The organism is Microvirga sp. 3-52, assembly GCF_018383585.1.
Classification (GTDB): domain Bacteria; phylum Pseudomonadota; class Alphaproteobacteria; order Rhizobiales; family Beijerinckiaceae; genus Microvirga.
This window is the reverse complement of sequence record NZ_JAHAMK010000024.1, coordinates 1-54,259: the sequence shown is the minus strand read 5'-3', so window position 1 is coordinate 54,259 and position 54,259 is coordinate 1. Positions and strand designations below refer to the sequence as shown.

Here is a 54,259-nt window from a genome sequence, read left to right as displayed (position 1 = left end):
GCCAGATCGTCATGGCGCCCGGCCAGGGATCGGCCGCCACCGCGACGTATTGCAGAGGCGCGGGATCGCCGAGAGCCGCCGCTAGGTCGAGCACGACGACGGCCGGCTTGCCGGGCACCGGCGGCGGACGCCGGACTGGCCGCGGGATCGAGGAACCGGGCCGCTCGAAGACGGCGGGCTCCACGGCCCGCGTGCTGACCTTCCGCGTCGGGCCGTCGGCGATGCGCGTGATGCGATGGAGCTTTCCACCCGCATCGGTCGGAACCGCGATCACGTCGCCGGGCTCCAGCTCGATCCGCCGGGGCGAGAGCTCGAACTCGGCGCTTTCGCGCCCGGCCCACAGATCCTGCAGCCAGGTATCGGCGAGGCGCTGCGCCTCCGCGCGGCGGGTGACGACGGCGCTGTCCGCCCTCGCCTCCCGGCGGCTCGAACCGGACAGGCGCCGCGATGCCACGGAAGCCCGGCGGTAATCCGTATCGCTTTCCGTGAAACCGATCTCCACCTGCTGCGGCAATTCGGTTTCCTGTGCCCAGGTGAGCTTGAGCGACGGCTCCTTGTCGCCGAGCACGAAATCGTCCTTCGTCAGATGCACGATGGCCCGGCCGCCGCGCCCCTGCCATGCGATGCCGCCGCCGCGCGCGACGGCATCGATGCCGAAGAGGCGCAGCAGAGGCTCGAGCGCCGCGCGAACCGACATGGGCCGGTCGATCACGTAGCCGTCCACGAAACCGTCGACAGGGATGGCACCGGGATCGGCAAAGCCGAAATCGCGCAGGATGCGGGCCAGCAGGCGATCGAGCGTCGCGCCCTCGATCCGGCCGGTGATCCAGTGGCCGGTTTCCCAGTTGCCGCCATCGGCCCAGACCGCGTCGAAATCGGGAAAGGCGGGATACGGCCTTGCGTCCCAGGCCCAGACGAACACGTTGTCCGGGTCGACCATCCGTCCGCCGTAGGACGGTGACGAAGGATTGTACTCGGATGAAAAGCCTCTCTGGGCCGGGTCGAAGCGCGAGAGGATGGCCTCCAGGGTCCGCGCCTGGGCGAGATCGTCGCGCACGCCGCGGAAGAACGGCGGATAGGCGGATTCCGACGACTTGGGATCGGGAAACACGTTCGGGCCGTTCGGCCCCTTGTCGACCGCCGGCACGCCGATTTCGGTGAGCCAGATCGGCTTCGATTTCGCCTGCCAGGACGTCGATCCGATCTCGGCGCCGTTCACGCGCTCCACATGCCGGTTTGACCACCAGGACACGAGATCCTTCGCGCGGAAGATCCAGGGCTTGTCGTAGGCCCCGTCGGTGATGGGCCGGCGCGCCTGCGCGGCCCGCTGGGATGCGTTGGCGTAGTATCAGTCGAATGCCTCGCCGCTTCCCAACCGCGCGCGCAGATAATCCACGTCGTAGATGCTGCGTGCCGCAGGCAGGTCCGCGTGGTCGGGGCCGTCGCGCCAGTCCGAGATCGGCGGGTAATAGTCGATCCCGACCGCATCGATGTCGTCGCTGGCAAACAGCGGATCGAGGGGAAAGCGCACCTCGGCGCCGCCATCGAGCACATGGGCACCGTATTCCGTCCAGTCCGCCGCATAGACGATGGTCGTGGATGAACGCAGGATGGCCCGCACCTGCCCTGCGAGCGCCTTCAGCTTCGTGACGGCGGGATACACGCCCGACGACGAGCGCACGCGGGTGAGGCCGACGAGTTCGCTCCCGAGAATGAAGCCGTGAACGCCGCCGGCTTCTTCAGCGAGGTTGGCATAATGCACGACCATGCGGTTGAACCCTGCCGTGCGCGTGAACCATGGCTCGATCTGCGTGGCGGCCGCACCCGTTCCGTCGGGCGATCCGCTCCTCCCCGGCGCGGGATGGCAGGTGATGCGCCCCCGCCAGGGATAGGGCAGCTGGCCCGCGCCGCCGTAAGGGTCAGGCAGGTCGTTGCCGCCGGGCACGTCCATCATCACGAAAGGATAGAGCACCACCTCCAGGCCACGGGCCTTCAGGTTCCTGATCAGGCGGACGACGGATTCGTCCGAGGGCGTGCCGCCATAGGCCGGAGACCCGTCGACGAGGGACACCGCCTTCGCGCCGTCCCGTGTCAGGCCCGCGACCGACCAGGCGGCGCCGTCACTGGTCTTGGTCTTCACGTCCACGCGCGGCTCGATGAGGCAGGATCCCGCGCGCAGATCGTCGCCGAACCAGCTCACCACCAGCGACACCCGCTTGACGTTCGGACAGAGAGCCTGGAGGGCATCGAGGGATGCCGCCACGTCGGTGTCGCGCCGCATCTGATGCCGGTTCTCCGGCCGGGTCCTGCCGAGATCGAGCACCTGCGTCACGGGCAATGTGTCGTAGCCGAACTCGCTCGCCCCGGGGATGAGGCAGACCGCCCGGATCATGCGGTTGAGGCCGTCGGCGGGACGGACGACCTCGAAGGAGAATTGCGGCACGCGGTTGCCGAAATCCGCGAGCGGCAGGCGCTCGAATACCACATAGGCGAGGCCCCGATAGGCCGGTGCGTTCTGGGCGCCCTCCTTGGCGACGATCAGCGGGTCGGCGCTCTGCGCCTCGCTGCCCGCATGCACGCGCATGGTGATGGTGCTGAGATCGAGCTCGCACCCATCGGCCCAGACGCGGCGGATGAAGGCGATGCGCCCCTCGCACAATCCCACGGCGAGATTGGCGAAATAGGAATAGGTGGTGGAGACGGTCTTCGGCCCGGCCATGCCCTTGCCGCCCTGATTGGATCGGTCGACATTCGTGTTCACCACCTCCTCGAGCCGCGTCGCCCAGATGAGCTGGCCGCCGATGCGCGCGCGGCCGTAGACACGCGGAATCGGCGCCCCTTCCGTGGAGGTGAGCCCGTCGATGTCCTTGAGGCGGGGACCCTCGACATGTTTGGTGTTGTCGCCGCCGAACAGCGCGTTGTCGATCGCGGCCCCCGCGAGCCCTCCCAGGGCCCGCCCGGCCATGGCCCCGATGGGGCCGCCGATCATGCCGCCGACCGCGGCACCGACGGTTTGTAAAACGATTGTGGCCATTATGGTTTGTCCGGAAAGCGAAAGGCGTAAGCGAGGTGGCGCCGCCACCAGGGGCGGAACGCGACCTCGGCCACCGATGCGCCGTCATGGGCGTGGATCATGGTGTCGGGCGAGGCTGCGATCGCGCAGTGCTTCGCCGGCATGGCATCGCGCCAGCGAAAGAGCAGCACATCGCCTGCGGCAAACTCATCGCACGCGATCTCGACGAGATGTTTCCGCGCGGCGGCGAGCAGAGTGTCGGCTCCGGCTTCAGCCCAGTCGGGCGAGTACGGCGGCGGCAGTTCGGGCTCTTCGCCCATGACGCCGCGCCCGACTCCGCGCAGCAGCCCGAGGCAGTCGCAGCCGACGCCCTTGAGCGACGCCTGATGGCGGTAGGGCGTGCCGATCCAGGAGCGCGCCTCGGCGAGGATGATGTGGGGTTGGGGCATGTTCAAAATCGCTTGCAACCGAAAAGTCCTCCACCCTCCCTCCAACGCCATCACCGGCCTTGTGCCGGTGATCCCGATACGTTGAAGCGCTGCGCTTCACAGCATCGGGATGGCCGGGTCAGGCCCGGCCATGACGGGAAGGTTTCACCAAGTCACAACACTCTCACCCCTGCCCCTCTCGGCGAGGGCGAGGGAAAAGTGGCGCCTCACCGAAAAAAGCTGCCGCCGTCGAGGCCCGGCTCGCCCTGTTGCGGCATGCGGATGATGAAGTCGTTGCCGGGCATGTGCGGGAAGCCGCGGAAGTTCACGGCGTTCCTGAACTTCGCCCGGCACGTCGCATGAGTCTTGTCGCAGCCCGCCGTGACCCGGAACGTGTCGCCGACCTTAATGGCCCGAGGCGCGCGCTGCCACAGGTCGAACTCGTCCGTGCCGCCGGTCGCGCGATGCACCTTGATCTCGACCGACAGGCCGGCATTGTCGCCGCCCGTCCAGGTGAGCCGGCCTGCCGTGCACCATCCGTCCGAGAAGCCGATGCCGGAGGCCGCGATGGACAACGCCCCGTCCGTGCGCGTGACGGTGCCGGAATCGGAATATGCCGACGAGGAGAGATTGATGCCGCACCGCTCGTCGCCGAGATCCGCCGAGCATGTGGCGCGGAACAGGCGCCCGCGCTCCTCGTCGAAACGATGCATGAGCCCCCTCACCTCGGCGACGAAGCCGCCGTCGGCGCGACGGATCTCGCCGATCGAGCCGACATCGAGGAGCAGGCGCTCCTCCACGTTGCCCCAGTTGACGAGCCAGGTTTCCACGCCCGCATCGTCATAGAGGCCCGAGGCGATATCGTCCTCGGTGAGCCCTGCGGAGACGAGGGCGCCGGAGACCTCGCCGCCACCGACGGCGAAGCCGAGTTCGGCCGTCGCCTCCGCGGCCTCGAGCCCGGTTCGGGCCGCATAGAGAGTGCCCGCGAAGGAGAGATCGCGATCGTGATCGGTGAAGCCGAAGGCGGTGCCGTCGAGGCGGGTGAGCTTCCAGCAATGGCAGAGATTCGTCGCCCCGTCCGCCAGATGGGCGGCGAGGTTCTGCGGAATGGTGCGCATGAGTGTCCTTGTGGTGGATACCGAGATCTCACCCCTGCTCCGTCATGGCCGGAACAAGGCCGGTGACGATGGGGTGTCATGACGGTGTCATTCCCGGCCGGAGCGAAGCGGAAGGGAAGGGAATCCACCCGCGTGCTCGACGCCATGGATCCCCTTCCCTCGCTGCGCTCGCCGGGGATGACAGGATGCCTAAGGAACGATCTCGATCAGCGGGATCTGCGGGATGCCGCCGGCGTCGAAGGTGGAGAGGTCGATGTCGAGTTCGTCCGTGTCGAAGCGCACCGGCACGTCGAAGGCGAACCCGGCTGTGATGACGGCGCCCGCAGGTGGAGCGGCCGTGAAGGTCACGAGACCCGTCGCGGGGTCGCAGTTGAACCCCGATCCGACCGCCTGCTCGATCCCGTCGACCGCCACCCGGACCGTCCCGCCCACGGGCTTGGCGATGGGGCGGCTGTAAGGCGCGAAGGACGCGCCGTAGGTCTTCACCAACGGGAAGCCCGCGCTCTGCCCGTCGCCGGTGCCGATGCGCTGGTCGAGGGGCGTGGGCTCCTTGGCGGGCGGGCCGGAGCGCCAGTCGGTCCGGTCGCGGAAGCGGAAGCCGTAGAGTCTGCCGCGCCGCTCCTCGAAGAAGGCGATCACGCTATGCAGCGCATCGACGGTCCTGATCCCTAGGCCCGCATCGTAGCGGCGGCGGGACCCGGCCCAGCGGCTGTTGCGGTGCTCGCGGCCGGAGGCGAGCGTGACGATATCGGTCCGCCGCACCGGTCCGCCCCGACTGCCGAGGCTGACATCGAGCGGAAAGCGGACCTCGTGGAAATCGGAGGCCATGGTCGATCCATGTTCTTGAAACGAAAGAATGAGGGTGGCGTTGACGTCGCGAAACGCCATTCAACAAGGAGCCAGCAGGCGATGAGCAATGCTCCCAACGACCTCGCGGACGATTTCCCCGACAAGCGTGACCGGATTCACGAGCTCAAGACGAGCAACAATCACTTCTCGCGGCTCTATGACGAGTACGATGAACTGAACCGCACGATCCACCGGATCGAGACCCGGGTGGAGCCAAAGCCCGACGAGGTCGAGGAGGAGCTCAAGCGCCGCCGGCTTCGGATCAAGGACGAGATCATGGCGATGCTCGACGGGGCGGGCGGCTGAGCGCGATCCTTGGAGAGCAGCCCCAGGAATAACACCCTCTCACGTCATCACCGGCCTTGTGCCGGTGATCCCGATGGCTTGAGACGCCGCGCTTCACCGGATCGGCCATGACGTGCGACATGCCCACGAAGGCCTACATCCCGCGCTGGCCGCGCGCGACGGCCCGGGCGAGCGCGGCGGAGACCTGCGCCTCGGACCGGCGGAAGCTCTCCGCATCGGGCGTCGAAACGTTCACGGTCACCGAGACCGGCCGCCCTCCAGTGCCTGAGCGCACGCCGAGCCGCCCGTCCGGCCCGCGCGCCAGCGGCATCACCGCCTCGGCGCCCTGCTCGCCCATGACGCCGAGCCCGCGCCCGAGCGGGAAATAGGTCGGCGCGCCGATCACCCCGCCTTGCGCGAGCGGCATCACCATGCCGCGCGAGAGCACGCCGCCTTGCGCGAAGGCAGAGCCTCCGGCGCCGAAGAGCGAGCCGAGGATCGAGCCCAGCCCCTTGGTGAGACCGCCGAGGAGGCCGCCGCCGTCGAGCGGCAGCGAACCCTCGAGCGAGCCCGTCATCATCCCCTTGACGCTCTGGCTCAGGGCCATCTGCAGGGGCGCCAGCGCCAGGCGCAACCCTGTTTCCACAAGGGATTGGCGCACGGATTTCAGAACGTTATCAAATTTCTTGCCTTCCGCGATGTTCTTGGCGAAAGCATTGGACAGGGAGTCGCCGAACTTTTCGGAGAGGCCGATGAGGGTGTTAAGTTGGCGCTTGCGGTCTTCGGTTTGCGTGTCACCGACGTTCGCGACGGGCTTTGTTTCAACCACGATTTCTGCTCCATGGATCAGGATCGTTCTCGCGGCGCTCTTGTTGGGTTCAGAGGCTGCCTGTGTGAGCACCCCTCCCACGAGAACGGTATTCAAAACACCTGGACTCAGCTCGACTGAGTGGAGCCGCGCTGAAAAGGAATGCGCTTACGAAGCCGAGAAGGCGACCGCATCTGCCAACCCGAAGACCGCCGTCTCCTATACCTGGAGACAGATCTACATCATGTGCGCCGAACTAAAAGGTGCAACGTTCGTCGGAAGAGTGACGATGCCGGACGAACAGTGGAAACGTCTTTCGACCTCATGCCGCGAGGAGGCGAGCGATGCAGTCGCCGGACGCGCCCCCTCCCGCGGCCGGGAAGAAATGAAGGAAGATTTGGAAGTCGAATGCCTCAGGCGCAATGGAGTCGTCTTCAGCCAATCGCTGTATCCCTGATCCTGTCGCCATCCGGAAACGCCTCCATCAATCGCCTGAGATCGCCGCTCAGCGCCGGCCCGATCTTGCGACCGCCGCACAGCCCTTCCCACGCCGCACTCAGCTCACGCGGCGTCGCGCGCCAGAAGATGTCAGGGCTCCACCGCAGGATGCTCAGGCCGAGCGTCAGCGCGTCGTCCCAGGGGAAGGCGTGCGGCTCGCATCCTGCGGATCCGGAGGGTTTAGCGATCCCTCGCCCCCGCCGAAGGTCGTGACGAGGAGATCGGCGAGAGCTGCGGCCACGGGTTCGATCCCGTCATGCAGCGGCAGGCTCGCCACCGCCGCGTCGCTCAGCGCATGGCCGCCGCCGCGCAGGGCGACGGCGAGCAGCGTGAGCAGGTCGCGGCTCGACAGGCCGCCCGTGCCGAAGCGCTGGCCGAGCCCCATGAGATCCTGGACGCCGAAAGCGTCCTCAAGCTCCGCCAGCGCACCGAGGGTCAGGCAGAGGGTATAGCGCGTGTCGCCGAGCTGCAGCGCCACCTCGCCCCGTCGTCTGTTGGGCATATTTTTTCTTTCTGATTGGAGCATTCTCTCACTGTCATGGCCGGGCGTGTCCCGGCCATCCCGAAGATGTGAAGCGCCGTGTTTTTCCAATCGGGATCACCGGCACAAGGCCGGAGATGATGTGGAGAGCCAGTGTCGTTGAAGCAGCCGGATGCGCGCTCACAGCGCCACGAACGCCAGCGCACCCGCCGACTCGAACGCCATCTCGAAGGTCACCTCGCCCGCATGGTCGCCGCGGTATTCCAGGCTCGTGATCTGGAACGGGCCTTCGACGCGGCCGAAATCGGGAATGACGATCTGATAGGTGAGGATGTCACCGTCGAAGAAGACCTGGCGCATGCGCGCGTCGGATGCTTCGTCCTTGAACACGCCGGAGCCGGAGATCGACGCGCGCCGCACGCCGACGCCGGCCAGGAGCTCGCGCCAGCGCCCGGCGGATTCGGCGTGGGTCACGTCCACGGTCTCGGCATTGAAGGCGATCTGGCGCGTGCGCAAGCCCGCCACGGTGACGAAGCCGCTGCTGCCGTCACCGATCTTGATGAGCAGGTCCTTGCCCTTCTGAGCAGGCATGGGATGTCCTTTGTTGTGTGAGAGAAAACCAGATGTGCACGGAGGCGAGCTCACATCCTCTTCTCGTCATCACCGGCCTTGTGCCGGTGATCCCGACTGGAAGAGCGCAGTGCTTCAAACAATCGGGATGGCCGGCACAAGGCCGGCCATGACGTGGGACGGTGCAATCCCTCAAGCCACTTCCGTCACCGCGCGCAGGCGCAGGGTGACGCGGCTGAGCCCGCTGTCCTTGTCGCGTTCGGAGGCGAGCTCCGTGACGCGCAGGTTGACGAGGCGGTGCCCGTCGAGCAGCAGCGGCGCATCGTCGAGGAGCGCGTCGAGGCGCTCGGCGACGGCAAGCGCCGTGCGCGCGCCGCCGCGCTCGGACCAGACCGCGATGCCGAGATTCTGCTCGTGCCCACGGTCGTGATCGGTGGACCAATCCGTCGCGCGCACATCGGAGAACAGGGCATAGACCGGCTCGGCGCCGCGCGGAGGCTCGTCGTAGAGGCGTAAAGATCCACCCATGAGCGCACGCAGCTCCGCATCCGCCGCGGCCGTGTCCAGGATCGCGCGGCGCAAGGCGAGAACGGGGCTCGTCATGCCCGCATCTCCTCGACGAGGCAGACGAGATCGCGCTTCGATCCGTCCGGATCGGAGGCCGCGCGGATGGCGAAGCGGCGCGGTCCCGAGGTCAGGCGCATGGCGCCGGTCAGGCCCTCGCGATAGCGCAGGGTGATGCGGTGCGTCAGGCTCTGCTCGGGGCGGTCCGCGCGCACGCGCTCGGCTCCCGAGAGCATCTCGATCGCGCCCCAGAGCTGGGGACCGGAGGTATAGGTGCGGATGACGCCGCCGAAACCGTCGGGCCGCTCGAGCGGCATCTCGAGCACGAACCGGCGCGCCCGCGCGCCGATGGGAATGGGTTTGGTTCTCATGAAGATGCTTGCCAACAATTGAAGAGCGCTCCCGTCATCGGCACTTCGGGCAACGGGATGCAAAAATGATGCGCATTTCCCTCCCCCTTGTGGGGAGGGATTAAGGGTGGGGGTGTCGGCGCCTGACCTTCATAGGCTAGCGCTCACACCCCCACCTCCAACTTCTCCCCACAAGGGGGAGGAGAGTATGGTGGCGCCTAAAGCCGCATCCGCTGAAACGGCGCCACGAGGGCGACGGCTTCGGGCGGGAGGATCTGCTCGCCGATCACGTCGCCCCGGTTCTCGAACCAATGGGCGACGAGGATGCGGATCGCGAGCTTCAGCGTGGCCGGCACCGCCTCCGGTGCGGCGCCGAAGCCTGCCCGCAGCGCAATGGAGATGCCGTGCTTCGGCTTGCCGGGCTCCGGCGCTCCGGCGAGCGCGATGCGCGGCGGATCGCTCAAGGTGTCCGTCTCGAAGACGCTCGCCGGGACATCGGTGACGTTGCCCGATGCATCCGTGACGGTGATGCCGTCGACGGCGATCAGCGGCGACAGCGGCAGCAGGATCGTTCCGCCGATGGGCCAGCGATCCAGCACCACGCGCCAGTGCTGCTCGATCAGGATGCGCCGCGATGCCGCCTCGACCATGAGGCGGGCCGCCTTGATGAGCCCCGCAATCAGGTCGTCCTGCGAACCGTCGTCGACGTCGACGCGAAGATAGGCCTTCATCGCCTCGAGCGTTATGGGCTCGACGGCGGGGCCGCTGATGAATATGGGAATCATCTTGAACAGGAATCCTTATGAGTCATGCAACGTCTGGTTATGCTCTGTCTTGCCCTGCCGCTGATGGCGACGCAGGCGAATGCCATCGTCGGCGGCGCCGAGGACGAAGGTCCCCTGGCCCGCCGGAGCGTGATGGTCCTGAGTTCGAGCGGCGGCGTCTGCAGCGCCGTGGTGCTGGCGCGCGACGTGGTGCTCACCGCCGCCCATTGCGTGACGGGCGCCGCCGAGCATCGGGTGCATTTTCGTGACGAGACCGGCGAGCCGGTGCTGATCGCGCCCGCCGCGAAGGCGGTGCATCCCGGCTACAACGCCAAAGCCATCGAGACGCGGCAGCGCTCCGTCGATCTCGCCCTGCTGCGCATCCCCGAGTCCCTGCCCGCCCGCTTCGAGCGGGCGACGCTCACCACGGCGAAAGTCGCGGAGAACGATCCTGTACTCGTCGGCGGCTATGGGTTGTCCCGCGAGGGCGACGCCAAGACCTCCGGCACCTTCCGCACCGCATCCCTGACGGCGGTTGAGCCCTATGGCCCCAGCCGCATTCTGCTCTGGGCCGAAGGGTCCGGCACGGCGAGTGCGTGCCAGGGCGATTCCGGCGGGCCGATGATGTCCGGAACGACCGTCGCGGCCATCACGAGTTGGTCGTCGCCGGAGAAAGGCAGAAGCTGCGGAGGCGTGACCCAGGGCATCCTCGTCGGCCCTCAGCGCGCATGGATCGACCGGATCCTGAAAGGCTGGAATCGCGCCGCATCGTGGAGCGCCGATTAGAGCATCCGCGATGCGCTGCGATCGATGATGACCGACATGATCCTCTCCCTCGTCATCATTCTCTCCCTCGTCATCACCGGGCTTGTCCCGGTGATCCCGGTTAGGAGAAGTACGGCGCTCTTCACATCGGGATGGCCGGGTCAAGCCCGGCCATGACAGCAGAGGGTGTGACCCAGGACCGTGTCCTTCGCCACCGCGTCATCACCGTTCCCGCCCGGTCATCCCCGGCCTTCGTACCCTCCGACGTCATCACCGGGCTCGTCCCGGTGATCCCGATGGATTGACCCGCCGCGCCTCCACGGGTCGAGATGGCCGGCACAAGGCCGGCCATGACGTGGTGGGTTTCGTTCTCGGCCGGCACGAGGCCGGTCATGACGAGGCGGATGGGATGCCGCCTGTGGACGATGATGAGCCGAACGCAATTCCGAATCTGCCACGGGCGCGAACAGCGAAGGGCATTTTCACGTCCAACGCTCTAGATATCCATAAGGGAACGGAACTATCCTGACGGCCAAGTCCTTGCCTTAAAAAATCCCTCCCCCACACGGCATCATCATTCCATGCGCGCGCTGCCAACCCTTGCTCTTGCCGTCTTCACCCTTGTTGCCACTCCCGCGTGGGCCATCCTGCAAGGCGCCACCTCGCGCGATCCGAACGGGCTGCGCCGGTCCGTGGTGTCCATCGAGAGCTCCACCGGCGAACTCTGCTCCGGTGTGGTGGTCGCCCCCGATCTCGTGCTCACCGCCGCCCATTGCATGACGGACCGGGCGGCCTACCGGGTCACCGCCCTCAACCGCGCCTTCAGGCAGCAGCGCTTCAACGTCGCCGCGCTTTCTATCCATCCCACCTTCGTGCCCGGCACGACGCCGCGCACCCAGCCCGGAATCGATCTCGCCCTTGTCAAGCTCGATCGACCGCTCGGCCCCGACTTTCTGGCCCTCGATCCGGCTGCGGCCGGTCGGATCGACGTGGGCGACGGCGTGACGATCGCAGGCTTCGGCGTGCTGTCGGAGCGGGCGAGGCGCACGGCCCGGACGCTTCGACAGACCAACCTGGTATCGCTGGGCCCCATCGAGGTGTCGAACCGTGTCCTGATCGTCGTCGATCGAAACCGGCTCGCCGAGACGGCGGGAGCCGGCGCCTGCCGGGGCGATTCCGGCGGGCCGATCCTGGCCGCCACCCAATCGGGCTATCTGCTCTACGGCATCACGAGCTGGTCGAGCGGCCCCTTGCGCAGCCGTCAGCCGAGCGCCTGCGGCGGCCTCACGGCCGTCACTCCGATCGTCGAGCATCTCGGCTGGATCGCCTCGACCATGCGCGGCCTCGCGGCCATGAACGGCGCATGGACGGGCAATTGAGGCCATCACCGTGCCGCCTTTCATTCCCCGCCGAAGCGCAGCGAGGGACTTCAAGCAAGGGAGCGTGTGAGTGGATCCCCTTCCCGGCCTACGGCTGCCGGGAACTGTTCCCACCGCGTCATGGCCGGCCCTGTGCCGGCCATCCCGATGATGTGAAGCGCCGCGCCTCTCGCATCGGGATCACCGGCACGAGGCCGGTGATGACGTGACGAGTGGGATGTCCCGTGGCCTCTCCCCATGGCCTCGCCATGAGCGAGCCTCTCAAGCCGAAAACTTCAGCAGCTTGATTGCCGCATAATCCTGCACGCCGCCGCCCACGCGCTTGGTGGTGTAGAACAGCACGTAAGGTTTCGCGGAATACGGATCGCGCAGCACGCGCATGCCGGCGCGGTCGACGATGAGGTAACCGCGCTTGAAATCGTCGAAGGCGAGTGCGCATGCATTCGCGGCGATGTCCGGCATGTCCTCGGCCTCGACCACGGGGAAGCCCATCAGGGTGGCCGTCTGGCCGAGGCTTGCGGGCGGCGCCCAGAGATACTGGCCGTTGTCGTCCTTGAAGCGGCGGATCGCACTCTGCGTCTTGCGGTTCATGACGAAGGAGGCGTTCTGCCGATAGCCGCTTTTCAGCGCATAGATCAGGTCCACCAGCACGTCGGACGGATTGTCGGCCGGAAGGTCGCGCCGCCGGTGCGTACCACGCCCAGCTTGCCCCATTCCCAGACCTCCTCCTCGACGGTGTCGGCCGAGAGAAATCCCTTCGGCTTGTTGACGCCGTCGCCCGTCACGAAGGCGGTGCTCTCCTGCTCGGCGAAAGCCGCCTCGACCTCCTCGGCGATCCAGCGGTCGATATCGACCACCGCGTCATCGAGAAGGGTCTGGGTGGCGGCCGGCATGGCATAGAGCTCCATGGCCGGGAAGCTCATCTCGGAGAGCGTCGGGCTCGCGGTCTGGGGGCGGGCCGCCGTCTCGCCGACCCAGCCCGTCGCCGGGCCGGCGGTGGAGAAGGCGCGCTTGTACTGGCCGCCGGAAATCACCCGCACCGACGAGATGGCGCGGATCGGCGAGACCGCGGAGAGACGGCGCAGTACCTCGCTCTCGACCGTGTCGGGCACGAGATAGCCGCCGTCCGGGCCGGAGCCGGCGGACAGAGCCTTCTCCTCGAGCCGCTTCAGGCCCGATGCCTCGCCGGAGCGGATATAGGAATGGAACGCCGCCTTGTGTTCGGCCTGGGCCGGGTCGCGCACGGCATCCGCGCTGCTGCCCAGGTGCGGACGCGAGCGGTCGAGGGCGAGACGGTCGAGGCGACGCTTGGCGTCGTTAAGGGCGGTGTCGATGCGGGTGAGCTTCTCGTCCGTCACCACGTCGCCCGAAAGCCGCGTCTCGATCTCGGACAGGCGCGTATCGTTGGCGTCCTTGAACGCCTCGAAGGCACGGGCGAAATCCTCGAAGGCCGAGGCGACATCGTCGGAAGCGGATTTGGTGTCTACAATGGGGATCATATCAATCAATCGATTCAAACAGGTTTTCACGAAAAAGGCCCGCCAGGAGGCGGGCCCGTTTATTTCCCCGGGAGGGGAAATCTTGAGGGTGTTGCGCGTCGGGATTGCAGCTCTGGACGCCCCTCGCCCGTCATGGCCGGGATTGACCGGGCCATCCCGATCGGAAGAGCGCGGCGCGTCAATCGTTCGTCATCACCAGGACAAGCCTGGTGATGACGAAGGAGAGTACGGCGCTGCACGGTGCGCTCATGACAGGCAGCGTTTGCCGCTTTAGCGGCGGCGAGCGCGCCGCGTATTGGACTGCACCGTGTCGGACACGGCCGGTCCGGTCGCAGCCCCGATGGCGCCGCCGGCCACCGCGCCGACCGGGCCTGCAACCGCCCCGACGCCCGCGCCGACGGCCGCGCCGCCGACCCGTTCTTCCGTGGTGGTGCAGGCTGCGGCCGCCAGGCCGAGGAGCGCGACGAAAGCGAGCTTCTTCATCAAAACCTCCCGAGACAAACGGAACACAGACACCTCTCCCTCAGGACAGGGCCCGCCGTATCCGCAATCGTGCGGGCGTTCATCTAACGCGCTCCCACGGACTAGGTTCAGGACAATAATCGCACCGTCGCCTTGCGGATGCTGGCGGCGAGCTCCGGCCCCGTGGCCTTCACGGTTGCGACCCGCGCGTCGGGCAGCATCGGGAAGGTCACGACGGAGATCTCCCACAGGTCGAGCTTCTCCAGCCGGCGCAGGCCGGTGGGCCGCTCGGCGCGGGCGCGCTCGACGCGAAAGCCGATGGAAAGCCCGTCGACGGCCCCCTCGCGCATGAGGGCGTGGATCTCCCGCGCCCGCTCCACGGCGAGGTTGAGCTTGCCGCGCACGCGCAGGCCGCGCCGGTCCTCCTCGATGAGGAGCCAGCGCCCGATGGGCTGGCCCGGATCGTGCTGCCAGAGCAGCCGCACATCCGTGGCGCCGCGTTTTCTCAAGGTGTCCGAGAACGCCCCCGGCATGACCACGTCCTTGCCGAGATCGGCCTCGCCGAACAGGCTCGCATAGCCCTCGAACACGCCGTCCCCGTCGACGGCTTTCAGCGGCTCGGCGAGAAACTTCCGCTCGTGGATGGTGGCGATGCCGGGCTTCATCGCGCCGCCCCGCGGGCTGCCGTTCTTGGTTTGGCGTCGAGCTTCTCGAGCTGGCGCACGAAGTCGCGGAACACGAGCGTGGCGCGGCTCTGTCCGTCGCGCGTGGCCTTCGGCCTGCGCGGCGTTCGAGCAAGAGGGCGTGTCATGGAAGATCTCCCGAATGGCGGCGATTGAAGAGGGACAGCTCGCGCACGAACGCGTCGAACCGGCGATTGGCCGCGAACAGATCGCGCAAGGTCATGGCAAGCAAAGCGGACGCCCCGCTCGCCCAGACGAACAGGGCAAGATGGGCAAGATCCCCGCGCCGGATGACGGCCTCGGTGATCTGGTCGAACATGTTCATGATTTGTTCCTGCGTAAGGGCTCCGTTGAGAATGGGTGCGCGTGGGGGGTGAAGTGGTTTTGGTCTGCTTTCGGTCCGAGTGTCTTTCCGCGTGCGGAGTTTCGACCGGCGTCGTGCCGGGCGGCGCGAGAGAATCCGCGATCGTCATCGGAACACGGTGCCGGAACGCCTCTCCACGTCATGGCCGGGCTTGACCCGGCCATCCCGATGCTGTTGAGCGCGGCGCGTCAATCCTTCGTCATCACCGGCACAAGGCCGGTGATCTCGATGGAGGGGGAGTGGAAGGCCACGGCTTTCACGCGCGCCCCTTCCCCGCAGCGGCACGCCCGTATCCCACCGCCTCGCGCTTCTCGTCGTCCGACAGGAACGCCGCCGCCGAGACGCGCCGCCACAGGCTCTCGCGCTCGTCGGCGAGCGCCTCGATGGCGTCGAGGTCGGGTTCGAGCCGCAGCGTTTCGCCGTAGGCCGGCGCCAGCCAATGCGACAGCGATTCCGCCGTGCGCTTCACGAGCGGGATCACCGTCTGGCGGTAGAAGGCGCGGTTCGCCTCCGCGTAATTGGCATGGGTGCTGTCGCCCGGAAGGCCGAGCAGCAGCGGCGGCACGCCGAAGGCGAGCGCGATCTCCCTGGCGGCCGCGGCCTTGGCCTCGACGAAGTCCATGTCCTTCGGCGAGAGGGACAGCGGCCGCCAGTCGAGGCCGCCTTCGAGAAGCAGCGGGCGGCCCGCATTGCCGGCACCCTGATAATTGGCTTCGAGCTCGCCTTTGAGCCGGTCGAACTGCGCGTCCGTGAGGGTCGCGCCACCGACGACGAGCGCACCGGAGGGCCGCGCCGCGTTGTCGAGCAGCGCCTTATTCCAGGCGCCCGCCGCGTTGTGGATGTCGAGCGCGGTCGCGGCCGCTTCCATGGGCGAGAGGCCGTAATGATCGTCCGCCGGGTGAAACAGCGTGAGGTGCAGGATCGGCGCCGGCGCGTCGTCGTCGTGGATGGCGAAGCGCACGCTCTGCGTGCCGACGGAATACTCGTACGCGCCGGGCCAGCCGTCGGCGTCGGGAACCACACGCATCCGGTCGGGCCGCAACGCGTAGAGTTCGTGCGGCGTGCCGTCGAGACTCACCGCCTCCACATAGGCGTTGCCGGACACCATGAGATGGCCGTAGAGGCTCTCCAGGAAGCGCTGCCCGCCCTCGCGCCCATTGGGCCGCGCGAGCAGGGCGAGAAGCGGATGCCCCGACAGCTCCCGGTCCCCGCTCTTGAGCACCAGCGGCAGCGCCGCCGCCGCCTCGCTCACCAGGCGCACCGCGCGGTGCACGATGGCGTTCTTCTGGAATCCCTCGCGGGACAAAGCCGCGTAGTCGCGCGGCGTCCACACGGCGCGCCCGGCGACATAGAGCGCAATGGCGCTCTGCGCGCGCGAAGCCTTGGCTTCGGGCGGCGCCTGAAGCCAGCGGGTCAGTCGGTTGAGCATAAGTAAACTCCTGCCCATGGTCAGGGGTGTGAAGAGTGAATGAGTGCCAGGCACGCGGGACCTGGAAAATTTCGCGTCATGGGCGGCCTCCATCTCGATGCTGTGGAGCGGCGCGCCCTTCGGATCGGGATCACTGGGACAAGCCCGGTGATGACGTCGGAGGAGGTGATGACGGCGCGATGGTGTCTTTCGCACCAGGGATGCATCACTGCCCTGCGTTGATTCAGAATGGCGACAACTTCCGCACCCGGTGATGAAGAAGGCGGCAATTCCTGCCGGGTTGTCATTGGACGGTCACATGTCGTGGGGTAATCTCGATGTGTTGCAGGGGCATCCGGCGACATTCACGCGCCAGCCGAGCTGGTCCCCCCTCTCGGCTGGCGCGACCATCAGGTTTCTCGAGCTCTGTCGTCCTTCCTCCTATTCGGGACGGCACGAGGCAGATGGCGGGGCGGATCGGCACGGATGGACTGCCATCCGCCCCAGCCTTCCAGCCACCGAACGCTGCCACTTTCGGGCACCCGTGCGCGGCATGGGATTGATCCTTTCGAGACGGGCGCATCCAAAAGACTCACTCCATCAGGAGGCGTTGAGGATCGTCCGCCGCCGCTTAGCTAATGAAGCGTGACCCCATCTTTGCCCCTACGGGAGTCACGGCGCCCCGGCTGGAGATCTGCGTGAACGCTTTACTTCGGCTGGGGCGTTTTTTGCCTTCGCATGTGTCGTGTCCTTCGCGTTCGCCACTCCCGGCCCGCAGCCACTTTCGTCACACCCTCTGCCGTCATGGCCGGCCTTCCGCCATCCCGACCCGTGAGGCGCGGCGTTCCACACAATCGGGAGCACCGGCACAGGGCCGAGGACGACATGGAGGTTGCATGCGTCGTCGCCCTCACAGCACCCGCACCCGCGGCTCGCGTCTCTCCCGCAGCATCAGCTCGGTCAGGGCCCAGACGAGCGCGTCCAGGCGGTCGGGCGAGCGGCCCGACGTGAGGCCGCCGGGGCCGAAATCGCACAGCTCGTCCTCGAGCTCCGGCAGCGCGCCCACGTGGCGCACGCGGTTCTGCGCGTAGAGCACGGAGACCGGCTCGGCGCGCAGATACTTGCCCCGCGTGGCGCGCACGCCGACGACCGGCACGGACGGATCGACCTCGCGGATCACGCCGGTCGCCATCTCGCCGCCCTGGTTCGTCTCGACGACGAGCGCGTCGGCCTCGAGCCGCCGATAGAGCGCCACGGCCTTCGCGGCCCATTCCGGCGGCTTCAGGTTCGAGGCCGTCGCATCCTCCAGCACACAGGAAAGGCCGTTGTCGTCCACGCCGGCGGCAACGATCCCGCAGGCATCGGCGCGTTTCGACGACGAGGCCGGGGGATCGACCGCGACGACGATCCGCAAGAGCGGCGGCGCGGCAGAAACGCGGTTTTCTTCGATGACGTCGCGGGTCCAGAGGGAATCGGGACGGTCCTCGATGATGTCGCCTTCAAGCTCCTGCCGGCCGAGACGCGTGCCCGCATAGCGGCCCATGACGGTGTCGAGAAAGGCGGGCGCCAGGTTCTCCGCATTGTCGGAGGTCCTGACCCGCGATACCGCCACCGATGGGTCGGCGAGGAAGCGCTTGATGAGCGGGATCGGGCGCGGCGTCGTCGTCACCATCTGGCGCGGATGCGCCCCGAGGCGAAGGCCGAACTGCAGCATGTCCCAGGTCTCCTCCACGTGCTTCCACTTGGCGAGCTCGTCCGCCCACGCGGCCTCGAATTGCGGCCCGCGCAGGGAATCGGGATCCTCGGCCGAGAACACGTGCGCGACCGCGCCGTTCGCCCATTCGAGCCTGCGCAACGACGGCGACCACACGGGCCGCTCGTGGCGCGCATGGATGGCGAGAAGGCCGGCCGGCCCCTCCACCATCACGTTGCGCGCATCCGCAAAGGTCTCGCCGATCAGCGCGATGCGCCGTGAGGCGCCGTGGGCGAAATCAGGCTCCCCGAGCGCGATGCCGCGCACCCACTCGGCGCCGGCGCGGGTCTTGCCCGCCCCTCGTCCGCCGAGGATGAGCCAGGTCGACCAGGGAGCATGCTCGCGCGCCAGGCCCGGCAGGCGCTGTTCGGGCCGGCAGCGGATCGGCCAGTGCCGCAGGACCTGTTCGAAATCCTCTTCACACCAGGATGCCGTCGCATCCGCGAGCCTCCTCTTCCGCGATAACCCGGTCAAGATGGTGAGCAAGTTCGTCGCGCAGCTCGTGGAGGCTGCGCCGTGGTTTGTTGTCGTTGTGCCCGGTTTCATCGAGCGGTGAGCCTTCCTGTCCCAGCAGGGCCCGGGCGGCCGCCAGCGTCTTGGCGTAGGAGGCGAGCCGTCGGGCCGTCTTGTCGTGATCCTTGGCGCGTCCGGTCCGCTGCTCATCCATGAGAGCGTCGATCTGCGCCCGTGTCGCCTGCGCCAGAGCCCGCGCCGCATCCTTCACGGACGCGGCGGCGGCCTTCTGAAGGCCGGCTGCCCCGCCCTCGTCCTTCGCGGCCTTGCTCAGGGCATTCTCGGAGAGCGCCGCCTGGCGCGGCGGCCAGCCCCAGCGCTGGCGCATCCGCACGAAGGTGCCTGCGCTGACTCCGAGAAACGTCTGGATCTCCGGCAGATGCTTCTTCGGCTCGCGGGCATAGATGTCCCAGGCCTGCTGCCTCTGTTCGTCGGTGATCTCGATTCTCTGGGGCATGACAAAAGCCAATAAAAAACCGCCCAAGCGGGGGCTTGGGCGGCGGAGGTTGCACCGGACCTGTGATGCGGGGCTGCATTCACACTTCTTCAGTGTTCACGTTTTGTACTCTATCAGCGTGACGCTGTCAAGGCGGAAATTCCTGTCACTCCCCCGGGGCGGCCCTGCTCAGGCGCCGACGGCCGGAAATCCTCGTTCGCAAATGTTCTGCAAGGCGAGGAATTAAAGGATAATATCACGCCGCTATGGGACCGAAATCAGAACAGGACGTCAATGAAGGGGAAACCGTCCTTCCGTTCCATGCATTCACGGAATACCAGCGTTCAGCGGGCGGATGCCGTCGTCCGGGACCGACCGATTCGGGTCATCGCTTGAGGGGCGACGTCAGGCTCATGATTCTGGAAACGAGCTCGGCCTGACGATGCGTCTGCGTCTTCCGGTAGATCGCCTCCAGGTGCGTCTTCACCGTCGAGCGGGCGAGTCCCAGGATATCGGCGGTATCGGCCAGGGCATGGCCTTGGAGAACCTGACCCAGCACCTGGATTTCGGCAGTGGTGAGCTGATACAGGGAGGCCGCGCTCGAAAGGGGCGTCGTGAGCGAAGCCTCGGGCTCGCGCAGCAGCAGCAGGATGGGACTGCCGATCTCTTCTCCGGCCTGCTCGAGGGCCACGCCGGTGGCATGCAGGGTTCGTCCCGCAGCGTCCGTCAGAAAGGCATCGATGCCTTTCTGCATTCCATGCCCCCCGACGGAAGCGAGCGTGCCGAGCAGCCTCGCGGCATCCGGCGTCATCCCCATCAGGCGGCCGCCGTTTTCGCGCAGCACCTGCCGCGAGGCGAGCTCCGCATCGGCGGCCCGGTTGCAAAACAGGATCGTGCCGTCGCGCTCCACGATGAGGGCCGGCGTTGCCAGCGCATCGAGAGCCGATCGCAGGGTCCCGGTCTCCACCCGCTGATGGCCGATGACGCCAGAGATCTCGACCGCCCGCTTGATGTGCGGCGAGAGCAGCCGCGCCAATTCGAGGTCTTCATCCGTGAAGGGGCCTTTGGCCTCGCTGCCCACGACGCCCCACGAGGAAAAGCTGGTTACCGTTCGCGTCACCGGCGCGAGGACGTAATCGTAGAGCCCACGGCCGGCCAAGCAGCTTCGCCAATAGCGGCTCTTGTGTAGGTCGGGGTAGTCTCGTGTGGTGCATAACGGCTCGCAGAGTGGCGCCGTGAGCCCGATGGCAAGAGTAGGGTTGATCCGGGAGCTTGCTTGAATACGCTCGACGAGTTCGTCCGGCCAGTTGTATACGGCCGCCGTGGTCAGCTTGGGCTCGAGAGGATGGACGACGGTCACATCCGCCATGACACCGCCGAGAGCGTCCGCGATCTCTCCGAGGACCACGGGCCACGCGCTCGTGTCGAGGGCGCAATCGTAGATGCGGCCGATCAGGTCGGAGAAGGCTCTGTCGGGCTTCATGAAATCCCCCGCTGCTCGCATGAACGGCGAAGTGCGCACGAGCACATCTTCGCATCCTAATCGGGATCAAATCGATCCTCCTCCGCCATATGGCGGAGGACGTTCCGCTTCATCCATCTCATCCTGATTCAAGAGCGCTCTTCATTGATTCGATCCTCACGAACAGGAGCAGCAGATGAGATACGCGCTACTGGCCATCCCGTTCAGCCTCGTCATCGCGGCGTCCCAGGTCCACGGGGGCGAGATGGCACTGGATGTGGAGGGCGAATGCCAGTCCATTTCCGAAACCGACGCGACAGGCTGCAGATGCCGGGGCCTCTATTACGCAAGCAAATTCGGTCCGGATGAAGGCGCGGCCGCCCTGCACCTCGTCGGGCGCAGCTACGTGAGCGAGCCGCGCTCCGCGGCGACCGTTCTCTACGAGCGCTTCGGGGCCGACAGGCTCAACAGGGTCGCCTACAGGATCCTGGAAACGCAGGGCGAAGTCGTCGCCTTCTGTCCCACCAGCATGCACGTTGCGGATTGATCATGGCGATCACGTCGGCGGACGCCGCCCTGCTCGTGTTCACCGCCTGCAACACGGCCCGGGTCTTCGCCTATCTGCCGCAGATGGTGAAGATCGGCCGCGACGCCCAGGGCGCGGCGGCCATTTCCTACACCACCTGGACCCTCTTCGGCGTCTCCCATCTGTCCACGGTCGCCTACGCGATCCTCGTCGTGGATGACTGGCGCATGGCTGCGGTCTTTGCCGCCAACACCTTGTGCTGTGCCCTGATCGTGAGCCTGACGGCCTGGAAGCGCCTGGAATACGAGCGGCGCCGGGGACGCTCAGCGTCGGTAGACCTTTACCCTGGCGCCGATGCGCTTCCCGATCGGCGATGAGGCAGCCTCGCCCGACCGGAACCGATCCCAAGGCATGATGACGTGAATCGTCACGGGGAGCTCAGTCATGATTGTGGGCTGGATCGACCTCATGGGCTATGCCGCCTCCGGCCTGACCCTGGCGACCTTCGCCCAGAAAACCATGATGCCCATGCGCATCATGGCGATCGGAGCCAATATCTGCTTCATCGGCTACGGGGCGATGGGCCTGTTCATTCCGGTCCTTGCCCTGCATGTCGTCCTTCTCCCGGTCAACCTCGTCCGGCTTCGCGCGCTCGTGAGACAATCTCGGCGCAACGAGATTTCTCCGGACGGCGAAGGAACCGATCGGCGTATGGACGCGGGCATCTCGAGCGGATTGATTTGAGACGGCGACGTTGGCGATGCCGTCGCCTGTTCAGAGGAACCCGACATCGACGGCGATCATCTCGTGATCCGACACGGCCCTGCCCTGTTCGTCGAGGGCCGGAACGATCTGCGGGTTGCCCGGCACGAGACCGCGCACGACGATCCAATCGAGCTTGCCGAAAGGCGGCATGTGCTTGTTCTTCGGGCCCGGTGTCTGGGTCGGCAGGGCGAGATTGGCGGCCGCCCAGGTAAATCCGGCCTGCCCGAGATCGGCGAAGAGCGGCTCGCAGCGCTCCGGCGCTTCGAGCAGGAGATGACGCTCGCCCTCGGCGCGAGGCAGCGCCTTGGTGTTGAAGTCGCCGCCGATCACGCACGGCGCGCCGGGGGCGATGACGTCGAGCGCCCTCAGCAATGTCCGGATCTGCGCCTGCCGGTCGGCCGCATCGGTCTTGCTTTCGAGATGCGTACCGACGACCCACAAAGGCTTCGGGGCACCGGCCACGCGGGCGGCGAGCGCCATGCGCCCTCCGATGCGCCTTTGCGTGCCCTCGAACCCGGCAAACCACAGCCCCGTCTCCTCGAGCGGGATCAGGTGCGGCGCCTCCAGGGCGAGCCCAGTCACGATGGCGTTGCCGTGGAGGCTGCAAGCGTTGCGCTCGCCGGCATGCTCGCGCATCTCGTCCCGGTCGCCGAGATCGAGCTCCACGTATTCGACCCCGTAGAGATAGCCGGCGCGGCTATCCGCGATCAGGTCGCGAACGTTGTGCGTGTTGCCGGAGCGCGCTATGCCGAGATCGACTTCGCTGAACAGGGTGATGTCGGCTCCGGCCTGCTCCATGAGGCGGCGGGTCGCCGGCCGGTTCTTGAGGCGTTCGGCGTTGAAGGCGGCCACCCGCAGCGCTCCCGTCCACGGGAGAGGATGAGCGGGCGGCGCCTGCTCGACGGCGCGAAAAGCGGGGATGCGCTCCAGGAAGCCCCGATGGGCATCCTCCCGCTGCGTCGCAGCCCGGCGCGCTTCCTCCAGGAGCGAAGCGTCCGGCGCGTCGAGTGACTGAACAATCCGATTGATCGATGGCCGCATGGAGCAAGTGCCTCGAAATAGTTTTGCCGCTTGTCGGATTTAGGGTGCTTTGCCGCTTGCCAAAAACGCACATGTCAGGAATTTTTCAGCTTGGCATTAGGAACTTTTTGAGACCTAAGCCGTTACCTGTCCGCATCCAGCTTTGCCGGGGAGAAAGCCCATGATCTTTTGGGCTGCTTTTGTTGCGCTCGTCATGGGCGCTTTCGCTTATTTGGGCGAACCCTCTTCCGCTCTCGTGAGCGTGGCCGAAATCGCCGGCGTCATCGCTCTGTTCATGCTGGTCTGCGCCGCGGAAGCCTTCAGCGTCCCGAAGAATCCGAGCTTCGACAAAAGCCACGCCCGGCCGGAATCCTGAATTCGAGCCCGCACGGCCGATCGCGGTTCATAGCTAGAGCCGGCGCGGCCGTTCATTCCCACAACTGAGACAGGCGCGCCGTGAGCGCAACGATGCCGCGCGGGCCCCGAGGCCACGCCTCGTCGCGCGCGGGCCTTTTGCCGCCCGCCGCAGGCGTGCCGGATCGCGCCCGGTCGAGGAAGATCCGGCGCGGGAGCCGAAGGGGATCGACCCTGCCGGCGCCCCCGACGTGCCGGTTCCTCGCCCGTTTTCACAAGGCCCATAGATCATTAGTCGATAGTACCGTCAGGCTTCTTGCGGACGTTACCGAATTTAGTGTCAATAGGCCCAAGTGACAGAAGTCACGATCCAGAGAGGAAGACAATCAATGAAACGTCGTCAGTTTTTGCAGGCCACGGCTATCGGTGCCGCCTCGACCGCGGTCGCCGCTCCGGCCATCGCCCAGTCGATGCCGGAAATGAAGTGGCGCCTGCAATCGGGCTTCCCCAAATCCCTCGACACCATTTACGGCGGCGCCGAGGTGATCGCGAAATTCGTCTCCGAGGCGACCGACGGCAAGTTCCAGATCCAGCCTTTCGCGGCCGGTGAAATTGTCGGCCAGCCCCAGATCGCCGATGCGGTCGGCAATGGAACCGTCGAGCTCGGCCACACCTGCTCCTATTACTATTTCGGCAAGGACCCGACCTTCGCCCTCGGCACGGCGGCCCCCTTCGGCCTGAATGCCCGCCAGATGAACGCCTGGCTGTACCAGGGCGGCGGCAACGATCTGCTCAACGAGTTCTACGCCAAGCACAATCTCTACGGGATGCCCGCGGGCAACACCGGCGTGCAGATGGGCGGCTGGTTCCGCAAGGAAATCAAGACGGTCGACGACCTGAAGGGCCTGAAGATCCGCATCGCCGGCATCGCCGGCATGGTCCTGGCCAAGCTCGGCGCCGTGCCGCAGCAGATCCCGGGCGGCGATATCTATCCGTCGCTGGAGCGCGGCACCATCGACGCCGCCGAGTGGGTCGGCCCCTATGACGACGAGAAGCTCGGCTTCTCGAAAGTCGCCCCGTACTACTATTATCCGGGCTTCTGGGAGGGTGGTCCCGCGATCCATCTGTTCGTCAATCAGGCAAAGTGGAAAGAGCTCCCGAAGGCGTATCAGGCGATCCTGACCGCGGCTTCCGGCTACGCCAACAACGACATGCTGGCCAAGTACGACGCCAAGAACCCGGCCGCCCTGCGCCGCCTGCTCGGCGCCGGCACGCAGCTGCGTCCGTTCTCGCAGGAGATCCTGGAAGCCGCCTACAAGGCGACCAACGAGGTCTATGACGAGGTCTCTGCGAAGAACGCCGATTTCAAGAAAGTCATCGAGGCGGTCAAGGGCTTCCGCAACGAAGAATATCTCTGGTTCCAAGTAGCCGAATACGCTTACGACACCTTCATGATCCGCGCCCGCGCCCGCGGCTGATCTGTCGGAAGTCATGAACGTGAGAAAGGGCGGCCGTCCGGTCGCCCTTTTTTGTTGCCTTCGGCATGCCCACATAAGGTCCTTTCTCGACACATATCGCGCCCTCGCCCTTCGACCGGCACTCGGGCCGTCCTGTGAGTATCGAAGGGCAATCGACGAACGATGCGTTGGACTCTGCGGATCAGCTTTCTCCTCTTTCTGGCCTGGGCCATCTTCATGGTCTCGCCGTTCGTCGCACTGTACGACCTGTCCAAGGCCATCGAGGCCCGGGACATGGACCAGATCACGGAGCGGGTGAACTTCAACGCGCTTCGGGTTTCCCTCGCGCGGCAGATCCTGGGCGAGTACCTGAAAACGCAGGATCTCGACGGGCTGGGCCAGCAGGCGGCCGCCCAGGCGGGAACCGCCGTCCTCAACCCTGTTCTGGAGGAACTCATCACCCCGCAGGCCGTCATCGACCTCCTCGATGACGGGCAGTTGCAGCAGGCTACGGGTGCCCAGGACCGCAACGGCGGTTTCTTCCCGCTCGGCTTCGATACAGCCTCGCTCGGAAAGGCATGGCGGACCTTCATCATGTCGGAGACACAGGGTTTCCGCGCCATCACCATCCCGCTTCCGGCCGATGAGCCCAGGGGCAACCAGTTCAAGATCACCTTGCGCCTGAGGGCAACCACCTGGCGCCTGACCGGGATTGAGCTTCCCGAGCCGCTCAAGGAAGAATTGATCAAGCGAGCAGCGGCCGCGACGAAGTAAAGGAGTTCTCGCCAAGGCTAATATCGGAACCTGAAGCCTGACAGGTGCGTTCCCGATCAGACGATTATCTGATCAAGGACCGAGTTATGCGTAAACTTGCTTTCGTCCTCGCCACGGTATCCGTTTTCACCATGCCTCAATTTGCTTCCGCACAGGAAGGAACGGCTGCCGGTGTCGCAACCGGCGCGGTGACCGGTGCCATCGTCGGCGGACCCGTGGGTGCGGTTGTCGGCGCAGGCGTCGGTGGCATCGCGGGCGGGCATGCCGACCAGAACGCGAAGGCTCAGGCGTCTCCTGGAGTTGTCGTCGTTCCCGACGCAGCAACAACGGGTTCGATCAAGCAGCGAACCTGCACGGTCGATACTTACGGCAATCAGGCTTGTACGGAAGTCGTGCGATAAACCGGAAATCGATATAAGACGTCGAAAAGCCCGCCTGAGAATAGCAGGCGGGCTTTTCGATACGCGGCACTAAAGCAACTTCGGCTTATTCCTCTTCGACAGAGAAGAAGATCTAAAATATTCATCAGTGGATGAATAACCAACCGACCATCGCCAGCGGAAACACGGTGCCAAGAATAAAACAGATGACTTGTGAGGTCATTCGAGTTCCCTCCATGGCACAACAACCAAGAAGATTAAAATACGTTCCACCGAATTGTGACACTGCGCAAACAGACTTAAAGTCGATCCAAAAAGATGTAGTCTAAAATAACTTGAATCTACATCGACATCGATGGAGGGAACCGAGCCCCGCCCCCTCGATTGTCACAAGGTCGAAGGTGAGGCGTAAACGATGAATGATCAGGACCGTTCCGTTCGGGGGTTCATGGGCGATGCGGAGTTCGTCCGTAAGACCCTCATCATCCTCGGGCTGGGCTTGCTCGCCTTCCTGCTGTGGAAGCTGTCGGACGTTCTACTTCTCGCCTTCGGCGCCGTGCTGGTCGCGATTCTTCTGCATGCGGCCTCGGATGCGCTCGTGCGTTATCTCAGGGTGCCCGAACGATGGGGTCTGACCGTCGCGAGCCTTCTGATCTTTGTCCTGTTCCTCGCGATCATTGCTCTTTTCGGAACCCAGGTTCGGGCCCAGTTCTCCAACGTCGTCGAACGGCTTCCCCTCGCGATCGACAATTTCAGCAAGCAACTGGGCCTCGGGGCCGTGAGCGACGATCTGTCTGAGATCGTGAACAATGCCCCGACCGGCGGAATGGCGGCACGCCTTGCGGGGATCGGCGGCGCCATTCTCGATGGCCTGGCGGATTTCGTTCTCGTGGTGATTGCGGGCCTCTACGTCGCCGCGGCGCCCCGTCTCTACCGGGAGGGCTTTGTCAAGCTGTTTCCCATCCGCCATCATGCACGGGTCGAAGGCTCCCTGCAGGCATCCGGACAGGCCCTGAGGCTGTGGCTGACCTCGCAGCTGATCGCCATGACCTGCGTCGCAGTGCTGTCGACCATCGCCTTCTGGCTGGTCGGCCTGCCCTCCTCCATTGCGCTCGGTCTCATCGCAGGGCTGGCCGATTTCATCCCGTTCCTCGGACCGATCCTGGGAGCGCTGCCGGCCGTCCTGATCGCCTTCAGCGTGAGCGGGGAGACGGCGCTCTGGACCGTGCTGGCGGTGATCGTGATCCAGCAGATCGAGGGCAATGTCATTTTCCCTCTCGTGGCCAGGAGCGTCATCAGCATTCCGCCCGCCCTGGCGCTGTTCGCCATCCTGATCGGCAGCGTTCTGTTCGGTACGCTTGGCCTGATCTTCGGTTTCCCCCTCGCGGTCGTCACCTATGTGCTGGTGAAGAAGCTCTATGTGCGCGAGACCCTTGGGGAAAAAACCGACGTCCCGGGTGAACCCGGGAATGACAGCCGCCAGGAGGCCGGTTCGTAACCCCGGGGTTAGCTCGGAAGTCGACCATTCATCACGCTGGAGGGCTCTTAAGGCGTAAGCGGATTTACGCCGATCCGGAACCAGTCTGAAATGCCACCGACATGCGCCCTTGAGGGATGGGGCGCACGCCTTACACTATGTTTCAGCCTCTGCGCGGCGACATGTGACCCTGAGCGCTGTGCCGTTGGGCAAATCGTGCGGGTCTCAAGTGTTCTGTATTCGGGGATTGGCTGTCGAGATCGGGGTCGCGCAATCGACACATAATGCAGGGAGGCTGCCATGAAGGCATACACGCTTGGTATGATGGTGCTGTTGGGAAGTCTTCCGGGCTTTCCCGCCGCGGCACAAGAACCTCCCCGATTCAACGTCGAGGCGACCTGCAAGGCCGCCCAGCCCCTCACCCCCCAGGACACGACCCCGTACGAGAGCTGCATGAGAGATGAGACGGCTGCGGAACGCCAGCTTCGCGAAATCTGGCGCAGTGCGGCTGTGAACCAGCGCGATATGTGCGGACAGGAAGCACAGATCGGTGGAACGCCGAGCTATGTCGACATGCTCACTTGCCTGCAGATCGCTCAGGGAACGGCGCCGACGGTCACGTCGCGCCGCCGAAAGCCTGCACAATAAGGGCTCGAAGGCAGAGCTTTTTGCAAGCCCCCGGCCGGCATCGTCAGAACTGCGGCTTCGGGACGGGGTTGGAGCGGCGCGGCCGCGGAGCCTCGACCAGACGGAACCGCACAGGCGGCGATGTCCAGTCGAACGGCAGCTGGAGAGAGGCGGTGCAGGTGGTCAGCAGGCTGCGCCCCTCCCCGTTCCGGACCTCGAACACGAAGCCGGGCCGCTCCATCCGGGCACAGTTGTGCCATTGGTCGAAGTCGATCCAATCACTCATCGACCCGCTCCCATGAGCCTCCATCAAAGATAGAAGTCGCTGCCCGCCAGCGTGGAGATTCCCGAGACGTTGATGCGGAAATCCGCGGTCCTGTCGCCGTTCACATCTCCCGCGAGCACATTGCCGGTGAAGTTCAACTGTCCGGCCTTCCCCGTAAAGGCCGTGCTGCCGATGAACGAGAAGGCCTGATCTCCACCGGTTGCGGTGTTGGCATCGATGGTGCGCAGATCGATGCGGTCCACGCCCCGCACGAAGTCCTGGATCGTATCGCGCGCGCTCGAGGGAGAATCCTTCACGGAGTTGAAATCGAAGATGTCCGTTCCGGCACCGCCCGAGAGCGTGTCGACTCCGGCTCCGCCATCCAAGGTATCGCCTCCGCCGAGCCCGTACAACTTGTCCGAACCTGCACCGCCTCTGAGCAGGTTGATGCCGTCGTTGCCGGTCAACAAATCGTTGCCAGATCCACCGACGGCATTCTCGATGAGCGAGCGCGCGTCACCCTGATAGAGCAACGCGTTGGCGATGTTGCCGACAGCGACCTTCGAACCGTCCCAGTTCAGTTTCGCGAGCTGGACGGTCGATGTCTTCGTCCATTCCCCGGGGCGAAGATCGATTTTGAGGGCGGTCGAATAGTTCGACAGGTCGTACGTGTCGTTTCCGCCGCCATCCCAAATGGTCAGAAAGATCTTGTTGCCCCCGGGCGCGCCCTGGCCCGCACCGTTGATCAGCATCTCTCCGGTCGCCGCATTCCAGGAATAGGTCGAGTTCCCGCCGTTGGTGGCGTAGTTCGCACCATACATGTGCTGCACGGCCGCGATATCGTACATCATCAGCGACTGCGCGTAGCCCCAGTTCTCGTTCGTGTAACCGGCGGTCGTCGAGCTTCCGACATAGGAGCGATAGCTCATGACCGTGTACTCCAGAGAGTCCCGGTTCTGCGGCATGACGGTGCCTTCATGCGTATGTTCGAGCCCGAGCGCATGCCCGATCTCGTGCAGGAAGACCATGAAGGCGTAATTGCCCTTCACGGGGCTGGTGAAGTAGCCGTTCGAGATGTTGAACCAGACGTCCCCGCCCTCGGCCGCCGTGTTGGGGAGATAGGCCCATGCGGAGCCGGTCCTGTCCGACATCGCCAAGCGCACATCGGCGTGCTGCGTTGCACTCTCACCGATCTCCGTGAAGGTCAGGTTGGCCACGGAGGCATAGGTCTTCAGGGCATTGCGGGCGGTCGTCTGCTGAACCGCGCCGAGGCTGCCGAAGTTCGTCGTGTTCTCCGCTGCGCCGTACGAATTTCCGTAATACGATCCGCTTCCAGGAAAGCTGTAGGTTACGCTGTTGCCCGCCCATTTATATCCGCCAAGAACACCATCGACATACGAATTTCCAGTCAGGCCATAAGTAGCAACCGCAGGCATAAAACCATCCTGTTCGGAAATTATTCTGAAGAGCAAAAGAATTGGGGATCAGAACTGCTGTAGGGCCGAACAGGTTTGCTTTTGAACGCGACGCTGGCAACTACTCCAAAGAGGTAGATTCCGGTTCTGCGAGCCGTCCCTATCCTCAGCCACGCTGGAACGGCGGGACCAGTCCCGAATTCCGCTCTCAAGAAAACCGGCTGCCGACGATCATCGATACGATTGATACTGCGACGCTTTGCCCTGCAGACGGGCCGCGCGTGGGATCGACCTATCCTTCCGAGTTATCCGGTCTGTTTCGGATCGTCCCCGTCGCGGAGATGCGGCGGCCTCGGATCGTCATTCCTAGGCAGGCTGACATCCAACCTGCCTTCACGGCTCGAAGAGACCGATCTTCCCAGCCCTGCGCGTCTCCCGTCCGGAACGGCCGAGACGCTCCGCGACGAACCGGGCAACTCTCGTCGCTCAGCGACCGGTGTCTTCCATCGGCCAATCGGTGATGCGGTTCAGGAGTTCGGCAACGGTGAAGTCTTCCTCCGGTCCCGCCACCCGGTCCCGGACGGAGATTCCGGCCGCATGGACGGTCGCAGGATCGCCCGAGACGAGCGGATGCCACCAGTAGAGGTCGTGCCCCTCGGCCAAGAGACGGTAGGCGCAGGTATGGGGCAGCCAGGAGAGGCTGCGCACCGCCTGCGGCGTCAGGCGGACGCAATCGGCCACCTTGGCTTGGCGGTTTGGATAGTCTCGGCAGCGGCAGGTCCGGTCGTCGAGGAGGGTGCAGCCCACATCGGTGTACATCACCTCGGCCGTATCCTCATCCTCGAGCTTGACCAGGCAGCAGCGCCCGCAGCCGTCGCACAGGCTCTCCCACTCGTCGGGGCTCATGGCTTCGAGCGACTTCACTTGCCAGAAGGGTTTCTCCTCCGGCTGAGGGCGGGTGACGGGTGCGGCATTTGGCATGTGGGCGCTTTGACGTCTCTTTGAGGCGGTTTGAAGGAAGGTGCTAAACCGCACATCGGCCAGACTATACTTCCGAAGAGGTAAATCTCCGTGAACCTACAAACAAGGTTCTGAGTTATATATATCAGCATCGCCACGCTTCGGCGTTGCCGCTCGCGCATCGTGCGGAAATGGGATCCGGTTTGCCACGCCGGACGATGCGCTGGCCAAGAAGGAGCGTCGGATGGATCTCGAAAGTGGTTTCCACTTTTGGGCCGATGCTCTAGGGATTCAAAGATCATAGAACAAGGTGTGTCAGCCCACTGACCTGCCCGAGGACCGCCGTGAGCCAGCAGCCCCCCATCCCTCTCATGACGCGGATCAAGCGCGGCGCGCTTTGGTTCGATGCGTGGCTCAACTCCGCGCTGTTCCAGAGCGGGCGAGGACTGGCGGGTGCGTGGGGCTGGTACTCGGAAAAGCTCACATGCCTGCGGTTTCGCGGCCCTCTCCGCGGCATCCTGGATCTGACCAGCGAGGCGACCACCCTGGGCACCGTTGGGGCCATCGTCATGCTGGCGCTCGCCCTCCCGGCCTTCCGGGAGACGGAGGACGATTGGCTCAAGACCCAGGATCTCGCGGTCACCTTCCTTGACCGCTACGGTCAGGAGGTCGGACGCCGTGGCCTCCACCTCGACGATTCCTACAAGATCGAGGATTTCCCGGACTACATGGTCAAGGCCGCGCTGGCGACGGAAGACCGGCGCTTCTACGACCACTGGGGCATCGACCCGATCGGCACCTTCCGGGCCGTCGTGGTGAATGCTCAGGGCGGCGGCGTGGTGCAGGGCGGCTCCTCGATCACCCAGCAGCTGGCCAAGAACCTCTTCCTCACCAACGAGCGCTCCCTCGAGCGCAAGATCAAGGAAGCCTTCCTGGCGGTCTGGCTGGAGTTCCACCTGACCAAGGACGAGATCCTCAAGCTCTATCTCGATCGCGCCTATATGGGCGGCGGCGCCCACGGCGTCGTGGCGGCGGCCGACTATTATTTCGGCAAGCCCGCCAAGGAGCTGACCCTCGCGGAATCCGCCATGCTCGCCGGCCTGTTCAAGGCGCCGACCAAATATGCGCCGCACGTGAACCTGCCGGCAGCCCGCGCCCGAGCGAACGAGGTTCTGCGCAACATGGTCGAGGCGGGGTTCCTGACCGAAGGCCAGATCCAGACGGCACGTCGCAATCCGGCCACCCCGATCAACCGCGAGCGCGAGACGACCCCCGACTTCTACCTCGATTGGGCCTTCGAACAGGTGAAGGCTCTCGCGGCACAGAAGAAGTTCGGCAACGAGCGGGTGCTGATCGTGAAGACGCCCCTCGACACGGCGCTTCAGCGGCATACGGAAGAGACGCTGGAAAACATGCTCCGCCAGCATGGACGCCAGTACAAGGCGGGCCAGGGTGCCATCGTCGTGATGGACGTGGACGGTGCCGTGCGCACCATCGTCGGCGGGCGGGATTACGGTCAGAGCCAGTTCAACCGCGCCACCGGGGGCCTGCGGCAGCCGGGCTCGTCCTTCAAGCCCTTCGTCTACGCGGCAGCCCTGACCACCAATCCGAAGCTGCGGCCCAGTTCCACCGTCGTCGACCGGCCGGTCTGCCTCGGCAACTGGTGCCCGCAGAACTATGGCCGCTCCTTCTCGGGCTCCATGCCGCTCGTCTCTGCCTTGGCGCGTTCGATCAATTCGATCCCCGTGATCATGTCGGTGGAGATCGGCAAGGGCAACGCCAAGGCGGGCCGCGCGGTGATCGTGGATACGGCCAAGCGCATGGGCCTGACCCATCCGCTGACGGATTCGAGCTCCCTGCCCATCGGCGCCGCCGAGGTGACGCCGATCGACATGGCAGCCTCCTACGCGGTCTTCGCCAATGGCGGCAAGCGCGCCGACCCCTACGCCGCCTGGGAGGTCCGCAACTCCTCCGGCGAGGTCATCTACCGTCATGACCGGGATACGCCCCCCAAGCAGGTGCTCGACTCCCGCGTCGTTCATGACATGAACTTCATGCTCAACAAGGTGGTCGAGGAAGGCACCGGCAAGCGCGCGGCCCTGGAAGGCATTCCGGTTGCCGGCAAGACCGGCACCACCAACGGCTACAAGGACGCCTGGTTTGTCGGCTATACCGGCAACCTCGTTGCCAGCGTCTGGTACGGCAACGACGATTCCAGCCCCATGAACGACATGACCGGCGGCACGCTTCCGGCAATGACCTGGCATGAAGTGATGAACCTCGCTCACCAGAACCTGGAGATCCGCCCCATTCCCGGCGCGAGCCCGGCCAATGCGTCCCGCGTGGCCTCCGCCAAGGGCCCGGCGGCGGATCAGGCCCAGACGCCTGCGCAAGGCTTCCTGGCCGGCACTCTTTCCCGCAGGTCCTATGAGGCTCTGGGCGGCATCGGCACCCTGTTCCAGTCGGTCGACCGTTCCGTAACGACGGGCAAGGCCTCGGAGACGCCGCGCAGCTCGGCTGCCGTGGATGCCCGCCGCCAAGTTGCCATGCCCTAACGAATGCAGACAGAGGCTCCCTTGACGAACGCCCCTGCGGCCGCTTCCATGCGCGCGCCATCGACCCCGTTGTCGCCCGTGATTGTCAGACGTGTCCCAACAGCTTTTCTCGTCGTCTATGCGCTGCTGCTGGCGCTGGGCCTGGGCTTGAGCTCCGCCCACTGGGCCATGAACGGCGATCCGCCCTTCGGCAGCCTGCGCCTGGGGTCATGGCAGGCTTGGCCGAAGCTCGGCTCTCCTGGAGCCGATCCTTACATGCGCGCGATCATTGCCCGGCGCGGCGACGTTCCGCTGGCCACCGGCGAAGGACTGGGCTTCACCGCCCGGACAGACAGCGAAGGAAGGCCGCTCGACTCCGCCTGCACCTACACGATCGGCGCCGTCGCTCCGATCGCGCGGCTCTGGACCTTGACACTGTACGACGGGGAGGGACGCCTGCCTGCGACCGAGCTTGGACGCCGAAGCTTCACCTCGGCGGAAGTCCTCCGGGACTCTCAGGACCTTTTCACCATCGCCCTGTCCCGCAATCTGCAGCCAGGCAATTGGCTCCAGCTTCCCGCATCCGGTCCCTTCACGGTGGTGCTGCGCCTCTATGATCCACCGGGCGCGGCCGGTGCCAATCTTGAAGAGGTCGACTTTCCTGTCATCCAACGTCTGGAGTGCGGAGCATGAGAGGCTTCAGTCGTTTTCTCGTCGCCACCCTCTGCGGCATTGTGATCGCCGCGGGGGTTCATATCGCGGCGATCCTCGCGAGCCCCTACCTCGCCGAACAGGATGCCTTCGCCAAGGTCCAGGCCACGCTGACTGCCGACAGGGCACAGATCATCAGCGCGCCGGGCGGTGAGAACACCTGGCTGCCAAGACCAGATCCGGCCGTCGCCGTGGCAACCTGCGCGTTCGATCTTCGCAACGGCCCCATGCGCATCTCGGGCCAGACCGGTTCGCTCCCGCTGTCCTTCTCCTTTCACAAGGAATCGGGCGGCGTGTTCTTCGCCGTCACGGACCGTGCCGCCGTGCGGGGCGAACTCGAGATCGTGGCAATGACCGCCCGCCAGCTCGACGAGGCTCGCGCCGCGGAGGACGAGAACGATCCCTCGCGCGATGTACGGATCGTCTCGCCCGAGCGGCAGGGCTTCGTCATCGTCCGCGTTGCTGCTCCGAGCCCAAGCCTGCGGCCTCAGGCGGAAGAGGCGGCCAAGGCGATCTCCTGCACGGCCGAGCAGGACGCCTGAAATCCATGCCCTGGCGCTCCATGACGCCCGAGGACATGCCTCTGGTGCAAGTCCTTGCGGATACGATCCATGTCAGCCATCCGGAGGACTTTGAGATCCTGGCCGAGCGCCAGCGTCTCTATCCGCCGGGCTGCCTCATGCTGACCGAGAACGAACAGGCCGTCGGCTACGCGCTCACCCATCCCTGGCGCTATGGAGGGCCGCCGCCCCTGAATGGGCTGCTGGGCAAACTCCCCGCCGCCCCCACGACCTATTACATCCACGATGTCGCCCTGCTGCCGACCGCACGCGGCAAGGGATATGCCATGCAGGCAGCGGAGAGGCTGATTGCCCATGCGCGAGCGGAAGGCTTCGGCAATCTGTCGCTCGTGGCCGTCAACAGATCTCAGGCATTCTGGGAGAGGTTCGGCTTCCGCGTGGTGTCCATAATCGGCCTGGACGCAAAGCTCGTGAGCTACGGGCCTGATGCGGTGCTCATGGTGCGCGATCTGGCAAGCCCGACATGACGCCTAACGGCGTCTCATCGTCATGAAAATCAATACGAATTACGAGCGACGACGTCCGGGGCTGTTGGAGGCCAGTGGGCGGGAAGGACCGGGATTGGGGGAAGGTCTCTCATAGCGGACGCCGGTGAAGAGCAGGATCTCGCCCCGGGGCTCGTCTGCGGGCAGGAGCGGCCGCTGCGGCCGGTCCGTACTCTCCGGAAAAGCGATCACCACTCCTGGTGATCTGGTCCAGATGTCTCGCATTGTGCCCTCCTCTATCGTGTCACTGGCTGCCTCTACGACTGACTCACAAAAAGAGATCCATGGTTAACAGTTCGTTTCCGCCGGGGTTTGCACCGTAGAAAAAGGCTTTCCCTGACATGAAAACAACACCCACTGTCGCGCTTAGGTTCCCCATGCAGGGGGCCTAATATCCGGGCCGCTCCTGCCCGTTAAAGATGCGCTAACGAACGAATCCTAGCCTTCGGCCGGTTGCGTTGAAGCGAGTATGAGTATGGTGTCGTCTGCAAATCCTGACCTGTGGTCGAACCTGTCGGGTTTCGGGTCTTCGGAGGGCAGCCATTCCGACGCGCGGGCCGCTCTCCTGAAAGTGAATGCAGAGATGTTCGTCGCCGCTGCGGCGCACGACCGCGAGAGCATCGAGACCTTCGAGACCCTTGTCCTGGGCTTCCTGCCGAAAACCGATCCCGCAACCCTGCTCGACCTCGCCCGTATCCTGGCCTCCTGCCCTGACACGCCGGCCTCCGTTCTCGATTACCTGGCGCAGCATTCCCCCGACGCGCGCGACATCCTGCACCATGATGCGGCGCGTCTGCTGCCTGCGGCAGGCAGTAGGCAGCTTGCGACTCCGCAGGGGCGCCTCTCCCTCGCCTCACGGACGGATCTCGATCAGACGACCATTCAGAAACTGCTGGCGCTGAGAGAGAGCGCCGTCGAGGACGCGCTCGCATCCAATCCGGCTTTTGCTCCCGACACCGCACCTTTCACGGATCTGCTGCGGCGGGCGCGCCATCGCCCTACCCTCGCGGCTATTCTTCTCGAGCGGTCCGACCTCCCGACGGCCGGTCAGGCGTCCCTTTACCTCGTGGCGGATGCGGAGCGCCGCAAAGACATCCGGGAGCGAGTCGCAGCCTCCCTCGCCCACCGGCGCATCAGCCTCTCGTTCACGCTGATTGAGCAGGACCTCGCGGAACTCACGGCTGCAGGCTTCAAAGGCGACGACCGCAGGCTTGAAGGTCTCCTCACCTCCCTGTTCGGTTTTCCCGCGTCGACGGATTGGCGCGTGCTCGAAATCGGACGCCACCGCCTTCTCGCCCTCGCGCTGAAGGTTCTGGGCGTGACGCAAAAGGATGCGATGAGGATCTTTCTCACCCTGCACCCGGCCCTCTCCTACCCGCTCTCCGCCATCAGGACCCTGGTGCAGGAAATGCGGGATGTTTCAGCCCCGGTCGCCCTCGCCCTCATCGAAGCCATTCTGGATGTCAGGACCCTCTCGGGCGAAGCGCTCGCGTAGAGCACATCATTATCCGCAATCCTCATCTTGAAAGCCCGATCGTCAATCAGCTCGCCTCTCAGCGCTCAACCTGAGAGGTCAGCTCATCATGCGCTCGTCCGATCGAGATCAACGGCACGAGGCCGGCGACGACGTGAGGAGGCTGCTGGCCCTTTACGAGCCGGGCTCTGAGGCGGCGTGCAGGAGGGATGCCGGCTCGACCGGGTTTCTGCTAGATTGTCGGGAGTGGCGGTCTGACTGGAGGGTCGGATGTTCCTGGAGACGATCGAGGAAGAACAGGCAGCCGGCCGCGTTGCGGAGATTTACGACAAGCAGAAAGCGCAGCTCGGTTTCGTGATGGAAGCCGCGAAATGCTTCACCGCCCGGCCGGACCTGCTGCCGATCTACACGGATTTTTCCGACAGCATCCGCGCCGGCTTTTCCCTCGGCGTTCGCGAATGGCGCCTGATCACGCTGATCGCGGCAAAGCACATCCCCTCCACCTATTGCTCCCATGTCTACGGCAAGCAGCTCATCGCCGATCTCGGCTCGAAGGAAGCCGTGCTGGCCGTTCAGCGGGACTTCCGGACCGCCGGATTGTCGGACCGGGATGTGGAGATGCTGGCCTATGCGGAGACGATCGCGCAGGACGCATCCCGGATCTCGCAGGTCGATATCGACCGCCTGCGCGGGGTCGGATTCTCAGACCGGCAGATTTGCGACATCGCCCTCTGTGCCGCCTTCCGCTGCTTCGTCAGCCGCTTCTTCGACGCCATGGGCGCCGGGACCGAGACTGCCTTCATCGACGACGATGCAGAATTCCGAACGACCATGAGCGTGGGCCGCTCGCCCTGAAACAGCAGGATGGCCTCTCCAGGCTCTTCGACCGAGAGTTCCAGCGCAGCTCGGAAATCCCTCAGCCATTTTATATGATGGTCGACATTTATCATTGCATTTAAATGTCGTCCATCATATATATGCCCTCCGATCTTCCTTGTTGGAGAATGCCGATGCGCGTCAGCCGGAAACAGGCGGACAGGAACCGTGAGCATGTGATCGTCGTCGCCAGCCGTCTCTTCCGCGAGCGGGGTTTCGAGGGCATCGGGGTTGCCGACCTCATGAAGGAGGCCGGTCTCACCCACGGCGGCTTCTACGGCCAGTTCAAATCGAAAGAGGATCTGAAGGTTGAGGCGAGCCGCCGTGCCCTATCCAGAAACAAGGACAGATGGGCTCAGGTTCTCGCCGAGACGCCGAGCGATAAACTGGCGGCGCTGGCCCGCTTCTACCTGTCGGATGCTCATCGGGACCGGCGCGGCGAAGGATGCGCGCTTGCGGCGCTCGGAGGCGAGACCCCGCGCTACAGCCCGGAGCTCCAGGCCGCCTTCAAGGACGGCATCGAGGGGTACTTGGGGCTTCTCGACGGGGTCGTGCCAGCATCATCCGGGGAGGACCGACGCACCAAATCCATCGCGGCTCTCTCGACCATGGTCGGAGCCCTCGTCCTGTCGCGTGCCGTCGGCGACGAGGCGCTGTCGCAGAAGATCCTCTCTGCGGCCGCCGATGAGATCGCAGCCCGGTCGGAATAACGCGGAAAACTGCACGATCCGTGCTCCACCTCCCACAGGAGAATGCCTGTGTCCATCATTGAAACCTTGCCGACCGAAGCGGCGGAACCTGCCGCAGAGCGCAAGCTGACCGCCGGGCTCTTGGCCCTGCTGGCAGGACTGGCGGCCATCGGCGCGCTCTCGACCAACATCATCCTTCCGTCCTTCCCGTCGATCGGTTCAGCGCTGAACGTCCCGACGCGCGATCTCGGCCTCACGCTTTCGAGCTTCTTCATCGCCTTCGCCATCGGGCAGTTGTTCGTCGGCCCTCTGTCCGACCGCTACGGCCGAAGATGGTTCGTGCTCGGCGGCCTGACGGTGTTCATCATCGGCAGCGCGATCTGCGGCGGAGCCGAGAGTTTTCCGATGCTGATCGTCGGCCGCGTCATCCAGGCGCTGGGCGTCTGCGCGGCGTCCGTTCTCTCCCGCGCCATCGCGCGCGATCTCTTCGATGGCGAGGCGCTAGCGAAGGCTCTGTCGCTGACCATGGTGGCCATGGCGGCCGCACCCGGCTTCTCGCCCCTCCTCGGCAGTGCGCTCGACGCGCAGTTCGGTTGGCGCGCAACCTTCGTGCTGGTCGCCGTACTGGGAGCCGTCCTCGCAGCCTATTACGCACTCAGCGCAGGCGAGACGCATCCGGCCGACCGCCGCTCCGCGGCCTCGCTCTCCGCCACCATGCTTGCCTATCGTGGGCTTCTGGCGGACGCCCGCTTCATTCTGCCGGCGCTTGCCGTCAGCCTCGTCATCGGCGGTCTCTATGCCTTCTTCGCTGCGGCACCTGCCATCCTCATTCTGGGCCTCGGCCTCTCCGCATGGCAGCTCGGCCTGTTCTTCGCCACGACGGTGTTCGTCGTCTTCGCCGGCGGATTGCTGGCGCCACGCCTGGCGCACAAATGCGGAGCACGCCCCATCGCCACCATCGGCATCGGCCTGGCCATGCTCGGCGGCGGCCTGCTTCTTGCGGCGAGCGCAGCCCCGACCTTCTACGGGTTCGCGGGTGCGATGGCGGTTTTCCTGCTTGGCATGGGGCTGGTCAATCCGCTCGGCACGGCCCTCACGCTGCAACCGTTCGGACACCAGGCCGGCCTGGCGTCCGCGCTTCTCGGCTTCCTGCAGATGGCCTGCGCGGGGACCGGCACCGCGCTGACCACCGCTCTTCCGCTCTCACCCTTGGGCGCGCTGAGCGTCATCCTCACCGGAGGCTCGGCTCTCGCCCTCGTCATCTTTCTTCGTCAGCGCCCAGAACCCCATCATGGAAAGGTCTAGTCATGCGCGACAAGCTCTTCGGCCAACATACGGGACTTCGTGTTTCCGAACTGGTTCTCGGAGCCGGCAATTTCGGTACGCGCTGGGGACATGGCACCGAACCTGACGAGGCCCGCCGCATCCTCGACGCCTATGCGGATGCCGGCGGCAATTTCATCGATACGGCGGACAGCTACCAGTTCGGTCAATCCGAGAAGATCCTGGGCGACCTGCTGCAAGGACGGCGCGACGATTTCGTCGTGGCGACGAAGTTCACGCAGCGCGCCAACCCGAAGGATGGCATCCTCGTCACCGGCAACAGCCGCAAGGCGATGATGTCGTCGGTGGAGGCGAGCCTCAAGCGCCTGAAGACCGATCACATCGATCTCTACTGGGTGCATTATTCGGACGGCGTTACGCCGATCGAGGAAATCGTGCGCGGCTTCGACGATCTCGTGCGCGCCGGCAAGATTCTCTATGCGGGTCTCTCGGACTTCCCGGCCTGGCGCGTGGCCCGGGCGGCCACCATCGCCGAACTCCGCGGAATGGTTCCCATCGCGGGCCTCCAGGTCGAGCACAGCCTCGTGGAGCGCACGACCGAGCAGGAACTCATCCCCGCCGGACTGGCGCTGGGCCTCGGCATCGTCGCGTGGTCACCGCTCGGCGGCGGCATGCTCACGGGCAAGTACCGGCAGGGAGAGGCTGGCCGCGCACAGGGGCTCGGCGGCAAAGTGTTTCAGGCGGAGAACTCCGCCCAGCGCAGCGCGGTGCTTGATACAGTGATCACGGTTGCCGAGGAGCTTGGCGTCTCGCCGGGCGAGGTCGCCGTCGCGTGGGTCGCGGCCAAAGGCTCGCTCCCCATCATCGGACCGCGCACCGTGGCCCAACTGGAGAGCAATCTCGCGGCGGCGAAGGTCAGACTGTCGCCCGAGCAGACCGCGCGGCTCGACGCGGTCAGCAGCCTGCCGCCCGTGTTTCCCTACACGATGATCCACGAGGCCGGAACGCAGCAGCGCAGCGCCGGCGGCAAGTTCGATCTGATCGACCGCCCCGCTCTCCCGGTTGCCTAATCTTCGGCAGCGAGGTCGAGGAAGTGGCGCCCTGCCCGGTCGTCGACCTCCACGAGCCAGAGATCGGGATCGAAGCGAAGTTCGCGCGTCATGCGCTCCTCCACGTCGAGGGGCATCACGTCCGTCAGGATCGGCGAGAACAGGCGCTCGCCGCTGTCGTCGAGGAAGAGCTGCGGGGCGGGACCATAAAGGCTTGCGGTGCCGTCGAGCCGGTCCACCTTCACGAAAACCGCACCGGCTTCGGCGGCGCCGCGCTTGCGCAGGGCCGCCTCGAGTCCCTCCACCGAACAGCGGCGCAGATAGGCGGAGACCCAGAAGTCCGAGCGAAGCCTGGACACTATTGAACCGTAATGCCGGATGCGGCGGAAAGTTCGCGGATCGTCCGTGCGTTCAATTCGCCGGTGACCGGCAAGCGACGGTCCTGCTCGAAGCGCTCGATCGCCTGCCGGGTGCCGGAGCCCATCAGGCCGTCCACCTTCACGCTGTAGCCCAGCCTTGCGAGCGCACGCTGGCCCGCCAGGACGATGTCGCCGGGATCGGAGCGGCCCACATTGGCGGGAGGCACCGGCACCGGACCGCCCATGCGGATCATGTCGGCGATGGGATCTCGCGCGGCACTCCGCGCAGGCGCAGGCACGGGCGCAGCGGCTGCCTGCGGTGCACGGGCCGGCGGTGCCGCGGCGGGAACGGGCTGCCCTCCGTTGCGGATCATCTCGGCGATCGGGCTGCGCTGAGGCGCCTTGGGAGTGGCGACAGCCGAGGCCGGCGCGGGCATCGGTGAGGAATGCGCGACGGATTCATGCGAAGCGGGCACCGACGCCAGCTCCTCGGCGGGCTGCGCTCCAGGACGGGCGGGCGGCAGAGCCTGGACGGCCTCGCTCCCCGTCTCCTCCGTCGGCTCGGGTGTCAGCACGATCTCCCGCGTGTTGAAGAGAGGAGCCGGATGGCGGCTGCTTTGCAGCGCCAGCGCGTTCCAGGCAATCGCGCCGCCGCATCCGGTGAGCAGAAGGGCGGCGAGGATCTGGCGCGGATGGTTGAAGACGAAGGAGGCCGCTAGCTCGCCCACGCTCGGCTTGCGCGGTGGCTTGGCGGCGCGCTTCTGCGTCGGTCGTGCCGGAGCCTTCCGGCGTACGACAGCGGGCAGATCGAGATCGTCATCGGGATGATCGACAAAAGCTTCACGCAAAGGAGTCGGTTCCGTCTTCGAAGAATGATGTCGTTTTGGTCCGCCCAGTCAGCAAGACAAGACGGCGGGGCACCGTTTCTTGTCTTTCTGACGGCAAAGCCTGACAGAGCCGGTTTAAGCGAAACCTAATTGCGCGAATTGAGGCGGCCTGGAGAGGCTGATGAGAAGCGCGCGACCGGGGAGGAAGCATATCGGCTCCGTAAATCATCTTTGCATTACAATAACTTATCCATAGGATCGAACGGCAAGGTTTTGTTCATCCTGTTTCCAGATTCCCCCTGCGGCTTCTTACACGGCGCTGCCTGCATACGTTATGGTGCTGCATCGTCCTTCGTTTCTGGCAACCGACCGCTGCATGTTTTCGATTCTCCGTTTCATCCTCATCGTCGGCGCCATTTTCTATTACTCGCCGGTGCGCCGGCACGGCGAGGAAACGGCGGCGCTCGAGGCTTTCCTTGCGCCCACGAAGAGCCAGCCGGCCGCTGCCGGCCCTGCTGCCACGCCGGATCAGACCGGCCATCTCGAGACCGTCTGGAAGGCGCTCCCCGACAGCGCCAAGCAGGCGGTGGTCGACAAGATCCTCACCACCTCCGGCTTTCCCGTTGCCGGCTCCACCAGGTCCTCGGACACCCTGCGACCCGAAGACCGCGAGCCTGCTGCGTCCAAGCCTCGCACTTAAATCGGGCTCCTTCCGTCGCCAAAATGCCTGGTGATGGTTATATGACAGGCAGACAACACGGGTTTGCCATGCTGCCGACAATCGACGAAATCGTTTCCAATTTCGAGCTGCTCGACGAATGGGAGGAGCGGTATCGCTACATCATCGAACTCGGCCGGCTCATGGAGCCGTTGCCGGAACAGGCGTATAACGACATCAACAAGGTTCAGGGCTGCGCGAGCCAGGTGTGGCTCCAGACCGATCTCGACTCGTCCAGTGGCAAGCCTGTCCTGCACCTGCGCGGCGACAGCGACGCCCACATCGTGCGCGGCCTCGTGGCGCTCCTGATCTCCCTCTATGGCGGCAAGACGCCTTCCGAGGCTCTCTCGACTGACGCCCTGGTGCTGTTCAAGGAGCTCGGCCTGTCCGAGCATCTGACGCCGCAACGGTCGAACGGCGTCAGATCCATGGTCGACCGCATCCGCCGCGATGCGCAGATGGCCGTGGCGGCGTCCTGACCGCCGATCAGGATCACGAGGCGTCAATCGGCCCGGCCGCCGTCGCGTCGTCGCCGGTCCGGTGCCGGTAGTCCCTGTCCTCTCGCACCCGCTTTCTCTCGCTTTGCCCTCATCCGGGGAGCAGCGCTGAGGCTCTGCCCCGGAAGATCAGGGCATTTCCGGTGCATTCTCGAGCCTCCTTCGAGACGCCGCTGCGCGGCTCCTCAGGATTAGGGCAGCGTGTCCGAGGGCGTGATCGCCGGAGCGTGTTCAGGAACGGCCCCGACATTCTCCGACGTCATCACCGGCCCTGTGCCGGTGATCCCGATGGATTGAAGCACAGCACCTCACGGGATCGGGATGGCCGGCACAGGGCCGGTGATGACGTGAGAGGGTTCGAGTGCGGTGCACGCGCGACCGGGGATGGTCTGATCCCCCGGATCAGATCCGCGGACGGCCATGACAAGGAGGGCGTGGTTCCCATCAAATCCTTTCAAACCCGCCCGCCCTCGATGACCACCGCCTGCCAGGCGCGGATGCCGCGCGAGGCAGCCGGGCCGCGGGCGGAGGCTTCGATGCCGTAATGCTCGGCCAGCCGCGCCAGGGCGAGCCGCACCACGATTTTCCCGGAGCGCGGCGGCCATTGCCGTTCGCGTTCGATCTGCTCCAGACCTTTCAGGAAGCCGCAGAGGTCGAGGAGCAGGTCGCTGAAATCGCCCCCGATGGCGTCGAAGGCGTTCTGCAGCCGCTGGCGGGCAGCGACCATCCGATCGGTGGCCTCGCCCGGAGAGACAGGGCCGCCGCTCTTCGGCATGCCGTCCCAGCGGGCCGTCACGCCGGGCAGCAACCCCGCCAGCATGATGTCGGTCCGCAGGCGCTCGCCGGCCTGATATGAGGCTTCATCGATCATCGGCGCCCCGTCACGACCTTTACGGCGGCGCAGCCAATCGAGCGGGCTCTCATCCGAGTCCACGCGCACCCGTGTGATTCCCGTCTCCGTTTCGACCGAGGCGAGATCCGTCTCGCGATGCTGGTGAAAGAAGGCCATGTCCGCTTCCGGCGCCGACGCGCGGCGCAGATGGGCCTCGCCGGCCTTCGTCAGCAACAGGGCCTTCCGACCGGATTCAGCCTGCTTCCAGCAGCCGAGATCCTGGCGTACGAGAGCCTCCGCAGCGGCATGGGCGAAGCGCCCCGCCCCCACCGAGATTCCCGATCGACTCCTGTGGACAAGCACGCTCGCCGGGTCGGTCGGATCGACGATGGCGCAGGTCTCGGGCTGGTCGAGGGCCGTCAGAAGCCGCCGCGCCTCCCTGGACAGGGAATCGCCCGCCATGCCTCCGACGGTCGTTCCAGGTTTGCTGCTCTCCTTCCGCGCACGCCTTTCCGAACGGGCCCCCTTCGAGGCTGAAATCCCTGGTGCGGCAATACTTTGATGAACCGCATCGCCGTCTTCAATGTTCATGTTTTGTTCCTATAAATAAAGTAAGAAAGGGTCGCCCCTTCCACCCCTGATAGTGGGGGCATATTCCTAGTTGTCAACGAAGATTCAAACCTGTTGATAAGAGTGAGGATAAGTCGGACGGCGCATGCTCCCTCCGCACAAAGGCCGCATTGGTCCTTCGCCTTGGATGACGAAGGACCATGCCGGGATCAGGCGGCGGACGACACTGTCAGCGATCCGGGTTCGGAGCCCTGCGCGAAGGGGAAGCCTTCATCGGCCCAGCCGGTCATGCCGCCGAGCATCAGTTTGACCGGGCGGCCGAGCAGCGACAGCTTCAGGGCCGCGCGATCGGCGCCGTTGCAGTGCGGACCGGCGCAATAGACCACGAACAGCGTCTTCTCGGGCCAGGCGGCCATGCGCTCGGCCGTCATCTCCCGGTGCGGAAGATTGAGCGCCCCTGGCACGTGGCTGCGCGCGTAGGCATGGGGACCGCGGGCATCGACGAGAACGAAATCGACGGTCCCGCCCGAGAGGGATTCGTGTACGTCGGCGCAATCCGTCTCGAAGGCCAGGCGGCTTGCGAAATGCTCCGCAGCCTTGGACGGAGCGGCGGCGGGAATGGCCGCGACGGAACTCGTTGGCATGACAACCTCCTTGTGGAAAAGCCGTCGCCAGATTTCCGCAGAGGCGTCATGGTGGAAAGTGGCACTCCTGCCAACAGACGTAAACATCATGCCAAACCACCTCGTCGTCGCCCTCGCCTATGATCGTTTGAGCACCTTCGAGTTCGGCATCGCGGTCGAGATCTTCGGCCTGCCCCGGCCCGAGATGGGACCGGACTGGTACCGCTTCGCGGTGTGCGCCATCGAGCCGGGTCCCCTGCGGGCCATCGGGGGCTTCCAGATCATTGCCGACGGCGGCCTCGAATTGCTGGACGAGGCCGACACCATCGTCATCCCGGGCTGGCGCGGAGCCTCCAGGGAGCCCGTCCCTCCGGCGCTGATCGCCGCCCTGCAGCGGGCCCATGCGCGAGGCGCGCGCCTGATGTCCATCTGCTCCGGCGTCTTCGCGCTTGCCGCGACGGGCCTTCTCTCCGGGAAGCGGGCGACCACGCATTGGCACTACGCGGAGCAGCTTGCGCAGGTCCATCCGGACATCAAGGTGGAGCCGGATGTTCTCTATGTGGACGAAGGCAGGGTGCTGACCTCTGCCGGCAGCGCCGCCGGCATCGATCTCTGCCTTCATGTGGTGCGCGCCGATTTCGGGCCCGAGATCGCCAACCGCCTCGCCCGCCGCCTCGTGGTGCCGCCCCATCGCGAAGGCGGCCAGGCGCAGTTCATCGAGCGGCCCGTGCCACCGGCTCGCGAGGGTCTACGGTTCGCGCCCCTCTTCGACCGCATGCGGGCCCGCCTTGGCGAGGAGCAGCCGGTGGCGGAACTGGCCGCGGAGGCCGGGATGAGCGTGCGCACATTCCTGCGCCGCTTCAAGGCCGCAACCGGCCTGCCGCCGGGGGAGTGGCTGCTCACGGAGCGCCTGGTCCGCGCCAGGGAACTGCTGGAAACCACGGGCCATTCCGTCGAGAGCATCGCCGACGCGACCGGTTTCGGCTCCGCTGCCACCCTTCGCCACCATTTCCGGGTGCGCCTCGGCACGAGCCCTGGGACCTATCGCAACCGGTTCGCGCCGGGAATGAAGCGGTTCGCGGACACGCCAGGCCCTGAAAAACAAAAAGCCGCCCCTTAGGGCGGCTGATTTCGGCTCGGACGGCCGACCTTAGCTGCTGCTGCGCGACGAACGGCGCTTACGGCGCTGCTGGCCGAGGCCCATTTCCTTGGCGAGCTCCGAGCGAGCCTTGGCGTAGTTGGGAGCCACCATCGGGTAATCGACGGGCAGAGCCCACTTCTCGCGATACTGCTCGGGCGTCATGTTGTACTGCGTGCGCAGATGGCGCTTCAGAGACTTGAACTTCTTGCCGTCCTCGAGGCAGACGATGTAGTCCGGCGTGACGGACTTCTTCACCGGGATTGCCGGCTTCGGCGCCTCAACAGGCACTTCCACGGTGCCGCCCCCGACACGCAGAAGAGCCGAATGGACGTCGCTGATCAACGTCGGCAGGTCGCCCGAAGGAACAGAATTATTGCTCACATAAGCCGAAACGATATCTGCAGCCAGCTCAATGTAGTTCGAAGCAGCGATGTTGTCGCTCATTTTGATTTTCTTCCTTTCCGGCTCTTTGGAATGACTCAAAAAAGCATTTCAACCTAAATTTGAGCATTCTCGTCTGAAGCAATGCTTGCCTCTTGCTTGAGCCGCACCGTAGTTGCACAGAAATCGTGCTCGCTCGTCCAAGTATGTCAAATCGAGCCCCATTGCAAGATGTGCAAAAGGAAAACTTTGGAAAACTACGTATCAACTTTCACTTTGCAATAAACCTACGTTGAACAGTTAATGCCTCCTGCCATAGGTTAAGGCTTTCATCACATAAATTTCATTCTTCCGATCCGAAGAAGTAACTAGAAAGGCGCTCGTCTTGCACGATTGAGGTCCCTCCGGCCCGAAGCCGGACCCATCATGGGCAATCTCCGTTATCTGTGCATAATCCCGCCTCTCGATGATTTGCCTGGACAATTTCATGAATATTGAACGCCTTCCCCTCCATCCCCTGCCTGCTGCGCCGTCGATTCCCGCCAAACCGCATGTCTTCGACGTGCATGGCGTTCGGATCCAGGACGATTACGCTTGGTTGAAGGCCGAGAATTGGAAGGACGTTCTGAAGGATCCGTCCGTCCTCGATTCCTCCATCCGCGCCGCCCTGGAGCAGGAGAACGCCTACGCAGCGGCAGCCTTTTCCGGAACGGAGGAGTTTCAGACCCGTCTCGTGGCCGAGATGCGCGGACGCATCAAGGAGGACGATTCGACGGTTCCGGAGCCGGACGGGCCCTTCGCCTATTTCACCCGCTACCGGGAGGGCGGGCAGCACCCGCTCGTCTGCCGACAGCCCCGCGACGGCGGGCCCGAGACGATCATGCTGGACGGCGACAGGGAGGCGGAGGGACGCCCCTTCTTCGATCTCGGCGGAGCGGATCATTCGCCCGACCATCGTCTGATGGCCTGGGGGGCGGATATCAAAGGTTCTGAATACTTCACGATTCGGGTGCGGGATCTCGAAAGCGGCGCCGATCTGCCGGAAGAGGTGTCGCAAACATCGGGCGGCGCCGTATGGCTCAACGATTCGTCCGGCTTCTACTACGTCGAGCTCGACGAAAACCACCGCCCTGTGCGAGTCAAACGCCATCTCCTCGGTACGAGCGCCGATGAGGATCAGGTGATCTACGAGGAGAAGGATCCCGGCTTCTTCGTGAAGCTCGGCATCACGCAGTCGAACGCCTTCGTGCTCATCGAGGCGAGCGATCATGAGACCTCCGAAATCCGGCTGCTCGACCGGACGGACGCATCGGCGTCGCCACGGATCGTCGAGCCGCGCACGCCCCAGCTGAAGTATGACGTGGAGCATCACGGCGACAGCCTGATCATTCTCACCAATGCGGACGGCTCGGAGGACTTCAAGATCGTCACCGCGCCCGTCGCGACGCCGGGACGGGCCAACTGGAAAGATCTCGTGCCCTATCGACCCGGCACGATGATCCTCTCCGTCGTTGCCCTGGCCCGTTATCTCGTGCGCCTCGAGCGCGAGAATGCGAATCCGCGCATCGTGCTGCGGGAATTCGCAACAGGCCGCGAAGAGAGTGTCGCTTTCGAGGAGGAGGCGTATTCGCTCGGCTTCTCGGCTGGCTACGAGTTCGACACGGATGTCATCCGCTATCACTACTCGTCGATGACGACACCGAGCGAGGTGATCGATTATCATCTGGGCACGGGAGAGCGCACATTCCGCAAGCGGCAGGAAGTGCCGAGCGGACACAACCCGGCCGATTACGTAACCCGCCGGTTATTTGCAACGGCTCCCGACGGCGAACAGGTTCCGATCTCGCTCGTGCACCGACGCGAGGTCGTGCTCGACGGCTCCGCCCCATGCCTGCTTTACGGATACGGCTCCTACGGCATGTCCATGCCCGCGAGCTTTCGTACCGGCATTCTGTCCCTCGTCGATCGCGGCTTCGTCTATGCCATCGCCCATATCCGGGGCGGCACGGAGAAAGGCTGGCGCTGGTACATGGACGGCAAGCGTGAGAAGAAGACGAACACGTTCAGGGATTTCGTCGCCTGCGGCGAGGCTCTCGTCCAAGCCGGCTACACCTCCCCTGGACGCATCGTGGCCCATGGCGGCAGTGCGGGCGGCATGCTCATGGGAGCGGTGGCCAATCTGGCACCGGACCTGTTCGCGGGAATCATCGCCGAGGTGCCGTTCGTCGACGTGCTCAACACCATGCTCGACAGCGAGCTGCCCCTCACCCCGCCGGAATGGCCGGAATGGGGCAATCCGGCCGCTGACGAGACGGCTTTCCACACGATCTTATCTTACTCCCCCTATGACAACGTGAAGCCTCAGGCCTACCCGGCAATCCTGGCCCTCGCCGGGCTCACGGATCCGCGCGTCACCTATTGGGAGCCCGCGAAATGGGTGGCGAGGCTGAGGGCCACCATGACGGGCGGGGGCCCTGTCGTGCTCAAGCTCAACATGGAGGCGGGGCATGCCGGCGCCGCCGGTCGTTTCGATCGGCTCGAGGAGGTCGCCCTAGCCTATACCTTTGCCATTCGTTGCATCCAAGGGTTCCAGAACTGACTCGATGCGCTATGTCAAAACATAACACTTCGAGGGAAGCCGCCCCAAGCCGCAGAGCGTACGAGACTATGAGAGTACAAATCGATGACCGAGCGCGGCAGTTTAACGGCTGAGGACGATATCGTCTCTCGAGAAGGCGATAAACAACGTATCGCGGAGCTGGAATCACGCTTGGCCCAGGCGGAGGCAGCCCTGCGCTCCAGCAACTTCAAGTTGAGACTGGCCCTCGACATCGGCCGGCTCGGTGCATGGGAGCGGGACCTGGAGTCCGGCGAGGTCACAGGCACAGCCGTCTTCAAGACCTATCTTGGGCTCCAGCCGGACGCGAAGCTGACCTTTGCCGATCTGCAGGCCATGTTCCATCCGGCCGACCTGGAGCGGATCAATCAGGCGATCTCCTATGCGCTCCGCACCAAGACGGATTTCAACATCGAGCATCGCATCCTGAAGGCCGATGGAAGCATCGGCCATGTTCACGTGCGTGGCGGCATCATCTATGAAGGCAGCAAGCCTGTCCGCTTCGTCGGCGTGCTGCAGGACATCAACGAGCGGCAGAAGATCCGGGACGAAATGGGCCAGGCCCAACGCCGTCAGGAGTTTCTCCTCAAGCTCAACGACCAGCTCAGCAACATCGATGACCAGTACGAGGTCATGGAGATCGCTGCACGCAATGTGAGCAAACTTCTGAAGGTCGACACTGCAGGCTATGGCGAGGTCTATGAAGACCGCGGCGTCATCATCGTTGAACGCGAGTGGTCCTGGGGGCTCATCACCAATGAGGGCAAGGTCGAAAAGATCGACCAGCAGGCGAGCCCCATCATCGAGTCACTGAAGCGCGGACAACCCGCCATCATCAACGATGTGAGGACCGACCCACGCCTCCGCGCCCCTGCTCTTCAGGCCTTCTACAGCACCATAAACGCGCGTTCGGGTTTCGCCGTTCCCATTCACAAGAACGGGCGCTTCATCGCCGAATTCTACGTCTATTCATCGGTGCCGCGCGACTGGACGAGCGACGAAATCACCCTTGTCGAAGATGTGGCGGAGCGCACCTGGCTGGCGATCGAGAAAGTCCGGGCCGAGACGAAACTTCGCGAAACCGAAGCGCGCTTCAACCTTATCGCGGAATCGCTTCCCGCCCTCGTGTGGATCGTCAAGCCCAACCTGGAACTGACCTACACGAATGAACGATGGGTCACGTACTCGGGCCTGCCTCCGCAAGAAGCTCTCGGCCATAGCTGGACGGCTGCCATTCACCCGGACGACTGGGCCAGGATGACCGAGGAGCTGAAACCTGTCATGGCCAACGCGACCCCTTATACGACCGAGGTCCGCTACCGCTCGGCGGAAGGGGAGTACCGCTGGCACATCATCCGCGCGGCGCCCGTTCACAATGCCGCTACGGGAGAGTTCAACGGATGGGTCGGAACGAGCGTCGACATCCATGATTTGAAGCTGACGGAAGCAGCCTTGCGGATCAGCGAGGAACGCCTGTCGCTCGCACAGCGCGCTGCCGGAATTGGCGTGTTCGATTGGGATGTCCCTTCGGGCAAGGTGACATGGACGGCCGAGCAGGAGCGCCTCTTCGGCCTCGAAAAGGGCACGTTCGGAGAAGATTTCTCCAGCTGGGAGGCGAGAGTGCTCCCGCAGGATCTGGAGCCCTCCAACAGAGCGATAGCGGAAGCGTTGGCGCGCCATGACCCGGAGATCAACCTGGCCTATCGGATCAGGCGCCCCGACGGAAACATCCGGACGATCGATACAACGGCGCTGTTCTTTTACGACGACAAGGGCGCTCCGTTGCGCATGGTTGGGGTCAACATCGACATCACGCGCTACAAAGAGGCGGAGAAGCGCCAGAATCTCCTCATCCGCGAACTTCATCATCGGGTGAAGAATACTCTGGCAACGGTCCAGGCGATCGTCGGCTCCACCGCCCGCACGGCCTCGAGCATCGACGAATTCTACCAGGGCTTCGTCGGCCGCATCGTCTCGCTCGCGCGCACCCACAACCTCCTCACCGAGGATCTGTGGCAGAAGGCGGCGCTCGAGGAACTCGTCCAGACCGAGCTCGGCCCTTACGAGGACGAGGCACGCAACCGCATCACGATCGAGGGGCCGCATCTCGAACTCCCCTCGGAGGCGGCAGTGCCGATCGGCATGGCGATTCATGAACTGACCACGAATGCGGCCAAGCACGGAGCCCTGTCCTCGTTCGGCGGGCAGGTCGAGGTTCGCTGGCGGGTGGAGCCCGGGGAGCAGCGCCCGATGCTGCATTTCTCCTGGGTGGAGCGTGGCGGGCCTCGCGTGAGCACGCCCACGCGCCAGGGCTTCGGGACGCGCCTGCTCCAGCGGGTGCTGGCGACACAGCTGCAGGCGGAGGTCTCCATGAACTTTCTCGAGGAGGGTCTGCACTTCTCGATGCAGATGCCGATCCCGGTCGATCCTCCCACCTTCAACCCGGACACGTAGGGTTCCATGCTTCTCGACGCAAAACGCTCTCATCTTCTCGTCGTCGATCTTCAGGCCCGGCTTATGCCTGCCATCCATGAAGGTGAGAATGTCCTCCGGAATGTGAGAATCCTGCTGGAAGCCGCCAAACGGCTGAAAATACCCGTCTCGGTGACGGAGCAGTACCCCAAGGGCCTCGGCCCGACCGTAGCACCCGTCCAGGAGGCGCTGCCGCCTGAAGCGGTCACTTTGGCCAAAACCACCTTCTCGGCCGCCCGCGAGCCTGCGATTGCCGAGCGGATGGCGGCTCTGCGCGGCAGCGGCCTGAATCAGCTCGTGATCTGCGGAACCGAAGCCCATATCTGCGTGCTGCAAAGCGCTCTGGAATTCCGAAGCACGGGCCTGGAAGTCTTCGTCGTTGCGGATGCGGTGTCGAGCCGCTCAAACCACAGCGTCGCCGCCGCCTGCGCGCGGCTGCTTCATGCAGGCTGCCATTGGGTGACGACGGAGATGGTCGCCTTCGAGTGGATGGGAGAAGCGGCCACGGACGATTTCCGCGCGCTCGCCCCCCTCTTCAGATAGAGGACGACGGACTCCCCTCGCCGCCCGCGGCGATGAACTCCTTCAGCTCGTCCAGGGACTTGAAGCGGAACACGCCGCTCGGCGTCTGCGCCTCGATGGAGCCATCCGAGAACATCACGTACTTGTTGTCGCCGGAATTGTAGGTGCCCACGACGACAGCGGGACGCGACGCATCGGAATCGGTTTCGTCGTCGAATTCCGCTTCCGTCTCGGCATCCGCCGTAACGGCGGGCTCGCGACCGGGCTCGGGCTCGAGATCCGACACGATCTCGACAGCGGGCTCCGGCCGCTCGTCACGTTCGTCGGGTTGATGCGGCTCGGGGCCGCGATCGTCCAAATCGCGCTGCCGGATGTCGGCGCCGTCGATCACGCGCGGCTCTTCGTCCTCATCGCGCGCCCGCTCCGCCAGAAGGAAGTCAGGCACCTTCATGCCCGGCTCGTCCTCTTCATGGGACGGCGCGGGAGAGAGGCTCGTCCTGGGCGGGAATGGCACGACGGGCTCGGGCACCCGCGGCTCCTCCGGCCATTCGGCGGTCTTCACCTCTTCCTTGCTCGCCTCGCGCACGCTCTCGTCCTCGAAGAGCGGAAGGGTGGGCTGTGCCTCATCCGGGCGTCCGCCCTCGTCAGCCTCGGCAGCCGCCTTTCCGGCCACGAGGCCGCCGGAGAGCGATGCCAGCGAAAGATCCTTAGTGGACGTCTGCGCCCCGAGGATGGCTTCCTCGCCGAAGCCGCTCTGGAGCTGCCGCAGCCGGGTCTCGATCTTCGCCAGCTTGGAGACGGCGGCTGCGATGCCGAGCAGAAGCGCACCGCTCGCGGCCGTGACGCTGCCGGCGATCACCATCGTCCAGCCGCGCTCGACCAGAACGATATCCCATCCGAAGAATGCCGCGAACAGTCCGCCGAGGATCATCGCAAAAGCGAGGGCCAGAAGAGCGATGATCATGCCGTCTCCATCATACGCAAACCAAAGACAATCAAGGCAAAGCTATGCCTGTATAGGCAAAAGACAACCGGCTGGGAAGCTTGGGCAGAAAAAAGTCCGCAGCTCGGCCGTTGCTCTTGGGCATATGGCGCTTTAACTAACGCTCAGGCGCATCGTGCGGACCCAGAGGGCCGCGTCAGCGAAAAGTGGCCCCGATTTTCCGCATCGGGGGATGCGCAGGTAAAGGAGGGGCATTGGATCGATTCCAAAGGTGAATTCACTCTTGGGTCCGATGCTCCGGGTCGCTCAATCCAAAGGAGACGCCGATGTCGTTCACTCTGCCCGAACTGCCTTATGCCTATGATGCCCTGCAGCCCTACATGTCGAAGGAAACCCTGGAGTTTCACCACGACAAGCATCATGCGGCTTACGTCAACACCGGCAACAACCTGCTGAAAGGCACGGAATTCGAAGGCAAGAGCGTCGAGGAGGTCGTGCAGGGCTCCTACGGCAAGAACCAGGCCCTCTTCAACAATGCCGGGCAGCATTACAATCACATCCATTTCTGGCTGTGGATGAAGCCCAATGGCGGCGGCGCCATTCCCGGCAAGCTCGAGAAGAAGATCGTCGAGGACCTCGGCTCGGTCGACAAGATGAAGGAGGACTTCATCCAGGCCGGCGTCGGCCAGTTCGGCTCCGGCTGGGCCTGGCTTGCCGTGAAGGACGGCAAGATCACCATCATGAAGACACCGAACGGCGAGAACCCGCTCGTGCACGGCGCCCAGCCGATCCTCGGCTGCGACGTGTGGGAACACTCCTACTACATCGACTACCGCAACCGCCGTCCCGACTATCTCAAGGCCTTCCTCGACAATCTCGTGAACTGGGAGCATGTCGAGGAGATGTACGAGAACGCGACCAAGTAGGCGGAACGACGCTATGTCGAACGGGCCTCTTCGGAGGCCCGTTTCATGTGATCTCCATGGAGACCGAACCGTGATGGACTTCCTGTACCATTCCATTCTGATCGGGATTGGCGCCACGGCGATATTCGACCTGTGGGGACTTTTTCTGAAACACGCCTTCGGACTTCCCGGCGCAAACTGGGGCCCGGTCGGCCGCTGGTTCTGCCATCTTGCCGGCGGTACCGTGTATCACGCGGACATCGCGAAGGCCCGGCCCTTCGCCTACGAGCGGGCGGTGGGCTGGATCTGTCATTATGTGGTCGGCATTCTGTTTGCTGCGGTCCTGCTCGCGGTGACGTCCTCCGACTGGCCCCGGCAGCCGACCCTGATGCCCGCCTTGATCGTGGGTTTGGTGACGGTCGGCGCGGGATGGTTCCTGCTGCAACCCGGCATGGGCGCGGGCATCGCGGCCTCGAAACGCCCGAATGCGACCCAGATCCGGGCTCTCAACATCGCCGGGCACATCGTGTTCGGACTGGGCCTCTACGCAAGCGCCCTCCTCATTCGTTGAGACGCTCGGGCAGGCTCAAGCGGTGGAAGAGGCCTCTCTCGGGCCCGCATGTTTGGGACCTTTCCTCTTGCTTGCCGGCCTAGTGCGGCCAAACCTCGACGTCGTGGCCAGGCTTGTGCTGGCCAC

General features: G+C 64.9%; 60 protein-coding genes and 2 pseudogenes (1 of these 62 cut by a window edge). 30 read left to right on the top strand and 32 right to left on the bottom strand.

Annotation, left to right across the window (positions count from 1 at the left end):
- The 4 genes and pseudogenes from KHP60_RS17545 to KHP60_RS17530 form a co-directional block, all read right to left on the bottom strand.
- Positions 1–3,034: pseudogene (locus tag KHP60_RS17545) on the bottom strand (glycoside hydrolase/phage tail family protein); it reaches 824 nt to the left of the window's first position.
- Positions 3,034–3,462: an NlpC/P60 family protein gene (locus tag KHP60_RS17540; RefSeq protein ID WP_213565621.1), complete on the bottom strand. Its 429-nt coding sequence runs from the start codon at positions 3,460–3,462 to the stop codon at positions 3,034–3,036. Before KHP60_RS17540 ends, KHP60_RS17545 begins: the two are co-directional and overlap by 1 nt.
- Positions 3,463–3,668: 206 nt before the next feature.
- On the bottom strand, positions 3,669–4,559 hold the full coding sequence (locus tag KHP60_RS17535; protein WP_213565620.1) for a DUF2163 domain-containing protein: 891 nt from the start codon (positions 4,557–4,559) through the stop codon (positions 3,669–3,671).
- Between the two features lie 189 nt (positions 4,560–4,748).
- Positions 4,749–5,387 carry a DUF2460 domain-containing protein gene (locus tag KHP60_RS17530; RefSeq protein ID WP_213565619.1) on the bottom strand — a complete coding sequence of 213 codons (639 nt, stop codon included), beginning with the start codon at positions 5,385–5,387 and terminating at the stop codon, positions 4,749–4,751.
- 81 nt (positions 5,388–5,468) lie between these two features.
- Here KHP60_RS17530 and KHP60_RS17525 point away from each other — a divergent pair, with 81 nt between their 5' ends.
- Positions 5,469–5,714, top strand: a complete 246-nt coding sequence (locus KHP60_RS17525) for a YdcH family protein (protein ID WP_213565618.1) — start codon at positions 5,469–5,471, stop codon at positions 5,712–5,714.
- 133 nt (positions 5,715–5,847) lie between these two features.
- Here the strand turns inward: KHP60_RS17525 and KHP60_RS17520 are convergent, their stop codons facing one another.
- Entirely contained in the window at positions 5,848–6,522 is a 675-nt protein-coding gene (locus KHP60_RS17520) for a phage tail tape measure protein (RefSeq protein WP_213565617.1), read from the bottom strand.
- Positions 6,523–6,586: 64 nt separating this feature from the next.
- Between KHP60_RS17520 and KHP60_RS17515 the strand changes: the two genes are divergently transcribed.
- Positions 6,587–6,958 carry a hypothetical protein gene (locus KHP60_RS17515; protein ID WP_213565616.1) on the top strand — a complete coding sequence of 124 codons (372 nt, stop codon included), beginning with the start codon at positions 6,587–6,589 and terminating at the stop codon, positions 6,956–6,958.
- Here the strand turns inward: KHP60_RS17515 and KHP60_RS25875 are convergent.
- The 6 genes from KHP60_RS25875 to KHP60_RS17485 form a co-directional block, all read right to left on the bottom strand.
- Entirely contained in the window at positions 6,936–7,088 is a 153-nt protein-coding gene (locus tag KHP60_RS25875; RefSeq protein WP_409366296.1) for a phage tail assembly chaperone, read from the bottom strand. The genes KHP60_RS17515 and KHP60_RS25875 overlap by 23 nt on opposite strands.
- 35 nt (positions 7,089–7,123) lie before the next feature.
- Positions 7,124–7,501, bottom strand: coding sequence for a gene transfer agent family protein (locus KHP60_RS17505; RefSeq protein WP_213565615.1), 378 nt, complete (start codon positions 7,499–7,501; stop codon positions 7,124–7,126).
- Between the two features lie 159 nt (positions 7,502–7,660).
- A complete protein-coding gene (locus KHP60_RS17500) occupies positions 7,661–8,071 on the bottom strand; it encodes a phage major tail protein, TP901-1 family (RefSeq protein WP_213565614.1) in 411 nt (136 codons plus the stop codon).
- Positions 8,072–8,242: 171 nt separating this feature from the next.
- Positions 8,243–8,653 (bottom strand): DUF3168 domain-containing protein, encoded by a 411-nt coding sequence (locus KHP60_RS17495; RefSeq protein WP_213565613.1) that lies wholly within the window; start codon positions 8,651–8,653, stop codon positions 8,243–8,245.
- On the bottom strand, positions 8,650–8,985 hold the full coding sequence (locus tag KHP60_RS17490) for a phage head closure protein (RefSeq protein WP_213565612.1): 336 nt from the start codon (positions 8,983–8,985) through the stop codon (positions 8,650–8,652). Before KHP60_RS17490 ends, KHP60_RS17495 begins: the two co-directional genes overlap by 4 nt.
- Positions 8,986–9,182: 197 nt before the next feature.
- Entirely contained in the window at positions 9,183–9,749 is a 567-nt protein-coding gene (locus KHP60_RS17485) for a head-tail connector protein (protein ID WP_213565611.1), read from the bottom strand.
- A gap of 24 nt (positions 9,750–9,773) precedes the next feature.
- On the opposite strand from KHP60_RS17485, the gene KHP60_RS17480 reads away from it, so the two are divergent.
- Positions 9,774–10,514 carry a trypsin-like serine protease gene (locus KHP60_RS17480; protein ID WP_213565610.1) on the top strand — a complete coding sequence of 247 codons (741 nt, stop codon included), beginning with the start codon at positions 9,774–9,776 and terminating at the stop codon, positions 10,512–10,514.
- A gap of 121 nt (positions 10,515–10,635) precedes the next feature.
- Here the strand turns inward: KHP60_RS17480 and KHP60_RS17475 are convergent, their stop codons facing one another.
- Positions 10,636–10,887 carry a hypothetical protein gene (locus tag KHP60_RS17475; protein ID WP_213565609.1) on the bottom strand — a complete coding sequence of 84 codons (252 nt, stop codon included), beginning with the start codon at positions 10,885–10,887 and terminating at the stop codon, positions 10,636–10,638.
- Positions 10,888–11,074: 187 nt separating this feature from the next.
- Here KHP60_RS17475 and KHP60_RS17470 point away from each other — a divergent pair, with 187 nt between their 5' ends.
- Positions 11,075–11,872, top strand: coding sequence for a trypsin-like serine protease (locus tag KHP60_RS17470; protein ID WP_213565608.1), 798 nt, complete (start codon positions 11,075–11,077; stop codon positions 11,870–11,872).
- Positions 11,873–12,133: 261 nt separating this feature from the next.
- Here KHP60_RS17470 and KHP60_RS17465 read toward each other — a convergent pair.
- From KHP60_RS17465 to KHP60_RS17425, 9 genes and pseudogenes are all read right to left on the bottom strand, one after another.
- A pseudogene (locus KHP60_RS17465) lies at positions 12,134–13,371 on the bottom strand (phage major capsid protein).
- Between the two features lie 270 nt (positions 13,372–13,641).
- Positions 13,642–13,854 (bottom strand): hypothetical protein, encoded by a 213-nt coding sequence (locus KHP60_RS17460; RefSeq protein WP_213565607.1) that lies wholly within the window; start codon positions 13,852–13,854, stop codon positions 13,642–13,644.
- A gap of 107 nt (positions 13,855–13,961) precedes the next feature.
- Positions 13,962–14,498 (bottom strand): HK97 family phage prohead protease, encoded by a 537-nt coding sequence (locus KHP60_RS17455; protein ID WP_213565606.1) that lies wholly within the window; start codon positions 14,496–14,498, stop codon positions 13,962–13,964.
- Positions 14,495–14,644: a hypothetical protein gene (locus KHP60_RS17450; protein WP_213565605.1), complete on the bottom strand. Its 150-nt coding sequence runs from the start codon at positions 14,642–14,644 to the stop codon at positions 14,495–14,497. Before KHP60_RS17450 ends, KHP60_RS17455 begins: the two co-directional genes overlap by 4 nt.
- Positions 14,641–14,841, bottom strand: a complete 201-nt coding sequence (locus KHP60_RS17445) for a hypothetical protein (protein WP_213565604.1) — start codon at positions 14,839–14,841, stop codon at positions 14,641–14,643. The genes KHP60_RS17450 and KHP60_RS17445 overlap by 4 nt, the downstream gene beginning before the upstream one ends.
- A gap of 295 nt (positions 14,842–15,136) precedes the next feature.
- Entirely contained in the window at positions 15,137–16,309 is a 1,173-nt protein-coding gene (locus KHP60_RS17440; protein WP_213565603.1) for a phage portal protein, read from the bottom strand.
- A gap of 889 nt (positions 16,310–17,198) precedes the next feature.
- The gene (locus KHP60_RS17435) at positions 17,199–18,527 is read right to left on the bottom strand and encodes a DNA-packaging protein (protein WP_409366295.1); all 1,329 of its coding nucleotides are present in this window, start codon (positions 18,525–18,527) and stop codon (positions 17,199–17,201) included.
- Positions 18,460–19,011, bottom strand: coding sequence for a hypothetical protein (locus KHP60_RS17430; protein ID WP_213565602.1), 552 nt, complete (start codon positions 19,009–19,011; stop codon positions 18,460–18,462). The genes KHP60_RS17435 and KHP60_RS17430 overlap by 68 nt, the downstream gene beginning before the upstream one ends.
- Positions 19,012–19,375: 364 nt before the next feature.
- Complete coding sequence (locus KHP60_RS17425; protein ID WP_213565601.1) at positions 19,376–20,473, bottom strand: helix-turn-helix transcriptional regulator; 1,098 nt, start codon at positions 20,471–20,473, stop codon at positions 19,376–19,378.
- A gap of 175 nt (positions 20,474–20,648) precedes the next feature.
- Here KHP60_RS17425 and KHP60_RS17420 point away from each other — a divergent pair, with 175 nt between their 5' ends.
- The 3 genes from KHP60_RS17420 (at position 20,649) to KHP60_RS17410 (ending at position 21,722) form a co-directional block, all read left to right on the top strand.
- Entirely contained in the window at positions 20,649–20,999 is a 351-nt protein-coding gene (locus KHP60_RS17420) for a hypothetical protein (RefSeq protein ID WP_213565600.1), read from the top strand.
- A gap of 2 nt (positions 21,000–21,001) precedes the next feature.
- Positions 21,002–21,355 carry a hypothetical protein gene (locus tag KHP60_RS17415; RefSeq protein ID WP_213565599.1) on the top strand — a complete coding sequence of 118 codons (354 nt, stop codon included), beginning with the start codon at positions 21,002–21,004 and terminating at the stop codon, positions 21,353–21,355.
- A gap of 67 nt (positions 21,356–21,422) precedes the next feature.
- Positions 21,423–21,722 carry a hypothetical protein gene (locus tag KHP60_RS17410; protein WP_213565598.1) on the top strand — a complete coding sequence of 100 codons (300 nt, stop codon included), beginning with the start codon at positions 21,423–21,425 and terminating at the stop codon, positions 21,720–21,722.
- 30 nt (positions 21,723–21,752) lie between these two features.
- Here KHP60_RS17410 and KHP60_RS17405 read toward each other — a convergent pair whose 3' ends face one another.
- Positions 21,753–22,784 carry an endonuclease/exonuclease/phosphatase family protein gene (locus KHP60_RS17405; protein WP_213565597.1) on the bottom strand — a complete coding sequence of 344 codons (1,032 nt, stop codon included), beginning with the start codon at positions 22,782–22,784 and terminating at the stop codon, positions 21,753–21,755.
- 160 nt (positions 22,785–22,944) lie between these two features.
- Between KHP60_RS17405 and KHP60_RS17400 the strand changes: the two genes are divergently transcribed.
- From KHP60_RS17400 to KHP60_RS17375, 6 genes are all read left to right on the top strand, one after another.
- Positions 22,945–23,139, top strand: a complete 195-nt coding sequence (locus tag KHP60_RS17400; protein ID WP_213565596.1) for a hypothetical protein — start codon at positions 22,945–22,947, stop codon at positions 23,137–23,139.
- A 367-nt stretch (positions 23,140–23,506) separates the two neighbouring features.
- Positions 23,507–24,595 (top strand): TRAP transporter substrate-binding protein, encoded by a 1,089-nt coding sequence (locus tag KHP60_RS17395; protein ID WP_213565595.1) that lies wholly within the window; start codon positions 23,507–23,509, stop codon positions 24,593–24,595.
- 162 nt (positions 24,596–24,757) lie between these two features.
- Entirely contained in the window at positions 24,758–25,348 is a 591-nt protein-coding gene (locus tag KHP60_RS17390) for a DUF2939 domain-containing protein (RefSeq protein ID WP_213565594.1), read from the top strand.
- Between the two features lie 86 nt (positions 25,349–25,434).
- Positions 25,435–25,749 (top strand): YMGG-like glycine zipper-containing protein, encoded by a 315-nt coding sequence (locus KHP60_RS17385; RefSeq protein WP_213565593.1) that lies wholly within the window; start codon positions 25,435–25,437, stop codon positions 25,747–25,749.
- Between the two features lie 394 nt (positions 25,750–26,143).
- Positions 26,144–27,226 (top strand): AI-2E family transporter, encoded by a 1,083-nt coding sequence (locus tag KHP60_RS17380; protein WP_213565592.1) that lies wholly within the window; start codon positions 26,144–26,146, stop codon positions 27,224–27,226.
- Positions 27,227–27,505: 279 nt separating this feature from the next.
- Positions 27,506–27,853, top strand: a complete 348-nt coding sequence (locus tag KHP60_RS17375) for a hypothetical protein (protein ID WP_213565591.1) — start codon at positions 27,506–27,508, stop codon at positions 27,851–27,853.
- A 43-nt stretch (positions 27,854–27,896) separates the two neighbouring features.
- Here KHP60_RS17375 and KHP60_RS17370 read toward each other — a convergent pair whose 3' ends face one another.
- The 3 genes from KHP60_RS17370 to KHP60_RS17360 form a co-directional block, all read right to left on the bottom strand.
- Positions 27,897–28,118, bottom strand: a complete 222-nt coding sequence (locus KHP60_RS17370) for a hypothetical protein (RefSeq protein WP_213565590.1) — start codon at positions 28,116–28,118, stop codon at positions 27,897–27,899.
- Between the two features lie 23 nt (positions 28,119–28,141).
- Positions 28,142–29,533, bottom strand: a complete 1,392-nt coding sequence (locus KHP60_RS17365; RefSeq protein ID WP_213565589.1) for a M10 family metallopeptidase — start codon at positions 29,531–29,533, stop codon at positions 28,142–28,144.
- Between the two features lie 465 nt (positions 29,534–29,998).
- Positions 29,999–30,493 (bottom strand): YcgN family cysteine cluster protein, encoded by a 495-nt coding sequence (locus KHP60_RS17360; protein WP_213565588.1) that lies wholly within the window; start codon positions 30,491–30,493, stop codon positions 29,999–30,001.
- Positions 30,494–30,843: 350 nt separating this feature from the next.
- On the opposite strand from KHP60_RS17360, the gene KHP60_RS17355 reads away from it, so the two are divergent.
- The 4 genes from KHP60_RS17355 to KHP60_RS17340 are packed head-to-tail and all read left to right on the top strand — an operon-like array spanning position 30,844 to position 34,765.
- Positions 30,844–33,027 (top strand): transglycosylase domain-containing protein, encoded by a 2,184-nt coding sequence (locus tag KHP60_RS17355; RefSeq protein WP_249688890.1) that lies wholly within the window; start codon positions 30,844–30,846, stop codon positions 33,025–33,027.
- Between the two features lie 21 nt (positions 33,028–33,048).
- Entirely contained in the window at positions 33,049–33,699 is a 651-nt protein-coding gene (locus KHP60_RS17350) for a DUF1214 domain-containing protein (RefSeq protein WP_213565586.1), read from the top strand.
- Positions 33,696–34,259: a hypothetical protein gene (locus KHP60_RS17345; RefSeq protein ID WP_213565585.1), complete on the top strand. Its 564-nt coding sequence runs from the start codon at positions 33,696–33,698 to the stop codon at positions 34,257–34,259. Before KHP60_RS17350 ends, KHP60_RS17345 begins: the two co-directional genes overlap by 4 nt.
- 5 nt (positions 34,260–34,264) lie before the next feature.
- Positions 34,265–34,765: a GNAT family N-acetyltransferase gene (locus KHP60_RS17340; RefSeq protein WP_213565584.1), complete on the top strand. Its 501-nt coding sequence runs from the start codon at positions 34,265–34,267 to the stop codon at positions 34,763–34,765.
- A 39-nt stretch (positions 34,766–34,804) separates the two neighbouring features.
- On the opposite strand, the gene KHP60_RS17335 is transcribed toward KHP60_RS17340, so the two are convergent.
- Complete coding sequence (locus tag KHP60_RS17335; protein ID WP_213565583.1) at positions 34,805–35,008, bottom strand: hypothetical protein; 204 nt, start codon at positions 35,006–35,008, stop codon at positions 34,805–34,807.
- A 250-nt stretch (positions 35,009–35,258) separates the two neighbouring features.
- Here KHP60_RS17335 and KHP60_RS17330 point away from each other — a divergent pair, with 250 nt between their 5' ends.
- The 5 genes from KHP60_RS17330 (at position 35,259) to KHP60_RS17310 (ending at position 40,176) form a co-directional block, all read left to right on the top strand.
- Complete coding sequence (locus KHP60_RS17330; protein ID WP_213565582.1) at positions 35,259–36,278, top strand: hypothetical protein; 1,020 nt, start codon at positions 35,259–35,261, stop codon at positions 36,276–36,278.
- Positions 36,279–36,527: 249 nt separating this feature from the next.
- Positions 36,528–37,112: a carboxymuconolactone decarboxylase family protein gene (locus KHP60_RS17325; protein ID WP_213565581.1), complete on the top strand. Its 585-nt coding sequence runs from the start codon at positions 36,528–36,530 to the stop codon at positions 37,110–37,112.
- Between the two features lie 155 nt (positions 37,113–37,267).
- A complete protein-coding gene (locus tag KHP60_RS17320; protein ID WP_213565580.1) occupies positions 37,268–37,843 on the top strand; it encodes a TetR/AcrR family transcriptional regulator in 576 nt (191 codons plus the stop codon).
- Positions 37,844–37,891: 48 nt separating this feature from the next.
- On the top strand, positions 37,892–39,127 hold the full coding sequence (locus KHP60_RS17315) for a multidrug effflux MFS transporter (RefSeq protein ID WP_311925130.1): 1,236 nt from the start codon (positions 37,892–37,894) through the stop codon (positions 39,125–39,127).
- Positions 39,128–39,129: 2 nt separating this feature from the next.
- On the top strand, positions 39,130–40,176 hold the full coding sequence (locus KHP60_RS17310; RefSeq protein WP_213565578.1) for an aldo/keto reductase: 1,047 nt from the start codon (positions 39,130–39,132) through the stop codon (positions 40,174–40,176).
- On the opposite strand, the gene KHP60_RS17305 is transcribed toward KHP60_RS17310, so the two are convergent.
- Together KHP60_RS17305 and KHP60_RS17300 are read right to left on the bottom strand one after the other, a co-directional pair.
- Positions 40,173–40,514: a DUF1491 family protein gene (locus KHP60_RS17305; protein WP_213565577.1), complete on the bottom strand. Its 342-nt coding sequence runs from the start codon at positions 40,512–40,514 to the stop codon at positions 40,173–40,175. The genes KHP60_RS17310 and KHP60_RS17305 overlap by 4 nt on opposite strands.
- Positions 40,514–41,362 carry a peptidoglycan-binding domain-containing protein gene (locus KHP60_RS17300; protein WP_213565576.1) on the bottom strand — a complete coding sequence of 283 codons (849 nt, stop codon included), beginning with the start codon at positions 41,360–41,362 and terminating at the stop codon, positions 40,514–40,516. The genes KHP60_RS17305 and KHP60_RS17300 overlap by 1 nt, the downstream gene beginning before the upstream one ends.
- A gap of 355 nt (positions 41,363–41,717) precedes the next feature.
- Between KHP60_RS17300 and KHP60_RS17295 the strand changes: the two genes are divergently transcribed.
- Positions 41,718–42,041: a hypothetical protein gene (locus KHP60_RS17295; protein ID WP_213565575.1), complete on the top strand. Its 324-nt coding sequence runs from the start codon at positions 41,718–41,720 to the stop codon at positions 42,039–42,041.
- A gap of 41 nt (positions 42,042–42,082) precedes the next feature.
- Positions 42,083–42,538, top strand: coding sequence for a SufE family protein (locus tag KHP60_RS17290; protein ID WP_249688885.1), 456 nt, complete (start codon positions 42,083–42,085; stop codon positions 42,536–42,538).
- A gap of 472 nt (positions 42,539–43,010) precedes the next feature.
- On the opposite strand, the gene KHP60_RS17285 is transcribed toward KHP60_RS17290, so the two are convergent.
- Both KHP60_RS17285 and KHP60_RS17280 read right to left on the bottom strand, forming a co-directional pair.
- Positions 43,011–43,979, bottom strand: coding sequence for a DUF6456 domain-containing protein (locus KHP60_RS17285; protein ID WP_249688884.1), 969 nt, complete (start codon positions 43,977–43,979; stop codon positions 43,011–43,013).
- A gap of 188 nt (positions 43,980–44,167) precedes the next feature.
- A complete protein-coding gene (locus KHP60_RS17280; protein WP_213565574.1) occupies positions 44,168–44,602 on the bottom strand; it encodes a rhodanese-like domain-containing protein in 435 nt (144 codons plus the stop codon).
- Between the two features lie 88 nt (positions 44,603–44,690).
- On the opposite strand from KHP60_RS17280, the gene ftrA reads away from it, so the two are divergent.
- Positions 44,691–45,701 carry a transcriptional regulator FtrA gene (ftrA, locus tag KHP60_RS17275; protein ID WP_213565573.1) on the top strand — a complete coding sequence of 337 codons (1,011 nt, stop codon included), beginning with the start codon at positions 44,691–44,693 and terminating at the stop codon, positions 45,699–45,701.
- A 30-nt stretch (positions 45,702–45,731) separates the two neighbouring features.
- Here the strand turns inward: ftrA and KHP60_RS17270 are convergent, their stop codons facing one another.
- On the bottom strand, positions 45,732–46,166 hold the full coding sequence (locus tag KHP60_RS17270; protein WP_152715227.1) for a MucR family transcriptional regulator: 435 nt from the start codon (positions 46,164–46,166) through the stop codon (positions 45,732–45,734).
- Positions 46,167–46,590: 424 nt separating this feature from the next.
- Here KHP60_RS17270 and KHP60_RS17265 point away from each other — a divergent pair, with 424 nt between their 5' ends.
- From KHP60_RS17265 to KHP60_RS17255, 3 genes are all read left to right on the top strand, one after another.
- Positions 46,591–48,702, top strand: a complete 2,112-nt coding sequence (locus KHP60_RS17265) for a S9 family peptidase (protein WP_213565572.1) — start codon at positions 46,591–46,593, stop codon at positions 48,700–48,702.
- A 171-nt stretch (positions 48,703–48,873) separates the two neighbouring features.
- Positions 48,874–51,174 carry a PAS domain-containing protein gene (locus KHP60_RS17260; RefSeq protein WP_213565571.1) on the top strand — a complete coding sequence of 767 codons (2,301 nt, stop codon included), beginning with the start codon at positions 48,874–48,876 and terminating at the stop codon, positions 51,172–51,174.
- 6 nt (positions 51,175–51,180) lie between these two features.
- On the top strand, positions 51,181–51,735 hold the full coding sequence (locus KHP60_RS17255; RefSeq protein WP_213565570.1) for a hydrolase: 555 nt from the start codon (positions 51,181–51,183) through the stop codon (positions 51,733–51,735).
- Here the strand turns inward: KHP60_RS17255 and KHP60_RS17250 are convergent.
- The gene (locus KHP60_RS17250) at positions 51,728–52,678 is read right to left on the bottom strand and encodes a hypothetical protein (RefSeq protein WP_213565569.1); all 951 of its coding nucleotides are present in this window, start codon (positions 52,676–52,678) and stop codon (positions 51,728–51,730) included. The two genes, KHP60_RS17255 and KHP60_RS17250, sit on opposite strands and share 8 nt — an antisense overlap.
- A 305-nt stretch (positions 52,679–52,983) precedes the next feature.
- Between KHP60_RS17250 and KHP60_RS17245 the strand changes: the two genes are divergently transcribed.
- Entirely contained in the window at positions 52,984–53,583 is a 600-nt protein-coding gene (locus KHP60_RS17245; protein ID WP_213565568.1) for a superoxide dismutase, read from the top strand.
- Positions 53,584–53,653: 70 nt separating this feature from the next.
- Positions 53,654–54,133, top strand: coding sequence for a DUF2938 domain-containing protein (locus tag KHP60_RS17240; RefSeq protein WP_213565567.1), 480 nt, complete (start codon positions 53,654–53,656; stop codon positions 54,131–54,133).
- Positions 54,134–54,259: the final 126 nt, after the last annotated feature.

Excerpts from the sequence above, each read along its gene's own strand:
- KHP60_RS17540 (WP_213565621.1), bottom strand. The coding sequence starts at position 3,462 with ATGCCCCAACCCCACATCATCCTCGCCGAGGCGCGCTCCTGGATCGGC.
- KHP60_RS17535 (WP_213565620.1), bottom strand. The coding sequence starts at position 4,559 with ATGCGCACCATTCCGCAGAACCTCGCCGCCCATCTGGCGGACGGGGCG.
- KHP60_RS17530 (WP_213565619.1), bottom strand. The coding sequence starts at position 5,387 with ATGGCCTCCGATTTCCACGAGGTCCGCTTTCCGCTCGATGTCAGCCTC.
- KHP60_RS17525 (WP_213565618.1), top strand. The coding sequence starts at position 5,469 with ATGAGCAATGCTCCCAACGACCTCGCGGACGATTTCCCCGACAAGCGT.
- KHP60_RS17505 (WP_213565615.1), bottom strand. The coding sequence starts at position 7,501 with ATGCCCAACAGACGACGGGGCGAGGTGGCGCTGCAGCTCGGCGACACG.
- KHP60_RS17500 (WP_213565614.1), bottom strand. The coding sequence starts at position 8,071 with ATGCCTGCTCAGAAGGGCAAGGACCTGCTCATCAAGATCGGTGACGGC.
- KHP60_RS17495 (WP_213565613.1), bottom strand. The coding sequence starts at position 8,653 with ATGACGAGCCCCGTTCTCGCCTTGCGCCGCGCGATCCTGGACACGGCC.
- KHP60_RS17490 (WP_213565612.1), bottom strand. The coding sequence starts at position 8,985 with ATGAGAACCAAACCCATTCCCATCGGCGCGCGGGCGCGCCGGTTCGTG.
- KHP60_RS17485 (WP_213565611.1), bottom strand. The coding sequence starts at position 9,749 with ATGATTCCCATATTCATCAGCGGCCCCGCCGTCGAGCCCATAACGCTC.
- KHP60_RS17480 (WP_213565610.1), top strand. The coding sequence starts at position 9,774 with ATGCAACGTCTGGTTATGCTCTGTCTTGCCCTGCCGCTGATGGCGACG.
- KHP60_RS17475 (WP_213565609.1), bottom strand. The coding sequence starts at position 10,887 with ATGACCGGCCTCGTGCCGGCCGAGAACGAAACCCACCACGTCATGGCC.
- KHP60_RS17470 (WP_213565608.1), top strand. The coding sequence starts at position 11,075 with ATGCGCGCGCTGCCAACCCTTGCTCTTGCCGTCTTCACCCTTGTTGCC.
- KHP60_RS17460 (WP_213565607.1), bottom strand. The coding sequence starts at position 13,854 with ATGAAGAAGCTCGCTTTCGTCGCGCTCCTCGGCCTGGCGGCCGCAGCC.
- KHP60_RS17455 (WP_213565606.1), bottom strand. The coding sequence starts at position 14,498 with ATGAAGCCCGGCATCGCCACCATCCACGAGCGGAAGTTTCTCGCCGAG.
- KHP60_RS17450 (WP_213565605.1), bottom strand. The coding sequence starts at position 14,644 with ATGACACGCCCTCTTGCTCGAACGCCGCGCAGGCCGAAGGCCACGCGC.
- KHP60_RS17445 (WP_213565604.1), bottom strand. The coding sequence starts at position 14,841 with ATGAACATGTTCGACCAGATCACCGAGGCCGTCATCCGGCGCGGGGAT.
- KHP60_RS17440 (WP_213565603.1), bottom strand. The coding sequence starts at position 16,309 with ATGCTCAACCGACTGACCCGCTGGCTTCAGGCGCCGCCCGAAGCCAAG.
- KHP60_RS17430 (WP_213565602.1), bottom strand. The coding sequence starts at position 19,011 with ATGCCCCAGAGAATCGAGATCACCGACGAACAGAGGCAGCAGGCCTGG.
- KHP60_RS17425 (WP_213565601.1), bottom strand. The coding sequence starts at position 20,473 with ATGAAGCCCGACAGAGCCTTCTCCGACCTGATCGGCCGCATCTACGAT.
- KHP60_RS17420 (WP_213565600.1), top strand. The coding sequence starts at position 20,649 with ATGAGATACGCGCTACTGGCCATCCCGTTCAGCCTCGTCATCGCGGCG.
- KHP60_RS17415 (WP_213565599.1), top strand. The coding sequence starts at position 21,002 with ATGGCGATCACGTCGGCGGACGCCGCCCTGCTCGTGTTCACCGCCTGC.
- KHP60_RS17410 (WP_213565598.1), top strand. The coding sequence starts at position 21,423 with ATGATTGTGGGCTGGATCGACCTCATGGGCTATGCCGCCTCCGGCCTG.
- KHP60_RS17405 (WP_213565597.1), bottom strand. The coding sequence starts at position 22,784 with ATGCGGCCATCGATCAATCGGATTGTTCAGTCACTCGACGCGCCGGAC.
- KHP60_RS17400 (WP_213565596.1), top strand. The coding sequence starts at position 22,945 with ATGATCTTTTGGGCTGCTTTTGTTGCGCTCGTCATGGGCGCTTTCGCT.
- KHP60_RS17395 (WP_213565595.1), top strand. The coding sequence starts at position 23,507 with ATGAAACGTCGTCAGTTTTTGCAGGCCACGGCTATCGGTGCCGCCTCG.
- KHP60_RS17390 (WP_213565594.1), top strand. The coding sequence starts at position 24,758 with ATGCGTTGGACTCTGCGGATCAGCTTTCTCCTCTTTCTGGCCTGGGCC.
- KHP60_RS17385 (WP_213565593.1), top strand. The coding sequence starts at position 25,435 with ATGCGTAAACTTGCTTTCGTCCTCGCCACGGTATCCGTTTTCACCATG.
- KHP60_RS17380 (WP_213565592.1), top strand. The coding sequence starts at position 26,144 with ATGAATGATCAGGACCGTTCCGTTCGGGGGTTCATGGGCGATGCGGAG.
- KHP60_RS17375 (WP_213565591.1), top strand. The coding sequence starts at position 27,506 with ATGAAGGCATACACGCTTGGTATGATGGTGCTGTTGGGAAGTCTTCCG.
- KHP60_RS17370 (WP_213565590.1), bottom strand. The coding sequence starts at position 28,118 with ATGAGTGATTGGATCGACTTCGACCAATGGCACAACTGTGCCCGGATG.
- KHP60_RS17365 (WP_213565589.1), bottom strand. The coding sequence starts at position 29,533 with ATGCCTGCGGTTGCTACTTATGGCCTGACTGGAAATTCGTATGTCGAT.
- KHP60_RS17360 (WP_213565588.1), bottom strand. The coding sequence starts at position 30,493 with ATGCCAAATGCCGCACCCGTCACCCGCCCTCAGCCGGAGGAGAAACCC.
- KHP60_RS17355 (WP_249688890.1), top strand. The coding sequence starts at position 30,844 with ATGACGCGGATCAAGCGCGGCGCGCTTTGGTTCGATGCGTGGCTCAAC.
- KHP60_RS17345 (WP_213565585.1), top strand. The coding sequence starts at position 33,696 with ATGAGAGGCTTCAGTCGTTTTCTCGTCGCCACCCTCTGCGGCATTGTG.
- KHP60_RS17340 (WP_213565584.1), top strand. The coding sequence starts at position 34,265 with ATGCCCTGGCGCTCCATGACGCCCGAGGACATGCCTCTGGTGCAAGTC.
- KHP60_RS17335 (WP_213565583.1), bottom strand. The coding sequence starts at position 35,008 with ATGCGAGACATCTGGACCAGATCACCAGGAGTGGTGATCGCTTTTCCG.
- KHP60_RS17330 (WP_213565582.1), top strand. The coding sequence starts at position 35,259 with ATGGTGTCGTCTGCAAATCCTGACCTGTGGTCGAACCTGTCGGGTTTC.
- KHP60_RS17325 (WP_213565581.1), top strand. The coding sequence starts at position 36,528 with ATGTTCCTGGAGACGATCGAGGAAGAACAGGCAGCCGGCCGCGTTGCG.
- KHP60_RS17320 (WP_213565580.1), top strand. The coding sequence starts at position 37,268 with ATGCGCGTCAGCCGGAAACAGGCGGACAGGAACCGTGAGCATGTGATC.
- KHP60_RS17310 (WP_213565578.1), top strand. The coding sequence starts at position 39,130 with ATGCGCGACAAGCTCTTCGGCCAACATACGGGACTTCGTGTTTCCGAA.
- KHP60_RS17295 (WP_213565575.1), top strand. The coding sequence starts at position 41,718 with ATGTTTTCGATTCTCCGTTTCATCCTCATCGTCGGCGCCATTTTCTAT.
- KHP60_RS17290 (WP_249688885.1), top strand. The coding sequence starts at position 42,083 with ATGACAGGCAGACAACACGGGTTTGCCATGCTGCCGACAATCGACGAA.
- KHP60_RS17285 (WP_249688884.1), bottom strand. The coding sequence starts at position 43,979 with ATGAACATTGAAGACGGCGATGCGGTTCATCAAAGTATTGCCGCACCA.
- KHP60_RS17280 (WP_213565574.1), bottom strand. The coding sequence starts at position 44,602 with ATGCCAACGAGTTCCGTCGCGGCCATTCCCGCCGCCGCTCCGTCCAAG.
- ftrA (WP_213565573.1), top strand. The coding sequence starts at position 44,691 with ATGCCAAACCACCTCGTCGTCGCCCTCGCCTATGATCGTTTGAGCACC.
- KHP60_RS17270 (WP_152715227.1), bottom strand. The coding sequence starts at position 46,166 with ATGAGCGACAACATCGCTGCTTCGAACTACATTGAGCTGGCTGCAGAT.
- KHP60_RS17265 (WP_213565572.1), top strand. The coding sequence starts at position 46,591 with ATGAATATTGAACGCCTTCCCCTCCATCCCCTGCCTGCTGCGCCGTCG.
- KHP60_RS17255 (WP_213565570.1), top strand. The coding sequence starts at position 51,181 with ATGCTTCTCGACGCAAAACGCTCTCATCTTCTCGTCGTCGATCTTCAG.
- KHP60_RS17250 (WP_213565569.1), bottom strand. The coding sequence starts at position 52,678 with ATGATCATCGCTCTTCTGGCCCTCGCTTTTGCGATGATCCTCGGCGGA.
- KHP60_RS17245 (WP_213565568.1), top strand. The coding sequence starts at position 52,984 with ATGTCGTTCACTCTGCCCGAACTGCCTTATGCCTATGATGCCCTGCAG.